37 protein-coding genes and 1 tRNA gene are annotated in these 45,993 nt (G+C 59.1%); 20 read left to right on the forward strand and 18 right to left on the reverse strand.

Features of this window, described 5'->3' with window-relative positions; all coding sequences use genetic code 11:
- The coding region (locus CKO36_RS10070; protein ID WP_200283932.1) for a hypothetical protein at positions 1-474 on the reverse strand (474 nt) is incomplete at its 3' end.
- 75 nt (positions 475-549) lie between these two features.
- Positions 550-1,533 carry a DUF6279 family lipoprotein gene (locus CKO36_RS10075; protein ID WP_200283933.1) on the reverse strand — a complete coding sequence of 328 codons (984 nt, stop codon included), beginning with the start codon at positions 1,531-1,533 and terminating at the stop codon, positions 550-552.
- Between the two features lie 147 nt (positions 1,534-1,680).
- Here CKO36_RS10075 and CKO36_RS10080 point away from each other — a divergent pair, with 147 nt between their 5' ends.
- The gene (locus tag CKO36_RS10080; protein WP_200283934.1) at positions 1,681-3,183 is read left to right on the forward strand and encodes a mannose-1-phosphate guanylyltransferase/mannose-6-phosphate isomerase; all 1,503 of its coding nucleotides are present in this window, start codon (positions 1,681-1,683) and stop codon (positions 3,181-3,183) included.
- Positions 3,184-3,217: 34 nt separating this feature from the next.
- On the opposite strand, the gene CKO36_RS10085 is transcribed toward CKO36_RS10080, so the two are convergent.
- Positions 3,218-3,940 (reverse strand): hypothetical protein, encoded by a 723-nt coding sequence (locus CKO36_RS10085; RefSeq protein ID WP_200283935.1) that lies wholly within the window; start codon positions 3,938-3,940, stop codon positions 3,218-3,220.
- A 65-nt stretch (positions 3,941-4,005) separates the two neighbouring features.
- On the opposite strand from CKO36_RS10085, the gene purU reads away from it, so the two are divergent.
- A complete protein-coding gene (gene purU / locus CKO36_RS10090; RefSeq protein ID WP_200283936.1) occupies positions 4,006-4,860 on the forward strand; it encodes a formyltetrahydrofolate deformylase in 855 nt (284 codons plus the stop codon).
- Here purU and ffh read toward each other — a convergent pair.
- Entirely contained in the window at positions 4,853-6,271 is a 1,419-nt protein-coding gene (gene ffh / locus CKO36_RS10095) for a signal recognition particle protein (RefSeq protein ID WP_200283937.1), read from the reverse strand. The two genes, purU and ffh, sit on opposite strands and share 8 nt — an antisense overlap.
- A gap of 153 nt (positions 6,272-6,424) precedes the next feature.
- Between ffh and CKO36_RS10100 the strand changes: the two genes are divergently transcribed.
- Positions 6,425-7,240: a cytochrome C assembly family protein gene (locus tag CKO36_RS10100; protein ID WP_200283938.1), complete on the forward strand. Its 816-nt coding sequence runs from the start codon at positions 6,425-6,427 to the stop codon at positions 7,238-7,240.
- A gap of 96 nt (positions 7,241-7,336) precedes the next feature.
- Positions 7,337-7,412, forward strand: a tRNA-Thr gene (locus CKO36_RS10105).
- A gap of 511 nt (positions 7,413-7,923) precedes the next feature.
- Here the strand turns inward: CKO36_RS10105 and CKO36_RS10110 are convergent.
- The 4 genes from CKO36_RS10110 to CKO36_RS10125 all read right to left on the reverse strand — a co-directional run bounded on the left by CKO36_RS10110 (position 7,924) and on the right by CKO36_RS10125 (position 14,005).
- Positions 7,924-9,177 carry a hypothetical protein gene (locus tag CKO36_RS10110; RefSeq protein ID WP_200283939.1) on the reverse strand — a complete coding sequence of 418 codons (1,254 nt, stop codon included), beginning with the start codon at positions 9,175-9,177 and terminating at the stop codon, positions 7,924-7,926.
- 32 nt (positions 9,178-9,209) lie between these two features.
- Positions 9,210-10,460: a type 2 periplasmic-binding domain-containing protein gene (locus tag CKO36_RS10115; protein WP_338053453.1), complete on the reverse strand. Its 1,251-nt coding sequence runs from the start codon at positions 10,458-10,460 to the stop codon at positions 9,210-9,212.
- Between the two features lie 10 nt (positions 10,461-10,470).
- Positions 10,471-11,151: a TerB family tellurite resistance protein gene (locus CKO36_RS10120; RefSeq protein WP_200283940.1), complete on the reverse strand. Its 681-nt coding sequence runs from the start codon at positions 11,149-11,151 to the stop codon at positions 10,471-10,473.
- 169 nt (positions 11,152-11,320) lie between these two features.
- Positions 11,321-14,005 carry a calcium-translocating P-type ATPase, PMCA-type gene (locus tag CKO36_RS10125; RefSeq protein WP_200283941.1) on the reverse strand — a complete coding sequence of 895 codons (2,685 nt, stop codon included), beginning with the start codon at positions 14,003-14,005 and terminating at the stop codon, positions 11,321-11,323.
- A 321-nt stretch (positions 14,006-14,326) separates the two neighbouring features.
- Between CKO36_RS10125 and CKO36_RS10130 the strand changes: the two genes are divergently transcribed.
- The 11 genes from CKO36_RS10130 to CKO36_RS10180 all read left to right on the forward strand — a co-directional run bounded on the left by CKO36_RS10130 (position 14,327) and on the right by CKO36_RS10180 (position 23,574).
- On the forward strand, positions 14,327-14,905 hold the full coding sequence (locus CKO36_RS10130) for a TerD family protein (RefSeq protein WP_200283942.1): 579 nt from the start codon (positions 14,327-14,329) through the stop codon (positions 14,903-14,905).
- A 37-nt stretch (positions 14,906-14,942) separates the two neighbouring features.
- Positions 14,943-15,629, forward strand: a complete 687-nt coding sequence (locus tag CKO36_RS10135; RefSeq protein WP_200283943.1) for a TIGR00266 family protein — start codon at positions 14,943-14,945, stop codon at positions 15,627-15,629.
- A 99-nt stretch (positions 15,630-15,728) separates the two neighbouring features.
- Positions 15,729-16,325 (forward strand): TerD family protein, encoded by a 597-nt coding sequence (locus CKO36_RS10140; protein ID WP_200283944.1) that lies wholly within the window; start codon positions 15,729-15,731, stop codon positions 16,323-16,325.
- Positions 16,326-16,328: 3 nt separating this feature from the next.
- Positions 16,329-17,516, forward strand: coding sequence for a phosphoribosyltransferase domain-containing protein (locus CKO36_RS10145; protein WP_200283945.1), 1,188 nt, complete (start codon positions 16,329-16,331; stop codon positions 17,514-17,516).
- 27 nt (positions 17,517-17,543) lie between these two features.
- Positions 17,544-18,122, forward strand: a complete 579-nt coding sequence (locus tag CKO36_RS10150) for a TerD family protein (protein WP_200283946.1) — start codon at positions 17,544-17,546, stop codon at positions 18,120-18,122.
- 8 nt (positions 18,123-18,130) lie between these two features.
- On the forward strand, positions 18,131-19,387 hold the full coding sequence (locus tag CKO36_RS10155) for a TerD family protein (protein WP_200283947.1): 1,257 nt from the start codon (positions 18,131-18,133) through the stop codon (positions 19,385-19,387).
- Positions 19,388-19,467: 80 nt separating this feature from the next.
- Positions 19,468-19,923 (forward strand): tellurite resistance TerB family protein, encoded by a 456-nt coding sequence (locus CKO36_RS10160; protein ID WP_200283948.1) that lies wholly within the window; start codon positions 19,468-19,470, stop codon positions 19,921-19,923.
- A gap of 2 nt (positions 19,924-19,925) precedes the next feature.
- A complete protein-coding gene (locus tag CKO36_RS10165) occupies positions 19,926-20,696 on the forward strand; it encodes an HAD family hydrolase (RefSeq protein ID WP_200283949.1) in 771 nt (256 codons plus the stop codon).
- 18 nt (positions 20,697-20,714) lie between these two features.
- Positions 20,715-21,821, forward strand: a complete 1,107-nt coding sequence (locus CKO36_RS10170) for a cysteine protease StiP family protein (RefSeq protein ID WP_200283950.1) — start codon at positions 20,715-20,717, stop codon at positions 21,819-21,821.
- Entirely contained in the window at positions 21,814-22,686 is an 873-nt protein-coding gene (locus CKO36_RS10175; RefSeq protein ID WP_200283951.1) for an HpcH/HpaI aldolase/citrate lyase family protein, read from the forward strand. Before CKO36_RS10170 ends, CKO36_RS10175 begins: the two co-directional genes overlap by 8 nt.
- A 144-nt stretch (positions 22,687-22,830) precedes the next feature.
- Entirely contained in the window at positions 22,831-23,574 is a 744-nt protein-coding gene (locus CKO36_RS10180; protein WP_200283952.1) for an OmpA family protein, read from the forward strand.
- Between the two features lie 19 nt (positions 23,575-23,593).
- Here the strand turns inward: CKO36_RS10180 and CKO36_RS10185 are convergent, their stop codons facing one another.
- Both CKO36_RS10185 and CKO36_RS10190 read right to left on the reverse strand, forming a co-directional pair.
- Positions 23,594-25,669, reverse strand: coding sequence for a serine/threonine protein kinase (locus CKO36_RS10185; protein ID WP_200283953.1), 2,076 nt, complete (start codon positions 25,667-25,669; stop codon positions 23,594-23,596).
- A 12-nt stretch (positions 25,670-25,681) separates the two neighbouring features.
- Positions 25,682-26,197: a hypothetical protein gene (locus CKO36_RS10190; RefSeq protein ID WP_200283954.1), complete on the reverse strand. Its 516-nt coding sequence runs from the start codon at positions 26,195-26,197 to the stop codon at positions 25,682-25,684.
- A 335-nt stretch (positions 26,198-26,532) separates the two neighbouring features.
- On the opposite strand from CKO36_RS10190, the gene CKO36_RS10195 reads away from it, so the two are divergent.
- From CKO36_RS10195 to CKO36_RS10205, 3 genes are all read left to right on the forward strand, one after another.
- The gene (locus CKO36_RS10195) at positions 26,533-30,252 is read left to right on the forward strand and encodes a two-partner secretion domain-containing protein (RefSeq protein WP_200283955.1); all 3,720 of its coding nucleotides are present in this window, start codon (positions 26,533-26,535) and stop codon (positions 30,250-30,252) included.
- 78 nt (positions 30,253-30,330) lie between these two features.
- Positions 30,331-33,600, forward strand: a complete 3,270-nt coding sequence (locus CKO36_RS10200; protein WP_200283956.1) for a two-partner secretion domain-containing protein — start codon at positions 30,331-30,333, stop codon at positions 33,598-33,600.
- 33 nt (positions 33,601-33,633) lie between these two features.
- Positions 33,634-37,131, forward strand: a complete 3,498-nt coding sequence (locus CKO36_RS10205) for a two-partner secretion domain-containing protein (protein WP_200283957.1) — start codon at positions 33,634-33,636, stop codon at positions 37,129-37,131.
- A 44-nt stretch (positions 37,132-37,175) separates the two neighbouring features.
- Here the strand turns inward: CKO36_RS10205 and CKO36_RS10210 are convergent, their stop codons facing one another.
- The 6 genes from CKO36_RS10210 to CKO36_RS10235 are packed head-to-tail and all read right to left on the reverse strand — an operon-like array spanning position 37,176 to position 42,317.
- Positions 37,176-38,399 (reverse strand): tetratricopeptide repeat protein, encoded by a 1,224-nt coding sequence (locus tag CKO36_RS10210; protein ID WP_200283958.1) that lies wholly within the window; start codon positions 38,397-38,399, stop codon positions 37,176-37,178.
- 19 nt (positions 38,400-38,418) lie between these two features.
- Positions 38,419-39,126, reverse strand: coding sequence for an energy transducer TonB (locus CKO36_RS10215; protein WP_200283959.1), 708 nt, complete (start codon positions 39,124-39,126; stop codon positions 38,419-38,421).
- A 13-nt stretch (positions 39,127-39,139) separates the two neighbouring features.
- Positions 39,140-39,544 (reverse strand): ExbD/TolR family protein, encoded by a 405-nt coding sequence (locus tag CKO36_RS10220; protein WP_200283960.1) that lies wholly within the window; start codon positions 39,542-39,544, stop codon positions 39,140-39,142.
- Positions 39,531-40,097 carry a MotA/TolQ/ExbB proton channel family protein gene (locus tag CKO36_RS10225; protein ID WP_200283961.1) on the reverse strand — a complete coding sequence of 189 codons (567 nt, stop codon included), beginning with the start codon at positions 40,095-40,097 and terminating at the stop codon, positions 39,531-39,533. The genes CKO36_RS10220 and CKO36_RS10225 overlap by 14 nt, the downstream gene beginning before the upstream one ends.
- Positions 40,094-41,482 carry a MotA/TolQ/ExbB proton channel family protein gene (locus CKO36_RS10230; protein ID WP_200283962.1) on the reverse strand — a complete coding sequence of 463 codons (1,389 nt, stop codon included), beginning with the start codon at positions 41,480-41,482 and terminating at the stop codon, positions 40,094-40,096. The genes CKO36_RS10225 and CKO36_RS10230 overlap by 4 nt, the downstream gene beginning before the upstream one ends.
- A 34-nt stretch (positions 41,483-41,516) precedes the next feature.
- A complete protein-coding gene (locus CKO36_RS10235; RefSeq protein WP_200283963.1) occupies positions 41,517-42,317 on the reverse strand; it encodes a DUF3450 domain-containing protein in 801 nt (266 codons plus the stop codon).
- An 882-nt stretch (positions 42,318-43,199) separates the two neighbouring features.
- On the opposite strand from CKO36_RS10235, the gene CKO36_RS10240 reads away from it, so the two are divergent.
- Together CKO36_RS10240 and CKO36_RS10245 are read left to right on the forward strand one after the other, a co-directional pair.
- Positions 43,200-43,946 (forward strand): hypothetical protein, encoded by a 747-nt coding sequence (locus CKO36_RS10240; protein ID WP_200283964.1) that lies wholly within the window; start codon positions 43,200-43,202, stop codon positions 43,944-43,946.
- 114 nt (positions 43,947-44,060) lie between these two features.
- The gene (locus CKO36_RS10245) at positions 44,061-44,435 is read left to right on the forward strand and encodes a DUF4440 domain-containing protein (RefSeq protein WP_207161441.1); all 375 of its coding nucleotides are present in this window, start codon (positions 44,061-44,063) and stop codon (positions 44,433-44,435) included.
- Positions 44,436-44,528: 93 nt separating this feature from the next.
- Here CKO36_RS10245 and CKO36_RS20275 read toward each other — a convergent pair whose 3' ends face one another.
- Together CKO36_RS20275 and CKO36_RS20280 are read right to left on the reverse strand one after the other, a co-directional pair.
- A complete protein-coding gene (locus tag CKO36_RS20275; protein ID WP_338053455.1) occupies positions 44,529-44,813 on the reverse strand; it encodes a maturase in 285 nt (94 codons plus the stop codon).
- Positions 44,702-45,538 (reverse strand): reverse transcriptase domain-containing protein, encoded by an 837-nt coding sequence (locus CKO36_RS20280; protein ID WP_338053454.1) that lies wholly within the window; start codon positions 45,536-45,538, stop codon positions 44,702-44,704. Before CKO36_RS20280 ends, CKO36_RS20275 begins: the two co-directional genes overlap by 112 nt.
- Between the last annotated feature and the right edge of the window lie 455 nt (positions 45,539-45,993).

A 45,993-nucleotide genomic window follows, 5' to 3' on the forward strand; every position in this document is an offset into this window, starting at 1 on the left:
ACAGCTTCTGAGTATTATGCAATGTTGCCGCGTGTGAAGCGAATCACTTCGAGGAGCCCGGTGCGGTAGTTCCGCACGCCGGGATCTGTACGGGGGCGGCCGGGTAACTGGCCGTCCTACCGTGATGGGAACCTGTAGTTCGGCGCTGTCGAGCACTTGCTGGTAGCGCCGCTGCTGGTTGGTCAAGGTATCCAGGACCGTGGCATCTCCGCCTTGCATGTCGACTGTGCAGAGTTGTACCGATACTGAAGCACCAGCGGCGATGCGCTGTTTAAGCACGCGTTCATTGCAGATATTGTCAATGACTTCTACAGGGCGGTTGGTATCGGCTGGATTCAGGATCTGAACATTGATGGGATCGCCATAGGTTTGCGCAGCGATGGTGCCAGACAGGCTGAGCAGTGCCGACGCCAGCAGGCTTTTGGTCAAGTCATGGCTCAAACAGGCGGTTAAGCAAAATTTCAGGTCGCGCATTATTATCTCCGAACATTGCGGTTTGGTGATCGTGGAAGTTATGCGGTCAATGCCCACTGACCACGAGCCACCCGGTCAGACCCCGGGTATTGACTTAGACTGTGGCTGTTGCAATCCCTGAAAGTCTTCGCTCAGGATCATCAGGCGTTGTTCGAGGTGGTGGCGCTGGGTTTCGGACAGGCTGGCATCGAGCTTGACGATCAGCTGTATCAGGCCGGTGCGCAGTTGCGTGCGCGCCTGCACCAGATCCACTGGCAAGCCCTGGAGATCCGCCAGCCAGTGGGTTAAAAAGCTCCGCAATTGTTCACTGTCGGCTCCGCGTCTGAGCAGCACGATCAGTGCTTGGCGTTGCTGATCGCGGTAGGTATACCAACTGGTGGCGGTGTCCGGCAAGGTGGCAATCTGCGTGCGCACCAGCTCACGCTGGGCGGGGGACAGTTTTCCGGTGGTCCATTCAATATTGTCGATATAGCGTTCGATGCGCTTGCGCTGGCGTTTGGCGAGACTGGCCGGGGTGTCATCGGTCACGTCTTCAAGCGCCTGGTCGTGGAATTTTTTCTCCAGTGCGTCAATTTGCGCGTCACTCAGAGTTGCCAGCAGCGGGGCGGTGGTGGCGGCAAACAGGCGCGCATGGCGCTGATATAGCGGCTCGATTTGATCCATCCAGGCGGAGACCTTGTCCGCTGTGAGTCCGACCTTGACATCGCCGGCCGCCTGGGTCAGCAGGGCGCTGAGTGCCGGGAGTTCGTCTTGGCGGTGCTGATCAAGCGCGCTGGCCAGTACCGGTCGCCAGATGGCGACCTGGCGATCATCCAGGCCGAGGTAGCGATCGGCGTAGAGTTCGATGGTAAATTCTGCCGTGTTGTAGGCGATTTGTACCCGCGAGCAACCGCTGAGGGTCAGGATCGCCAGCGCCGCCAACAGTATCAGCCCCAGCCATCGCCGGATGTTGAGTGGCTGAAGTGATGGCCGCTGTTGCCACAGGTGTGGCAAAGACGCCTTGAGGTGGCAAGGCTGCGGGCGGCTCGGATTGGGATGGCGCAGGGGAGGCTTCGGCACGGGGAGATCCTGTCGGGTGATGAAAGTTCAGGGGATTGGATTGACGCTCATCAAGACCAGTTGGTCTAATCGCAAGGCTTGATATAGGCTCTGGTTTGATAGGCTCAATCCGAGCCAGGCTGAAACTTGTTTAGGATGGATGCTCGTATGTTACTACAACCCGTGATCTTGTCTGGTGGCTCAGGTTCAAGACTATGGCCATTATCGCGCGAGGCCTACCCCAAGCAGTTTCTGCCACTGACAAGCGAACACAGCATGCTGCAAGAAACCGTGCGACGAGTCGATGAGTTGGCCGCCGAGCATCCACAACTTGGCATTGAGTCGCGCGCGCCCATCGTGGTGTGCAATCAGGCGCATCGTTTTCTGGTCGCTGAGCAATTCCGGCTGATGAACCGGGCGCTGGCGGCCATTGTGCTGGAGCCGGTGGGCAGAAATACCGCCCCGGCGCTGACCCTGGCTGCGCTGGTGGCCACGGCCGAGGGTGCCGATCCGGTGCTGCTGGTGATGCCGGCCGATCATGTAATTACCAATAATCCGGGATTTCGCGCCGCTGTGGCGGATGGTTTACAACTGGCGGCCGAGGGTGCGGTCGTCACCTTCGGGATCGTGCCGAGCAAGCCAGAAACCGGCTATGGCTATCTGCGCCAGGGGGAAGTCGTGCAATCCTTGCCCGCTGCGCCCTTGAATGGTCCAGCGTTCCGGCTGGAGGCCTTTGTCGAAAAACCCGATACCGAGCAGGCGCAGACCTATCTGGCCTCGGGCGAGTATCTGTGGAACAGTGGCATTTTTATGCTCAAGGCCTCGCTGTGGCTGGAGTTGATCGAACGCTTTCGCGCCGACATGGCGGCAGCGGTGCGGGCAGCCTTGCCGGAGTACAGCGGCACGGAGGAATTTATTCATCTCTCCGCCAAGGCGTTCGAGGCTTGTCCCAGCGACTCCATCGACTATGCGGTGATGGAGCCTCTAAGCGCGAGCCGGGAGCCGGAGGATCCGAAGCTCTTGCTGGTACCGCTGGATGTTGGCTGGTCAGATGTCGGTGCCTGGTCGGCGCTGTGGGAGGTGCGCGATCAGGACGAATTGGGCAATGTGTGCGAAGGCGATGCCTTTGCGCATGATTCGCACAATAATTTGTTGATTGCCCAGCATCGCATGCTGGCGGCGGTGGGAGTGGAAGACCTGATTGTGGTTGAGACTGCCGATGCGGTGCTGGTGGCCCATAAGGATCACGCCCAGGATGTCAAGGCGGTGCCGCAGTTTCTGAGCACTGCCAAGCGCAATGAACATCGTGATCATCAGCGCGTGCATCGCCCCTGGGGGTCTTACAGCGGGATTGACCGCGGGCCACGCTACCAGGTGAAGCGCCTGAGCGTGAAGCCGGGCCATGCACTGTCGTTGCAGATGCACCACCACCGCGCCGAGCACTGGATTGTAGTCTCAGGCACGGCGCGGGTGACCTGCGAGGATCAGGTGCAGTTGTTAACGGAAAATCAGTCCACCTATATTCCGGTGGGTGCCCGCCATCGGCTGGAAAATCCGGGCACCATTCCGCTGGAGATTATCGAGGTACAGTCCGGCAGTTATCTGGGTGAGGATGATATTGTGCGCTTTGAGGATGTGTATCAGCGGGTTGAGGAGACGGATAAACCCTGAGCGCTGGTGGTCGCTTTGAGTGCCGGCAGTGTCTTTAGGGATTGCTGGATGGCGGGGGTTGCTCCGGTTGCCAGGCGGTCTGCGGCTCGTACTGTTCCAGGCGTCCGCGCAGCAGGGCGAGACGTTGTTGCGCCTCGGTGGCCGGCGCGCCATGATCCTGCTGCTGTCTGAGCAGGCTTTCGCTTTGCTCCACCAGTCGTTCCAGTTGTTTGGCATCGAAGATTTCCACCGCTGCCGCCACCTGCTCGGCTGGAGAGGATAACAACGTGGGGATTAGTTCGTGCACGGTAATTGGGCTGTCCGGATCGAGCAGGTCAGCGACCAGCGGGTGTTCGAGCAGGCGAAAGTGCAGGGCGCGCGCCCGTGCTTCGTCGCTCAACGCTTGGCGCGCGACTGGATCTTGGTCGCTGTGGCGGTGCATGACCTGCATAATGACCTCAATCAGCCTGGCCAGAGCCGCCTTGGACTGGCTTTGATCGTCGGGCAGGCGGCAGGCTTGCTCATAGTGACGTTCCAGGTCCTCCTGAAGCTCCTGTATCTGCTCGCTGCCAGCATTGGCGGGCAGATCCCTGGCACGCTGGATCAGTGCGCGAAAGCTGGTGCGGAAAGCGGCGAGTTCGGCTTGATCGGCACGCTGCGCGGCCAAGAGTTCCTCCGGCTCGGCCTGCCAGGGCGGCCAGGCAAACAGCGGGTTGTTATGCCGGCGCTTGAGTTGGCGTTCGCGCCGACCTGGACGCTCAGTAAAGGGCAAGTCCATCCTGTGTCACTCTGGGATGCCGGCGCATCCCCTCCTTATTAGATTTATTGTTTGGGACCATTCTCATGGAAAGAACCTATCGCTTGGTCATCTCCTGCCCCGATCAAGTAGGCATTGTGGCGGCTGTCAGTGATTTTATCGCCCGGTTGGGGGGGTGGATTACCGAGGCGCACCATTATACCGATCCGAGCAGTCAGTGGTTTTTCATGCGCTATGTCATGCGCGCCGACTCTATTCCGTTTGAGCTTGATGAGTTTCGTGCTCGCTTTGCACCGACGGCGCAAACCTTTCGCATGCACTGGTTTGTCAACGACAGTGGCATCCGCCCGCGTGTCGTGCTGCTGGCTAGCAAGCAGGCGCATTGCCTGTCCGATCTGCTGTATCGCTGGCGCAGTCATGAACTGGACTGTGAGATTCCGGCGGTGTTGTCCAACCACGACGATCTGCGCAGCTACGTCGAGTGGCATGGCATCGCCTATCATCATCTGCCAGTGGATCGCTCCGATAAGGCGCGGCACTTTGCGGCGGTGCAGGAGTGCATTCGGGAGGCGCAGGCCGATGTGATTGTGCTTGCACGCTATATGCAGATTCTGCCACCGGCGCTCTGCGCCCAGTATCCGGCACGCATTATTAACATCCACCACAGCTTTTTGCCGTCCTTTGTCGGAGCCAAGCCCTATCATCAGGCCTCGGAGCGCGGGGTTAAGCTGATCGGCGCCACCTGTCACTATGTCACCAGTGAACTCGATGCCGGCCCCATCATCGAGCAGGATGTGATGCGGGTCAATCATCACAACACGGTCGAGGACATGGTGCGACTGGGGCGGGATGTCGAAAAAATGGTCCTCGCGCGCGGGCTGCGTTACCACTTGGAAGATCGCGTGCTGGTGCACAAGAACAAGACCATCGTCTTTAACTGAGCATCCCGCCGCCGGGAGGAAAACCACCGCCCGGTGGGAAGCCCCCGCCGCCGGGCGGAAAGCCCCCCGGGATGCGCCCCTGCATCTGGCGCATCAGCTTGGCCATGCCACCGCCTTTCATCTTTTTCATCATCTTCTGCATCTGGGTAAACTGTTTGAGCAGCTTGTTGACATCTTGCACCTGAGTGCCTGAGCCCATGGCAATGCGCCGGCGGCGTGATCCCTTGATGATGTTCGGAAAGGCGCGTTCCTTCGGGGTCATGGAATCGACAATGGCGATAAATTTGCTCAGGTCATTGTTGGAATTGACTTGCTGGCGCACCTTGTCCGGCAGCTGTCCCATGCCTGGCAGCTTGTCCATCAGCTCACCCATGCCGCCGAGCTTGTTCATCTGCTGGAGCTGGTCGCGGAAGTCAGCCAGGTCGAATCCTCCGCCTTTGTGGAGTTTTTTCGCCAGCTTCTCGGCCTTCTCCTGATCGACCTTTTGCTGCATGTCCTCGACCAGGGAGACGACATCGCCCATGCCGAGAATGCGCGAGGCGACGCGATCCGGATGGAAGGGTTCAAGCGCGGCGGTCTTCTCGCCAATGCCGAGAAACTTAATTGGCTTGCCGGTGATCTGGCGAATCGACAGTGCCGCACCGCCGCGCGCATCGCCATCGGCCTTGGTCAGGATGACCCCGGTCAGGGGCAAGGCGTCATCAAAGGCTTTGGCGGTGTTGGCGGCATCCTGGCCGGTCATGCTATCGACCACGAACAGCGTCTCGATGGGGTGCAAGGCGGCATGCAGGGCGCGGATTTCCTCCATCATGGCTTCATCAATGCCGAGCCGCCCGGCCGTGTCGATGATCAGCACATCCTGGAATTGTTTGCGCGCCGCCTCGGTGGCCTGTCGGGCGATGTCCAGGGGTTGATCGGTGCTGGCGCTGGGGAAAAAGGTAGCGTTCACCTCTCCAGCCAGGGTGCGCAACTGATCAATGGCTGCCGGGCGATACACGTCGCAACTGGCCAGCATGACGCGCTTTTTGTGCCGCTCCTGCAGAAAGCGCGCCAGCTTGGCGCTGCTGGTGGTCTTGCCCGAGCCTTGCAAACCGGCCATCAGGATGATGGCCGGAGGCTGGGTGTTGAGCTCCAGTTCCTCGTTGGCCTCACCCATCAGACTGACTAGTTGATCATTGACGAGCTTGATCAACACCTGTCCGGGTGTCAGACTCTTAGTGACTTCGGCCCCGAGCGCCTGCTCGCGCACCTGTTCCACGAAGCTGCGTACCACAGGCAGGGCCACGTCGGCCTCGAGTAGCGCCTTGCGCACTTCACGCAGGCTTTCCTTGATATTATCTTCTGTCAGCCGCGCTTGACCGCGCAGGCTCTTGACGACTTCGCCAAAACGTTCCTGAAGGGTGTCGAACATCAGCACATACGCCGCGATGAGCGCGGCAAACCTCCATTAATAACAGTTAAAGACAACTTGCCGGCGGAAAACCCCGCGCCATAAAATCCGATGCTTTGGGCATCAGGCGCCCGATGCGTTCCCTGCCCGCAGGCTTTGTGAGATGATGAGAACATGAAGCAGCCCGTCCTAGCCCTAGCCAGCATCGGCCTCTATTTGGCGGCCTCCGCCCTGATTGCGTACCGCCTGTTCATGCGCGACCGTGAGGCCTTGCCGCCACGCGCGCTCGCCTTGGGTACCGCCTTTGCGGGATTGATTCTGCATACCTGGCTACTCTACCAAACCATCTTCAGCTCCGCCGGGCTGAATCTCGCGTTCTTCAATGCCATGTCACTGGCCTCCTGGACGGTGATCGGCTCCTTGCTGGTGCCAAGCATCAACAAACCGGTCGAGAATTTGGGCATCGTGCTGCTACCAATCGCAGCACTGACCATCCTGCTGGATGCGATTTACCCGCATATCGGCTTCATGGGTGACAACGCCAGCTGGATTCTCAAGCTCCATGTGCTGCTGTCCATGCTCGCCTACAGCCTGCTAACCCTGGCCAGCGTGCAGGCGATTTTGCTCGCGGTGCAAGATTACTACCTGCGCAAGCGCCAGCCCGGCGGCTTCATCCGCTCCCTGCCGCCATTGATGACCATGGAAGCCCTGCTGTTTGAAATGATCAGCGTCGGCTTTGTGCTCCTCACCCTGGCATTGGTCAGCGGCTTTGCCTTCCTCGATAACATGTTCGCCCAGCATCTGGTGCATAAAACCGTGCTATCGGTCTTTGCCTGGATGGTCTTCGGCGGCCTGCTGCTGGGACGCAAACTCTGGGGTTGGCGCGGCCGCAAAGCCATCACCTGGACCCTGAGCGGCTTCATCCTCCTGCTGTTCGCCTACTTCGGCAGCAAAATGGTGCTTGAACTCATCCTGCACATCCCGATTTAGCCCGTGCCGGGATAGGGGAGAAGCGAGGCGCAAGCATGCAATGCAAGAAGCGGAAACTTTCCTTGCGTTCTTGGGTATAATGGCGCGCTTAACAACGCCGATGTAGCTCAGGTGGTAGAGCAACTGATTCGTAATCAGTAGGTCAGCGGTTCAAATCCGCTCATCGGCTCCAAATAAAATAAGGGCTTATCGGAAACGGTAAGCCCTTTTCTTCGTCCGTAGTGCACTCATGGCGCACCCGGCAACTGCCCGATTGACCAATGCTCGCCGGTGGGCGAAGGAGACCGAAACCGGCATCAAGCGTGGTCGTCACTTCAAAAAGCCGACCGAGCCGCGCGGTCGCATGTGCTTTCTCTCGGATCAAGATTGCGAAGCTTTGCTGAAAGCCTGCCGCGAGGCGTCCAACCCCTGGCTGTACACTGCTGTTGTGGTGGCACTCTCGATTTGGGGTGCGCAAAGCCGAGTTGATGGGCTTGACCTGGAAAGATGTCGGTCTGCAAGCGTAACCGATTAATTATATCCGCTCATGGAGATCCTGCTCTTGGACGTATGCGCCATGATCAGCTGTGCCGAAAGTTGGGAGGCGATGGAGGAATTTAGCCGGGAAAAGCTTAGTTTGTCCAAGCACTTTGCTTGCATTCGCGATTCGCGACCTACGGATTTTGGCAGGCTGCCTATGCGAGTCAGGCTGATGTCAGCTCGTAGTCAACGCAGGGGTCGATAGCCGTAATTAGCAGGTGGGCCAGCTGCTTGAGTCTGGCGCGGTCACTGGTGTTGTCAGGCGGTAGCTCGCTCAATGCCTGATTTAATACTCCCTGCGGATGAAAGTTCCATTCGGTCGGTGCCAGCACCTGATGGCTCTCGACCCGGTGATCGTGTAACACCAGCCGATGAATCAGTAAACCGCGTGCGGCCTGAACGGCGGTGAGGCTGCTGTGCGGGCCAGTGTGTTTTGTCCTTATGATGGATGTTGGCTGAGGAGGCTCAGTTCCCGGCTTGACTTTGTGCCTGGCTTCCAATTCCAGCTCCGATGCCAATCCAGCCAGGGTTTGCGCCAGCTCAAGCAAGAGTGCGGCAAAGCGGGTGAGCAGACCCCGGCCATAGGTGTGGCTTAGGTCGGTAATCAGGGGGGCTGTCGCCACGCGTGCCACAGGGGTGGTTTCCAGGCAACAGCCATTAAGGCTTGGAGCGGCGATGAAGGCCTCTGCGTTGGCACTGCTTAGATGGTGTTCGATGGCGCTTAGGTCAGGCTGGGTGAGTAGACTTGTTCTGGCCTGGCCGAGCGCTTCCAAGCCTTGCTCGTGCAGCTGGCGCGCGAGCGCGGCAGCCGGTGTTGGTGTGCTCTCCGCCCAGTGTCGCCACTGAGCAAGGCTGTTGCAGGCCGTTAGCCAGTCGGTGGCGGACATGCCCAGGGTCGCCTGTTCGCTCAACGTGATCAGCTTGCGCAAGGTATTCCCGGTCTCGGTCTCGACCCCGGCATTAGTATTCGTCGTGCTTGGGTTCGTCAGATGCGCGCCGGGAATGAACAGCTCGCTCGCCGCGCCCAGTTTGAGCTGAGTTCGCAACGCATGCCAGCTGGCCATGATCTTGGCCATGCGTGCATCCTCGCGCGGCAGGTCGAGTAGGGGAGGCCAGTCGAGCAGCAAGCGCCACAGATGTTCTTTGATCAGCTCCGCCTGCAAGCATTGATGGCGGGCGCGCTGAGTCGAGGTCGGGGGCGTCAGATTCAAAATGGATTCGGCCGCTGAGACAAAGGCCTGGGACTGAGCGGTGGAACACACGCTATAGAGCAGCGGAATTTGCCGTGCCACCTCAGTCAGCGGTTTTCCGGCGAACACTCGCGAGGCCGTCAGCGCACGTGAGGAGCGGGTCGCAACCTGCCACTGGGCACCGTCCCAGGTCAGCCCAATGTTGATGTGTCCAGCCAGATCGTTCATGCGGCCAGCCTAATGCTTATCATCCACCAGATTCAGGCGCGGATAACCCGCACCGCCCGATCGTTTGGGGTCCGCGCTTCGGCCACCTGAGTGCGCGTTTCAATTGGCGGCTGCCCGCTGCGACGGTCGAAGATCACCAGCCAGCCGCTGTTAAGCTCCAAACCGGCCAGATAGCCATCGAGCTGCATCAGCCCTTGCGCGAGCGGATCCGGGCGCCCATCGCGCCAGACTTTCAGCTCAATGCCCAGCGTCACGGCACCATAGCGCAGGCACAGATCCATTCGCCTGGAGCCAATGGCATATTCACGCTCCAGGGTACCGCCGCCGTTGACTACCCGATGCAGAAAAGCCATCAATACCAGATGTGGAGCGATTTCAGCGTAGGGCGCACTCCTGAGCAGTGGCTCGCCGTGCTGACGCCAAAAAGCAAGAAAAGCTTTCAGCAGTCGCTCGGGGTTAAGTTGGCCTTGGTCATCCAGCCAGCTCGGGGTGATGCGCGGCAACGAGGCCTGAGGCACCAAAGCCAGGGTGCGTGGCAGCACTTCGCGATAGATGGGATTGGCAATTTCGATCCCACCACCATCGGGTTGCCGCAACAGCCCGAGATCGATCAAATACTCAAGGTCGTGGAGCGGGAGCTGCTCCAGGGCCTCACCGGCCAGCATGGGTTCAATAATGTGCCGCACGCGCGCCCCGCTCAGTTTGTCAGCCAATTGATCGAGGTGGGTAACACGGTGTTGGATCAAATGCTCCTTGGCCTGCTCGATGAGCTTGATATCAATCGGGCGGCTGCGGTCGCGGCCCTCGGGTCGGCGAAAACACGTCTCATAGGCCAGGGCATTGACTAGCCAGGGCTGGCCTTGAGTGAGCGTCCAAACGTGCTCCAACGCCTCGGGAGTGAAGACCTGACCGGTTTCCTCAGTGTGTTCTTGCAGCAGGGCATGAGTTTCCGCTGCGGTAAAATCTCCCAAGCGCAGCGATTCGGCCTTGATGTTAAAGGCACTGTCGCCGGTGATGGGTGCGACTTCGGAGCGGGCGTGGATGCGATAGTCACGCTTGGCATAAACGGCCCGATAGCGCCCGTCGCGATTGAGATATTCCATCAGTGTCAGCAGGCAGGACGTCTTGCCGGTCTGGCGCGGAGCATGGAGCAGAAAGTATTTCTCCTGCTCAATCAGCCTGAGGATGTCTTCCAAGGCCCAGCGCTGCAGCGGGGGCAGGCAATAGTGTTTGTCGAGCTGGATCGGGCCTTCGGTGTTGAAAAAGCGCATGTTGTAGAGCACGACATGTCAGCTAAACCGCATAGTCATGGCTAAAGTCACGACCACAATCGCAGCGGCTGTTGCCGGCTTGCAGAAAGGCCCAGCAACGTTTGCACAGGGGTTGCGTGGCCACTGCGGGTGAGTCCAGTGCGGGGGGAGCGGCAGCGGTGTCTTGCGCAGGTAAGCGCTTGAGATCCAGGGGAGGGAGCTGGAGGCTGTATTCGCTGGCGAGTGCATTCAGGTCGATGCCGAGGCGCTGTGCGTAGTCGATGATGGCAGCGGCTTCCTTCTGGTCGCATTCACTATCACTGAAGGCGATGGCCAGGCCGCCGATGATGACCAGCTTGGCTTCGTCGCTGCCGGATTCGGTGCCGTGCAGGGCACGGAGGATTTTCTCTTCGTCGCCGAGAAAGGCGGCAATGGCATAGTCCTGGATTTTTTCGATCAGTTCGGCAGAGGTGTAGGCGTTGAAGACTTCGTTAGCATGGTTTTCGATTAGAAAACGCTTGAGTCCGGCGATTTCCTCAGGCATGAACCGCCCATTGCGGGAAGCGACATCGCCGGCCACCGCACAGAAGGTTTCGATGAACTGATTATATTTTCCACGCTTAATGCGTGATCCCAGTCCTCTGAATGCCTTGCCGGCACCGCTGACGAAATCCATGCCGGCATTGATAAAGCCCTCGCCTCGTTGTTGCCATTGATTGGCCATGCTGCCTGCTCCTGTTTGCTGTTAAGGATCAGTGGTGCGGAATCTGTGCTTGGGTTTGTTGATCAATCGAGTGGCCAATGCCGGCGTCCCTCGCCCCTTCGGCTTCTCGCCGGAAAGAGGTGAGGGATGCCTGGCTTTTCTTGTGCGCTGAGTGCAGCGCAATGCGCGCTCAGTTGTCCTGGATCGGGTTACCGAACCATTTGTTGCGCGCCAACTTACGGGCCATATCGACGGGAATGATCAGGATCGCCAATGCCAGCACGATGATCCATTCCGTCAGCGACAGTCCGACGGTGCGCAGAATTTCGCCGCCGAAGGTGATGAAAAAGACCTGAATCAGCATGATGCTGGGAATGATGATGCTGAACAGCCGGTTATCGAGCAAATGCTCGAACAGATCCAGTCCCTGGGTGCGGGCATTAAAGGTGTTGAATACCTGCACAAAGACGAAGAAGGCGAAAAAGGCGGTGAGGAACTTGGCCTCGGCCGCAGCGCTGCCGATCTCGTGCCCGCCGGAGAACCAACCCTGGGTGGTGGGACTGGTCAGGAACAGGATGCTCAGCGCGGCGATAATGCCACCGTTGATGAGGATTGACGACCACATGTCGTTATTGATCAGCGGTTCGTCCCGTTTGCTCGGCGGTTCGTTCATGTAACGCTGCAAGGCAGATTCGCCGGCGAAGGCCAGACCGGCCAGAGTGTCCATGATGATGTTCAGCCACAGCAGCTGGGTCATGGTAAGCGGCAGATCGAAGCCGAAGAACTGCCCAAGGAAGACCACCAGAATGGCGGAGACATTCACGGTGAGCTGGAACACCAGGAACTTGCGAATCGACTTAAACAGGGTGCGCCCGTAGAGCACCGCCTTGGTCAGGGACGAGAAGTTGTCGTCGAGAATCACGATGTCGCCCGACTCCTTGGTCATCTCGGTGCCGCTGCCCATGGCAAAGCCGACATCGGCATTTTTGACAGCCGGAGCATCGTTGACGCCATCGCCAGTCATGCCAATGACCAGACCTTCCTCCTTGGCCAGCTTGACCAAGCGGCTCTTGTCGGTCGGGAAGGCGCGGGCGACCACATAGAGATGCGGCAGAATCTTCTTCACCTCAGCATCGGACATGGTGCTTAGCTCGGTGGAGGTCATAACAATGGCCTCGGGATCGTCTTCGAGCAGGCCGACATCCTTGGCGATGGCCTGCGCGGTATCCTTGGCGTCGCCGGTGATCATAACCACATGGATGCCGGCATCCTTGGCGGTTTTGACTGAGGCATAGGAGGTTGGACGCAGCTCATCACGCATGCCGAATACACCCACCAGGGCCAATGCGGTGGGCAGCTCGGTGGAGCCATCAATAGGCGTGTCGGTGACCGCTACTGCCAGCAGGCGCATGGCACGCCCGGACAGCTCGGCCATGGCGGCATCCAGAGCGCTTTGATCAGTCAGTGCCTGCTTGTTGCCCGCGCCATCGAGCCAGTGCGTGCACTGCTTCAGAATGACCTCGGGGGCACCCTTGACCAGGGTCAGGTTGCGCTCGCCCTGGACTTGCGCGGCGGAGAACTTGCGGGTGCTATTAAAAGGGATCAGGTCAACGGTCTCGACCTCGCCGCCGCCGGCCAGATAGGGGGTGACAAAGCGCAGCAAGGCCTGTTCGGTGCGGTCAGCGCCGACCAGCTTGGGATCCTGCGGATTGCTGGCGTCGATGACTGCACTGGTGTTGTTGCGCAGGGCAAAGCCGGCGGTATCACGCAATGCTTGCGGGATGACGTCCAGTTGCTCGAAGCGCTCCCCGCTGCCATTGAGAAAGGCACCGACCTGGAGCTTGCCCTGGGTGAGGGTGCCGGTTTTGTCGGTAAACAGCATGTTCAGGCTGCCGGCGGTTTCGATGCCCAGCAGCTTGCGCACCAACACCTTTTCGCTGAGCAATTGTTTCATGTTAATCGCCAGCACCATGGCGATCATCATCGGCAGGCCCTCCGGCACTGCGACCACGATAACAATGATGGCCAGGATCAAGGCCGTGACGACATCACTGAAGATCGCGCCGGCTGCCTGACTGCTCCAGTAAGCCTCCAGTCCACCCCCCTGCAGGAAGATGGTATTGAACATGAAGGCAACGAAAATAAAGCTCGCGCCCACATAACCAAAGGTGGAAATATGCCCACCCAGTACGCTGAGCTTATGCTGCAAGGGCGAGAGCCGATCCTCGGCACTGAGCAGCTCTTTCATGGTTTGCCCATAACGGGTCTTGTCGCCCACGGCGGTGGCGCGCATCACGCATTCGCCATCGACCAGCAGGCCGGCACGGGCCAGTTGATGCTCCTCGGTGGCAGCATCGGCGGTGGCTGAGTCGGGCAGGGCGGTCTTTTTCACGGGTTCCGACTCGCCGGTCAGGGCGGCCTCGTCGACCTCGGCGTGCCCGCCAATCAGCAGGCCGTCGGTGGGGACGGTATCGCCGGGCTGGAGCAGGATATGGTCGCCTACCACCAGCTCGTTGATGGAAATCTCGGTCAGGTGGCCGTTGCGGAAGGTCTTCACCTTGATCAGCGAGGCCTCTTCGAGCAGGCGTTGAAAGGATTGCTCGTTGCTGTATTCCGACCAGGTGGCGACGAAGGTGGCGATGACCACCGCAAAAGCGATGCCGACGCTTTCGTACCATTCGGCATAACCGAAAATCGTCAGCACGACGGTGACCAGCAGCGCGACGATCAAAATGATAATGATCGGATCCTTGAGATTTCCGAGCAGTTTGTCCCAGAAGGTTTCCGACTCCTGGCTGGCGACAGCGTTTGAGCCGTGGTCGCGGCGCGCTTGCTCGACCTCGGCATCCGCGAGTCCGGAATAATTGAACTTCATGATCTAAAAATCCTCTGCAATGTCCCTGGAGCCAGCGGTCATGGACGCTGTGGCGGGTGGCTCCAGGGCGCGGTGATGGGTTGAAGGTGCCAGGTCATCATAAGTGTCAGATCATCATAGGTGCCAGCCGGGCGATGCCTGGCTTACAATTCTGTAACGCGACTGCCAACAGTGGCTGACATTACAATCTTGACATGCCATCCTAGCCGGTAATGTTGTGACCTGACGATCAAGACCCAACCTAGGGTGGGCTGGGCTGGATGAATTTTCAGGTCCCAATCCACTTTCGATCCACTGTAAGTATAAGTAGAGGAGTACACTATGGCCATTAGTCTACAAAAAGGCGGCAATGTCAGTCTGACCAAAACCGATCCCAGCTTAACCCACGCAGTCGTTGGGCTGGGCTGGGATGCTCGCTCGACCGACGGGGCGGACTTCGATTTGGATGCCAGTGTGTTTCTGGTGGGTGAGTCCGGCAAGGTGCTGTCTGATGGTCACTTTGTGTTCTATAACCAGAACACCTCTCCGGATGGCGCTGTAGTCCACTCAGGTGACAATCGCACCGGTGCCGGCGAGGGCGATGATGAGACGGTTTCCATCGAGCTGCCCAAGGTAAGCGCGGATGTCACGCGCATCGTTTTCGCGGTCACCATCCATGAGGCTGAAAGCCGCAACCAGAATTTTGGCATGGTGCGTAATGCCTTCATGCGGGTGCTCAACAAGGACAGTAACAACGAAATTGCCCGCTATGACCTGTCGGAGGACTACTCGATCGAGACGGCGATGATCTTCGGCGAGGTTTATCGCAATGGCGATGAGTGGAAGTTCAAAGCGGTCGGACAGGGCTTTGCCGGTGGGCTGGCGGCACTGGCGAAGGATCACGGCGTCAATCTCGGCTGATGCGCCGGGGTGAAGTCAACATTCGGGAGATTGTCTGATGCCTACCTTCACCATCACCGGAGACATCGACCCCTTCCTGCATGTCAGTCTCAGCAAGGGCGAGAAGATTTTCTGCGAGTCTGATGCTATGGTCATGATGGAAGAGCCGCTTCAAGTGAAGGGGCAGCTGCGCGGCGGCATCGGGCGGGCGCTGATGCGCCGCATGGCCAATGATGAGTCGCTGTTTCAGCAGGAAATCGAGGCAGTGACCGGCGACGGTGACTGCCTGCTCTCTCCTGCGCTGCCAGGCTCGATTGAGCTGCTGGATGTAGCGCCGGGGGCGGATTTCGTACTGTCGGATGGCAGCTTTCTGGCCGCCGAGTCAGGCGTGGAGGTGAATCCGCGTTTGAACACCCTCGGCGGTGGTTTGTTTGGCGGCACCGGCGGTTTTGTCATCATGGAAGCACGCGGGCACGGTAAGCTGGCGGTGTCTGGCTTTGGCTCGATCTTCACCCTTGAAGTGACCCCGGACCGCGAGACAGTGGTCGATAACAATCATGTCGTGGCCTGGTCCTCGGCCTTGTCATTCGAGGTCGGAACGCCAAGAACCGGTGGCGGCTTTTTTGGCAACATCGTCAATTCGGTCACCTCCGGTGAAGGGCTGGTGATTCGCTTCCGGGGCCAGGGACAGGTGGTGATTTGCTCGCGCAATCACGCTGTGTTTCAGGCTGGACAACAAGGCTGATCACCGCAATACCCCCCCGATGTGACAACCGTGATAAGCGTGATAAGCCACGATAGTGACTAGCAATCAGGCACGCTCAGCGTGCAACAGGAGAAAGTAATGGGCGTCAATTTGCAGAAAGGACAGAAGATCTCGCTGGACAAGGAATCCGGTGGCGGGCTCAGCCGGATCGTCATGGGGCTGGGTTGGGATGCGGCGGAGGGAAAAAAATCCGGCATGCTGGGAGGGCTCTTTGGCGGCGGCGGGGGTGGCGATATCGATCTTGATGCCTCCTGCCTGCTGTTCGACGAGCAGGGCAATCCAGTGGATGCGGTCTGGTTCCGGCAACTGCGCAGCAAGGACGGGAGCATCCAGCACACCGGCGACAATCTCACCGGCGAAGGCGAGGGCGACGATGAGCAGATCAAGGTGGATCTCACAGCGGTGCCGGCCACGGTTAAAAGCCTGGTGTTTACCGTCAATAACTACACCGGCCAGGATTTCTCCAAGGTTGCCAACGCTTTTTGTCGCATTGTCAATGGCGCCAACAACAGCGAAATTGCCCGCTATGATCTCAGTTGCCAGGGATCGCATAACGCTATGGTAATGGCCAAGCTGTATCGGCATAACAATGAATGGAAAATGCACGCCATTGGTGAAGCGGGTCAGGGTCGCACCTTCGAAGAGCTTCTTCCGCAGATTAAGCCGCATCTTTAAGGCATGACCGAGCCGCACACCGAGGTTAATGTCGCGCTGGACACCGGGGTGCTGCGGCTGCGGGTGCGCGAGGCCCGCTATTCGCTCCAGGACCTGTGCGGCTTTGCGGCGCGTGACAATCCCAAGCGCGGCTTTTTGTTCGTCAGCAAGGTGCTGGGCAAGCACTGGCCGGCCAGACCCAGCCAGATGCAGGCGCTGCACAGGTATCTGGCCGGGCGGCTGGAACTCGGTCCCGGCCCCTGGTTGTGCCTCGCCATGGCGGAAACCGCCACCGGTCTGGGGCAGGGCGTGTTCGAGGCTCTGCTGGAGCGGGCACCGGAGGCTGAAGCGCTCTTTGTGCATTCCACCCGCTACCATTTGGCCGAGCGCCCGCGCCTGGCGTTTCAGGAACCGCATTGCCATGCGCCGGAACAATGGTTGTACGAACCGCTTGAACCTGAGTTGCGCGCGCGCTTTCTGGGCGCGCGCGAGCTGATTCTGATCGACGATGAGATCAGCACTGGCACCACCTTTTGTAATCTGATCGCCGCCTATCAGCGGCGCAATCCACAGCTACAACGGGTGCATTGTGTCGCCATCACCGATTTTAGCGGCGCGGCGGCCGCCGCCAACTGGTCTCAGCGGCTTGGCGTGCCGATCAGCACCGAGGCGGCGCTGGAGGCCGATCTGGCTTTTACGCCCGCCGAGCGTGCGCTCGGATCACCGCCACCGGCGGCGGTGGGTGACAATCGGCGCCGGCCCGAACAACTGGCGCAGCACGACAGTGGTCGGTTGGGCATGGCGACCCGTTTGAAGCTGCCCGAGGCCGATGTGCAACGGCTGGCCCAGGACTTGGCGCCGGGGGCCAGGGTGCTGGTGCTGGGCACTGGCGAATACATGCACCTGGCCTTTCGCCTTGGCCTGGAACTGGAGGCACGGGGGCTGGAAGTGCGGGTTCAGGCCAGCACCCGCTCGCCGATTCGCCTGGGAGCTGATATTCAGCGCCGCTTGGTGTTTCAGGACAACTATGGTGAAGGAATTCCGAACTACCTCTACAATGTCGATCCGGCCGCCTATGAGCGGATTATTCTGTGTCACGAGACGCCGGTGGAGGATTTGTCCGAGCTGCTGCATTGCCTCGGGGCAGCCAGCATGACGTATCGGCATCCCGAGCCAGTCGTTCCCCATCCACCCGGTCGCATTAATGTTTGAACTGTCAATCAACAAAAGGAGGATCTCATGGCGATTAGCTTGAACAAAGGCGGTAATGTCAATCTGAGCAAGGAAGCGCCCAATCTGGAGAATGTTCTGGTTGGACTGGGCTGGGACGCGCGCGCCACCGATGGTCAGGATTTTGACTTGGATGCCAGTATTTTCATGACCAAGGAAGACGGCAAGGTGTCGAGTGACAGCTACTTTATCTTCTACAACCAGTTAAAGTCGCCCGAGGGCTCAGTTGAGCACACCGGTGATAACCTGACCGGCGCCGGAGAGGGGGATGATGAGTCCGTGCATGTCACCCTGTCGAAAGTGCCAGCGGAGATTCACCGCATTGTCATCGTGGTGACCATTCACGATGCCGAGGCGCGGCGGCAGAATTTTGGCCAGGTCAGCAATGCCTTCGTGCGTCTGGTCAACCGCGACAATAACCAGGAAGTGGTGCGCTTCGATCTGTCTGAGGATTACTCGACCGAAACCGCCATGACCTTTGGCGAAATTTACCGCCACGGTGGTGACTGGAAGTTCAAGGCGGTTGGCCAGGGTTACGCTGGCGGTCTGCGGGCGCTGGCGCTCCAGCACGGCGTCAACGTCGGCTGAGTCGGCTCATGGATTTGCAATTGGGCCAACGGGCCAAGGTCGCCGATCTGGTTCCGAACGGGCAGCGCTTCACCCTGGAGGTCGCCATTGAGGCCCCGAGGATGGTGCTGGATTTTGCCTGCTTCGGGCTGGATGCCACCGGTCAGCTCGCCGATGAGCGTTACATGGTGTTCTTCAATCAGCCGCGCTCACCTTGCGGTGGCGTGGCGCTGACGACAAATCAAGCCAGTGGTCATGGTGGCGGTAACGCGGCCAGCTTTGCCATTGCGCTTGATCAGCTGCCGGCCAGCATTGAACGCCTGACGCTGACCGCCGCGCTTGATGGCGCTGGCGCCATGTCCCGCATCGGGCGCGGCCAGGTGCGCGTGCTGGACGGCGGCCAAGAGCGAGCGTGCTTTGCCTTCAGCGGGGCGGATTTCAGCGCCGAGCGCGCCCTCATGCTGTTGGAGTTCTACCGCAAAAACGGCGTGTGGCGCGCTGGTGCTCTGGGGCAGGGCTTCAATGGCGGACTTGCGGCCCTGGTCGAGCATTTTGGTGGCAGTGTCGCGGCTGAGACTCCGGCGGCCAAGCCTCCCCAAGCCTCTGAGCCGGCTCCAATACCTAGGGCTCCGTCGTCTAGTGCGCCGCCCGCCACTCCGGCGGTGAATCTGAGCAAAATCACCCTGGAGAAAACCGGCAGTACGGTGTCGCTGGAGAAGCAGGACAATGCCAACTTTGGCGAGATCCTGATCAATCTCAAGTGGCGGCCGGTAGCCGCTGGCGCGCAGAAAAAAGGCTTTTTCGGCAGCCTTATGGGTGGTGGCAAGACCGACCTTGATGTCGGCTGTCTGTTTGAGATGAACAACAGCCTGAAGAGTGCCGTGCAGGCGCTGGGCGACACCTTTGGCAACTATCATCAACCGCCCTATATCAAGCTCGACGCCGATGATCGCACTGGCTCCAGCAGTGAGGGTGAGAACCTGCGCATCAATGGTCAGTACTGGAGTCATCTGCGGCGCGTGCTGATCTATGCCTTCATCTACGAAGGCGCGCCCAATTGGGCGGAAGCGGATGCGGTGATCCACATCAGAACACCGGGGCAACCCGAGATCGAAGTACGGCTCGATTCCCATCGCAATGATCGGCCGATGTGTGCCATCGCACTACTGGAGAATCACAACGGCGCGGTCAAGATCACCAAGCGGGTGGAGTATTTTCGCGGTCATAAGGATATGGATGAAGCCTACCACTGGGGGCTGGATTGGGTGCGCGGCCGCAAGGATTGATGGCGGGCGATCTAAGCATTCCCTAGAATGACGCAAACTGAATCACACTAACCAGATTACATCGTAACGAGGCCCAAGTAATGGCGTTCCAAGACGTACTTAACAACTTAAAGCAAAAAGCATCCGAGCTGAAAAATGATGTCATGAAGTTCAAAAACAAGGACTTCCTGAATGCTGCCGTGAGCGGCTCGGTGCTCATGTCGATGGCCGATGGCACCGTCTCATCTGAGGAAAAGCAGAAGATGATGCGCTTCATGGAGAATTATGAAGCGCTGTCGGTGTTTCCCAGTAAGGAAATCGTCGAGTCATTTCAGAACTTCATGAGCCAGATCGAGTTCGACAAGGACTTAGGTGAGGCCAAAGCCTATGATGCCATCCGCAAAATGAAGGGCAAGGATGATGCTGCCCGGCTGATTATGCGCTTGATCATCGCTATCGCCGGCGCCGATGGCAACTTCGACGCGGATGAGAAGCACGTCGCCATCAAAATCGCCACGGAACTGGGGGTGAATCCGGCGGAGTTTGAGCTGAGCTGAGGGTGCAACGCTTCGTTTTTATCGATCTGGATGACACCCTGTTTCAGTCCCGGCGCAAGTGCCCATCAGAATCGCATTTGCAGCCGGCGGCCTACCTGAGCAATGGCCAGGCACATTCCTTCATGAGCGCCCGGCAACGGTCGTTGTGGGCGCTCTTTGGCGAGACAGCGACCCTGATTCCAACCACAGCGCGCAATCAGGCTGCTTTTGCGCGGGTCAAGCTGCCCTTCAGCAGTTGGTGCATTCTCGATTACGGGGGCATCATCCTTGACGCCGAGGGCGTGCCTGAGCCGGACTGGATGGCCCGCGCCACCATGCGGGCAGAAGCCAGTCTTGGCCCGCTGCGCGCGTTGCTCCAGCAGGCCGAGACGCTGATTGCGCGCGAACAGTTGGCGGTCCGCGTGCGCATCATCGAAGACTTCGGGCTGCCGCTGTATTTGGTCGCCAAATATCGCGACGATCAGGTGGCGGATCTTGATCGCTTGCAGCACGAACTGATTGAGCCCTGGGTTGCGGCCCAGGCTGGCGCGCAGCGGCTGCATCGCAATGACAACAATCTGGCGGTAATTCCCGCTTCCTTAGGCAAAGAGTTCGCTGTGCGCTATCTGATTGAACGTCTCAGGGAAGAGTGGGGCGAGATTTTCACCATTGGCGTTGGCGACAGCCTGATTGATGCGCCCTTCATGGCGGAATGTGACTATGCCATCATCCCCGGTGGAACTCAGTTGTTCGATGCCACACTGGCGCCGGCGGTTGCCGCCCTGGCGTCCTGAAAGCGCGGTGCCGCTCTGATGATATCTCAGGCAACCCCCTGTTTCTCGGGCAGCTATGCCCCTGAGGATGTCTGTTTTCTGCTCAAACCCATCCCCCTCGACTTTACTCCGGTGGCTGAGAAAGAGCGCCTGATTCAGAGCGGGCAGCGCCATTACAGCGAGATGCTCAGCTCCGAATCACTGCCCTCGGCGCGCTATCTGGAGGTGTTTCATCACGCTCTGGCGCTGACCCGCGAGCGCATGGCGCGTGCGCTGCTGGATCTGGCGGCTATTCTTGCCGCAGAGCGCAGCGGAGAGATCACCCTGGTGTCGCTGGCGCGGGCTGGCACGCCGGTGGGCGTGTTGCTGAAACATACCCTGGCGGAGGTCTTCGCGCGCCCGGCGCAGCACTACTCGATTTCCATCATTCGGGATCGCGGCATTGATACCCGCGCGCTGCGCTATATTGTGCAGGATGCCGGGCGCGATCCGGCCGGCCTGGTTTTTATTGATGGCTGGACTGGCAAGGGCGTGATTGCGCGCGAACTTCAGCACGCGCTGGCAGATTTCAAAGCTCAGACGGGCATCACTCTGGATACTCGCCTCTATGCCCTGACGGATCTGGCCGGCGTTGGAGTCGCGCCTTCGGATACGGATTATCTGATTCCATCGAGCATCATGGGCGCGACCATGTCCGGGCTGATCAGCCGCTCAATCCTCAATGAGCAGATCGGCCCCGATGACTTTCACGGCTGTGTCTATTATGCGCAGTTCGAACCGCATGATTGTTCACGCTGGTTCGTCGCGACACTGCGCGAGGCTATCCGCGCGCAGTGCGACGCTGGCTATCAGCCAGTTGACCAGCCAATTGATTCGGCGGCGGCCCAGGCGCGCTCCAGAGCGATGCTAGCCGCCATTCGCTCCCGCTTCGGTATTCGCGATTCCAACTTGATCAAACCGGGGATTGGCGAGGCCACGCGCGTGCTGTTGCGGCGGGTGCCGGAGCGGCTCATTCTGCGCGATCCCGATCTGCCCGAAGTGGCGCACCTGGTGCAGTTAGGCACCGAAAAACAGGTGGCTCTGGAGGTCGATCCCGCCTCGCCTTATCAGGCTATCGCGCTGATTCAGGGATTATCCGATGTTTGAAGCCTATCGACTCGGTGGCTCGCTTTATGTTCCGCTCACCCACAAAGACTGCCTGCCGATTGCCAACGGCAGCCGCTGGCCCGGCCTGCGTTCGGTCATCTTTTGCACCGAGGATGCGGTAGCGGAACAAGCACTGGGTACGGCGCTGGATAATCTGCGCCACTGCCTGGCCGGGATGGCGCCGCGCCCTTCGCTGATGCGCTTTGTGCGGGTGCGCAATCCCGAGATTCTCGATTGGCTGCTGGCCCTGCCTGACGTTGATAAGCTCGACGGCTTTGTGTTGCCCAAGCTGGATCGGAGCAACCTCGACGCCTATTTCGATCCCCTCGTCGGCACCGCGTTTCGCTGCATGCCGACGCTGGAAACGCGTGATGTCTTCGATGTCGCGCGCATGAGCGAACTGCGCGATTATCTGCTTGAGGCTGGGCATCAAGCACGCATTCTCGCCCTGCGCATTGGCGGCAATGATTTGCTGGCCCTGCTGGGTCTGCGCCGACCGCGTGACCGCACTCTGTACCACACGCCCTTGGGGGGCACCATCGCCAATCTGGTCACGGTTTTCAAACCTTTCGGCTTCCAGTTGACCGCCCCCGTGTTTGAGCACCTGGATTGTCCCGAGTTGCTGCAAGAGGAGTTAGCCGACGACATCGCCCATGGACTGTGCGGTAAAACCGCCATTCATCCCCAACAGCTTGAAGCCATCAACGCCACTTTCCAGGTCTCATCCACCGACGTCGCGGCTGCGCGCCAGATTTTGGTCGATGAGCGCGCCGTTTTTCAGCACCAGGGTTCCATGTGTGAACCTGCCACGCACCGGTGCTGGGCGCAGCAGATTGTCGCGCGGGCTGACTTGGAGTTAGGATAGTCCAATCCAATTTAATTCAATTCAATTCAATCCAGCCGTATCGAAATTCGCATTCGATCTTGTTCCTCAACCCCCATTGGGAGATCCAAGATGACTCGGCTATTTCGTTGTTCGCCTCCTGTTGCTGTGATTGGCTCCAAGCCCGTGTCCAACGTTGTTTCTGGTCTGGCGCTCGGTTTGGCACTTCTGGGCGCTGGGCTTCTTGGCGCTTTTCTTGGGCCGAGCAATCCGGCCCAGGCTGAGGAATACATGAAGCGCGGCGCCAGCGTTGATGATTATCAGCAGGCGCTCGGGCGTGTGCTGGAGCGCAAGCGCGGTATTGTGACCGCCCGCGAGCGCCAGCAAAGAGCCGCCGCTGCCCGGCCGGCTCCGCACGCCGCTACTGGCACTGGCACTGGCACCCAGGTGGCCAGACCCCAAACGTCCAGTACCAGCCGGCCTGCGGGTATTGATACCGGGGTTTACTCACCAACCACGGATCAAGAGGACGATACCAGCAACGGGCTCTCGCTCTATTTTGGTTATAACTCGGCAGAACTCACCGCCGCTGCGCGCGATGAATTGCGCAAACTTGGGCAAGCCTTGAGCGCGCCGGAGTTTGCGCAGGTGTACTGGCTGATTGAAGGGCACACGGATGCGACAGGCGCAGCGGATTATAACCAGCAACTCTCCGAGGCGCGTGCTGCCTCGGCCCGCCGTTTCCTGATTGAACAGGGTGGTATTGCACCCGATCAGCTGATCACAGTCGGCAAGGGCGAAAGTGAGCTGTACGATGCCCAACATCCAACCGCGAGCGTCAACCGGCGCGTGCGCCTGCGTCCCATCGGCGAGGATCGCCAGCCATCGCCCACTGATGCCACCGCTCCCTCAGCTGAGGATGCCGGCTGACACCCATCGCTGATGCCCGTCAGGGAGCCGTGGTAAGGAAGTGATATCCCAGAGTCACGGCTCCGTCATCGGCTCCTGTCTGCTGGACCAGCCGCGCCGCAAGTTCGGATAAGGCATCGGCGGCCCTTGGCGACTGATGCCAATCCGGTTCCAGGGGGCGCGCGCTCCAGATGCTCAGAAGCAGATTGTTGCCATGGGGTTGCGAGGCCAGAAAGCAGGCATCCGGGGTTTGGTCGCAGGCCGCTGCATCCCGGGCGCCAACTTCAAGTTGTGCGCCTGGGAGCAGGAAATTGTCCTCGGTAGCGGCATTGGGTAACAGGCTCGCGCAGTGACCCTCGCGGTCAATAAAATCAAGATACAGAAAGCCGGCCGCACCGCCCGGTTGCGTCGCCGTCAGCGCCAGGAATTCATCCTGGCGATAGACCCGGTCGGCATGGTTGAACGCAATCACCGGCTGGCCCGGGTGCGCCGGCAGCGCTTGCACCGCTCTATTCAGGCGCGCGATCTCATCACAAAAGGGCTCAGCAATGACCAGGTCGCGAAGATCAACACGCACTCCCGGCGCCTGAGCGCGCAGCGATTGATGCAGCTGTTCCAATTGGCGCTGATTGCGGACAAAGCCTTGCAGAACCAGCGCCTGATCGCCATCCAGCTGTGCCAAGTGCGCATCCGTCAACTGGGCACAATTCAGCGTTGCCACCAGTGATTGGGCCAACGCCAGCGGATCGACCTGAAACGCCTCAGGCGACGTCACGGGGTGGGCATTGGGGGACTCGGCTGGCCCGGGCGGTGTGTCGGTTGGAGGTTGATCGGCCAAGTCCACCTCAGTTGATTGTTCAGTTGGTTGCGCAACCGGCGGGGCGAGTGACTGGCCGGACCACCAAACAGCACCTACGGCTGCCAGAAGCGCGACCATCAGACCCAGGCTCGCCAGCATCCAGGACCACAGGCGCCCGGGCCGCGTTTTCTGATTCTCCTGATTCTTGTGCCCAGGTGCCGCCGCCTCTGCATTCCCGGCCACTGGCTTGTCTTTGTCTTTGTCTGCCGTTGTCGCCGCTGGGCTGACTGACGAGACTTGGGTTGCCTCCGGGTCCATTGCCGCCAACGGCCTGGCCGGGGAAGACGGCGTTAGGCTCGCCTGCGTCTGATCAAACGCCAGTGATGCTGAGGTTTTCAATGCCGTGGCTGGCACCGCCTTCTTCAGTTTCGGTCGAATCGAACTGAGATCCAAACCGGCGCGTTCCAGTTGATCGCACCATTCGATCACACTGCGCGGACGTTTCGCGCTGTCGAACTCAAGTGCTGCGTTCAGGGCGGCCAACAATTGCGGATCGACCGTGGCAAAAGGTCCCTGTGGCTCCAGGGTGATGCGCACGCCCTTGGGCGCCTGACCGGAAAGGGCATAGACGACAGTGGCAGCCAGACAATAAATATCCGTCCATGGCCCCTGCTCGCCACCCAAAATCTGCTCAGGCGCGGCAAAATCGGGCGTGTACTGAGTGACAATACTGACGGAACCATCGGGGCGTTCCTTGTGCGCGGCGCCGAAATCAATCAGCACCGGCGAACCGTTCTCACGGATCAGGATATTCGAGGGTTTTATATCCCGATGCAGCACCCGATGCCAATGCGCATGAGCGAGTCCGTCGAGCAAAGGCACCAAGAGCGCTCGCACCTCGGATTCCGCCAGCGGTCCCTGGGCCTTGACAACAACATCCAGCGGCTCGCCACGCTCAAAGCGCATACATAAATAGACGGTATCATTGGCGCGAAAGGCGTCTGTCGCCTGCACAATGGTGGGATGCGCACGCGGTCGTGCCAGATCCACCAGCGTCTTGCCTTCCTGTAAGAACTTCTGTTTCAGACCGGCAAACACCTGCTCCTGTCCGGGCAATGGCTCCACCTGCAAGGTTTGCACACGCCGCGCCAGACCGTAGGGTAAAAACTCCTTCACCGCCAGTATCTGATCCAGAATCTCATGCCGAGCGGCATACACAATTCCAGCTCCACCCCGTCCCAGAGGTTCCTGGATCATCAGCTCATGCACACGCGTTCCGGGCGGCAGCGGCGCGGCTGTCGTTTCGTTGTCCGTCATTGTTTTGATGATTTATAAATACCGAATGGCGGTCACGATTAAACCTGCCATGGTAGCCATGAAAGCGACCAGCCAGAGAAAATGCTGATCGTGACGTTTGAGCGTTTCGTCAAAGCGCTTATCCATATCCGCACGCAAGGTCGCGAAACGCTCGTCGATTTGTTCAAAGCGCTCATCGATTTGCTCGAAGCGTTTCTCGACATGTTCAAAGCGCTTCTCGACTTGCTCAAAGCGTTGGTTCATGTCCGTGCGCAAGGCGGCGAAGCGCTCATCCATCTGTACAAAGCGCTGGTTGACCAGTTCAAAACGCCGATCCATATCCAACTGCAAGGCAGCAAAGCGCTCGTCCATACGCTCAAAGCCTTCGCGCATCAGCTCGCGTTGGTGCTTGAGCGCCTCCTCGACCCGCACCATGCGTTCCCGCAGCTCGATTTCATAAACAGCTGGCGGGTTACCGAGCGATTGTTCGGCCAGCCATTCGCCAAGGTGGGCTTTGATAAAAGCGATGTCGTCTTGGGCTAAATTCATGGAAAGAATCTTGTTTCTATAGATTTATCGGTGGCGATCTGAGCCCGGAGCGGGAGGAGAAAGGTGCTGGCGCACCGCAGCAGCGCCCACAGTGGGCGTGAGGAATGGGTGGTCATAAGCAAGTCTCTTCATCGAAGAATATGGGATGTCAAGCGAACCTTCCGAGAATCCGAGACAGGAGTACCCAGCCAGTCGCAGCAAATGGCGACCTGTAACATGCTAGGCACTATACTAAAATAATCCCAATCTGGATGCTGATGAGTAGAGCATCGACTGTGAACATGACAACGACCTTGCGACCCATAACGACTCGCCCATAACGATTCGCTTTGCGCATGTCACTTGCACAACACTTGAGGCCCCTTGCGTTCGCCACGCTCGCTGCATTGGTCGCGGACATCACCCGCGCCGATATCGCTACTGACGGCAGCCTCGGGCCAGCTGTCGAACTCAGGGGGCCGGATATGCGCATCGGCGCCGAGTTGGGCCAGACACGTGGGGATAACCTCTTCCATAGCTTCGAGCACTTCAACATTCCCACCGACCAAAGCGCGACCTTTACCGGCCCGGATAATATCCAGAATGTCATCGGGCGGGTCACCGGCGGTCAACGCTCGAACATCGACGGCCAATTGCGCTCCGAAGTCGGCCAGGCGGATGTCTATCTGATCAACCCCGCTGGGGTGGTCATGGGACCAAATGCCAGCGTCGATGTGCCAGCCGCCCTGCATGTCAGCACGGCCGATGAGCTGCACTTCAGCGATGGCAGCCGCTTTTCGGCCAGCGATCCGGCCACCAGCACCCTTACCATGGCCGCACCTGAAGCCTTTGGTTTTCTCGGCCCCCAGTCGGGCGCCATCTCCCTGCGTGGCACGCAGCTGCACGTGGTCCGCGAGGCAGACTTGACCCTCAGCGCAGGCGCCATTCAAATTTCGGATGATATCGATTCAAATCGGGCGCCAGGCCTGTCGGCGCCTGATGGAACCCTCGGATTAACAGCCGTTGGCGCCGCACCGGCGGCGATTCGGCCCTCTTCCGACTCGCTGGCGCCGACAGTCACGGGTGCGATCGACATCAGCGGTGACGCAATCCTCGACGTCAGCGGTCGCGCCGGAACAGGCCGGATCAATCTGCGCGGCGGGCCGATACAGATTGCCGACAGTACCCTGGCGGCTGATCATGGTGGCGAGTCGGCCGCCAGCGGCGGTATTGCCATCCAGGGCGGACCAGTGGACCTGCGTAACAGCCATGTTCAAGCCTTGGCCACGGCAACCGGCGCTGGCCCCTCGATCTCGGTGACAGCGGACAGTCTCAGCATGGGGGCCAATGCTGCGGGAGTCGGGCAGAGCTTACTGCTCACGACCGCCCTCGGGGCCGGAGAGGCTGGAACCCTTGACTTGGACATCGCCAACAGCCTCAACATCGGCTCGGGTTCCGGTCTTGCCGCCGCCAGTCTTGGCGTCGCAGCCGGGGGACGCGTGACGATCAAGGCGGGCGGTGCTGTCGTGCTGGATGGCGGCTTCGTCGAGGTGTCCGCTGCCGACAGCGGTGCCGCTGGCAGCATCGATCTCAAGGCGGCTGGAAGGCTTGACCTGCTCAATGGCGGCACGCTGGTTGCTGGCGCATTCGGCACTACTGAAACAGCCGGCTCTGGCGGCGCCATCATCGTTGCAGCGCCTCTGATTCGCATGATTGGACAAGACGCGGCGGGCATCAGCAGCGGCATGAATGTGCGCACGCGAGGCGGTGGCGATGCCGGCCAGATCCGCCTCAAGGCCGAACGTTTGGAGATGAGCGATGCTATGCTCAGTGCGTTCACCGACGGGCTCGGAAACGCCGGCCAAATTGACATTACCGCTCAGGCCGGCCTCAGGCTCACCAATTCAGGCATTGACGTCAGTTCCAGTTCAGTCGCTGGAGTCACGGATGGGCGGCTTGGCGACGCCGGCCACATCTCGGTCGATGCCGGTAGGCTCGACATGCACGCGTCCACGTTGTCGGCGATTTCACAAAATCGCGCCAATGCCGGCACCATTGAGGTTCAGGTTGCAGGCGATCTGCTGGTCAACGCTGGGAGCGGTAGTGCCGGCTTCTGGGCCGCCAATCTATTCCCCGCAGAGCGATTCGGTTTCGATTCCGCGCTAACAGCAAGTGAGGGCCGCTCGGGCACGATCCACCTTGGAGCCGAACAGATTTTCTTGCTCAATGAGGCCAGCATCCTCAACGGAACCACCGCAGGTGATGCCGGGCAAGTTCGCATTGATGCTGATTCGCTCTTCATGGCCCCTGGCTCGGCCATCCTGACCGGTACTGTGGGTCCTGGTCAGGCCGGGGCGGTTCAACTCGATCTGAATAAGACATTGTGGCTACAGGATGCCTGGATTGATACAGGCACCAGTGGTCTCGAGATCCTTGACCCCACTCGTCCCATCGCGGGATCCGCTCCCAGCGGCGCTGCCGGCCCCATTGATATCCACGCCCGTCAGGTGATGCTGCAATCGGGCGCTGCCATACAGTCGCTCTCCTTTTCGGCGGGGCGTGCCGGCGACATTAGCTTGGATGTTGGTCGTCTGGAACTGGCTCAGGGAGGGCAGATTGCCACTTACTCAGGCGGCACCGGTAATAGCGGTGATTTGAGTGTCAGCGCTGATCAAGCCATTCGCATTTGGGGGGTCGATCCGCGCGTGGAATCCCCGATCTCCGGCAAGAGCGGTCTGTTCACTTCCAGCGCCTTTCTCGAAGGGGAGGCTCTCGGTGGGGCTGGCGCCATTACGATCACGGCTCCCTATCTTGAACTGGCTGAGGGGGGCGCCATCGAATCACGCACCGGTGGTCAGCCTCCCGCCGGACCGATTCGCATCGATGCGGATCAGGTGTTGATTCGCGGCGGCGGCAAGATCGACGCATCCACTTTTGGTGCAGGTAACGGCGGATCGATCAGCCTAAATGCCGCAACCCTGAGCATTGATGGCAGCGGCCTGGCCCAGCGCGATCCCTTGATTCGAGCCACTGGTCTTTTTAGCCAGGCCTTGGTCGGCAGCGGAGATGCTGGTGATCTGCACGTCGCAGTTTCCGGAGACTTGATTCTGCGCAATGGCGGGCGCTTGTCGACGGCGAGTTCTTCGCTTGGCGATGCCGGTGCGATTCAGGTCTCGGCCAACCATCTGTCAATCGACGGGGGTTACTTAACGGACGAAATCACCGGCATCGATTCCCGCACACTCAGCGCATCGAGTGGGTTCGCTGGTTCCATCGACATAGCCGCTACCGATATCCGTCTGAGCGGCATTGGTTCGATCACCGTTGCCAGTTTGGCGCAGGTTCCGGAGCAGCGTCTTGGCGCCATTCCGGATAATGGTATTCTCATCGACACCGAGCGTTTGGTGCTCGATTTTAGCCTGATCATCGGAATCAGCTTAGGCAATGTTCCCGCCAGCCCGATCACTATCAATGCCGGACATTTTAGTCTCAAGAACGAAAGTACACTTTGGACCATATCCACCGCAGCTGACGCCGGCCCAATCCGCGTCACAGGAGGGTATCTGTGGCTCCAAGACAGCCTCATGACCACCTCAGATGAAGGCGTCTCCGGCAACGGCGGCAACATCACTCTCACTCCGAAACAGCTGATCCTTGATGGTGGTTTTATTCAAGCCAACACGGCGGCAGCCAATGCGCGCGGCGGCGATATTGTAATTGGCGCCGAGGCGCTGATCGCGAGTCATGATCAGGTTGCCATCGGTGGCAACATTCGCCAGGAATTCATCCCCGGCAGTGGTGAAAACGTCATTCAAGCCGCCGCGCCGCTCGGCATCCAAGGCGATATCGCCCTTGCCACGCCGGATTTGGACATTACCGCCTCTCTGGTGCCATTGAGAACGCCTTTTCAGCACGCGGATGCCATCCTGAATGATCTGTGCCAGAGTGTGGCAACCGATAACAGCAGCCACCTGATTGCCTTCGGACGCGGCGGTTTGCCCCTGGATGCATCCACACCATCCCAACCGACATTGACTAGCAAGCGCCTGGAACGGCTGTTGCACGCACCGGATTGACCATCGCGGCATCGCTTGCCTTCAACCGGCGAGACCAGCGCTGAAACCCAGCGCTGAAACAATCATCGAGAAATCACCATGATCCGATTCCTGCCCCCTTCCCTTGGCTTGAGTCCAGCCGTGCTGATTACCAGCATCTGCTGGCTGGTCATCAGCAGAACGATCAGCGCTGACATTGCCACCGATGGCTCCCTAGGATCCAGGGTGGAGCTGACTGGCCCGGACATGCAGATCGGGGCCGAACTCGGCCAGACCCGCGGCAACAACCTCTTCCACAGCTTTCAGCGCTTCAATATTCCGACCGCCCAGAGCGCTACCTTCACCGGTCCGGACCACATCCAGAATGTCATCGGTCGAGTCACTGGCGGGCAGGTATCCAACATCGACGGTCAGTTGCGCTCCGAAGTTGGCCAAGCCGATGTCTTTCTGATTAACCCCTCCGGTGTGGTCATGGGGCCGAATGCGACCGTTGATGTGCCAGCCTCGCTGCATGTCAGTACCGCATCGGAGCTGCGCTTTAAAGACGGCAGCCACTTCTCTGCCACCGATCCCGGCGCCAGCTCCCTGACCCTGGCCGCGCCCGAGGCGTTCGGATTCTTGGGCCAACAATCGGCAGCCAACCTCCAGCTCAACGGCAGTCAGCTTCAGGTCCAGCCCGGCGAAACGTTGAGTCTGAGCGCCGGAGACATCGCCATAACCGGCACCCAAGAGCGCACCGCCACCCTCACCGCCGCCAGCGGTAGCCTGCAACTTGAGGCCGTTGGCGAAGCAAGAGCCGAGGTATCCTTAGATGCATCGCAACCGTTTGAGCTTGAATCCGCGCCCCGTTCCGACAAGCTTGCCCCCCCTCATACCGGTCAGCTTACGCTCACAGACACGAAGCTCGAAACAAGCGGCGATCACAGCGGACAAATTCAGTTGCTGGCCGGACCGATTAGCATGACGCGCGCGAAGCTGATTGTGAACACCCTCGGAGAAGCTGACTCTTCGGCTGGCATCGTGCTAGCGTCGAGCGAATCGCTAATGCTCGACGATTGCTCGCGCATCGCCAGCCAGGCCAGCAATGGATCGACCGGTCAGGGCGGTGCCGTGACAATTAGGACCGCCGGAATCATCGAAATATTCAACGGCGCGGAAATCTCCACCACCACGATGGCAAACGGCAACGCCGGAGACTTAAATCTCATCAGCGACGCAACACGCATCGACGGCAGCGGCGCACCCGGACAGTTCACCGGCATCAGTAGCCTGGCTTATCCCGAAGCGACGGGCAACAGCGGCGCCATCAATTTGGTCGCCCACGCATCACTTGACATCGTCGGAGGCGGCTATTGCTGGACCGGCAGCTTCGGCGCTGGCGACGCGGGCCCACTCGACATCCAGACCCGGATTTTGCGCATCAATGAAATCGGGCTGACCGATCAAATTTCGGGCATCGCAAGCCAAGCCAATGCCGGAACAGGCAACGCCGGCAACATCCGCATTGAGGTCGCCGACCAGCTTCGACTTATGGGCGAGGCCGAAATATCAGCCAGCACACGCGATCAGGGCCAAGGTGGCACAATCGCAATCCTCGGCCCTAACGCTCGGATCGACCTGCTTCGCGGCGGCTTGATTTCCGCAAGCACCTTTGGCTCAGGCGACGCTGGCGACATCGATATCGACGCTCATTCGCTACGCATCGACCGTGGTGGCGAAAGCCGCGCCACCAGCATCCTCAGCCAGGCCGAAGCCGGGTCCACCGGCGATGCTGGCCGCATTACGCTCAACATCGCCGACGCCCTGAAAATTCTGAACGGCGGGCAAATTTCCTCTACCACTCTCTCGAACGGCGATGGCGGCCCCGTCAGCATTCACGCCGGCTCGATGCTGATCGACGACAACAGTCAGCCGGACATGGGAACCGGCATTGGCAGCGTCGCCGATCGGAACTCAACCGGGGATGCCGGTAACATTAATCTGTGGATCGACGGTCAGCTCGACATACTGGATGGCGCGGTAATTTCAAGCAGCACCTACGCCGCTGGAGACGGCGCCGACATCCACATCCATGCCGGCAGCGCGCGACTCGACGATAGTGGCAACCCCGAGCACTCAACAGGCATCGGTAGCGTCTCAAACATCGGCGCCAGCGGTCGCGGGGGCAATGTTGCCATCGAAGTGGTCGATCATCTTGACATTCTGGCCGGCGCACAGATCTCGGCGGGAACCTACAGTGCCGCAGATGCCGGAACAATATCGGTCAGCGCCTACTCCGCGCGGTTTGACGGCGACTATCTGCCGGAACAGTTCACTGGCATTTCCACACAATCGAACCTCTGGTTCAACGCCACTGGAAATGCCAATAATATCCGTCTGCGGATTGATGGACGCTTGGCCGTAATCAATGGTGCCGCTATCAACAGCAGCGCGTATTCCTATCAAGAATATGCCGGCGGAGATGCCGGAACCCTTGACATTCGCGCCGACGACATCTGGCTGTCCGGAGGAAACCTCCTAAGCGAATCCGTCGGACCACTGGCCGGGCAGACGGGTGACATCAACCTAGTCGCCAACGATGTCACGCTGCTCGACGACGCGCGAATTTCGATCCGAACCGAGCGCATGATCGAGCCCTCTTCGCTGACATCCTCCGACAACTCCATGGCGCACCGCATCCAGGTCTCCGCCGCCCGACTCAGGCTCGACAACAGTCGCATCGATGCCGAAAGCACCGGCCGCGTGCCTGCCGCCATGATCACCATCGACGCCAGCACCATCGACCTTTCCAGCGCCAGCCAAGTGACAACAAACTCCAAACAAGCCGACGCCGGCCCTATCGAAATCGCCGGCGGTTATCTGTGGCTTCAGGACAGCCAGATCACCACCACAGCCGAGGGGCCGCTTGGGAACGGTGGCGATATTTACCTGAGCCCCAAACAACTCATTCTCGACGGCGGCTTTATCCAGGCCAACACGGCGGCGATCGGTGCCAGCGGCGGGGACATCAATATCGGCGGTCAGGCGCTGATCGCCAGTCACGATCAGATCGAGATCGGCGGACTCGAACGCGCGGACTTCATCCCCGGCAGTGGCCAGAATGTCACCCAGGCCGCCGCGCCGCTCGGTATTCAGGGCGACATCGCGCTGGCCACGCCAGATCTCGACATCACCGCCACCCTGGTGCCATTGCGCACGCCCTTTGAGGATCCGAATGCGCTTTTGAGCGACCTGTGTCAGATTGCGGATACGAGCAACACCAGTGCGCTGGTTAAACAAGGCCGTGGCGGTGTGCCGCCGGATGCCAGCGGGTCGGTGTCGGCAATGCTCGACAGCGAACGCCTAAAGCGCCTGTTGCGCGATAATTAGCACTCATTTCTCGCTCCACAGGAAGCAACCACCATGCGCCGATTTCTGCGCGCACTGATCGTCAGCGGTTGGCTGCTCGCCACCGCCGCCGGGCCGCTGGGTGCTGACATTGCCACCGATGGCTCCCTGGGGCCCATGGTGGAGCTGACTGGCCCGGACATGCAGATCGGGGCCGAACTCGGCCAGACCCGCGGCACCAACCTTTTCCACAGCTTTCAGCGCTTCAATATTCCGACCGACCAGAGTGCTACCTTCACCGGTCCGGACCACATCCAAAATGTCATCGGCCGGGTCACCGGCGGGCAGACCTCCAACATCGACGGCCAGTTGCGCTCCGAGGTTGGGCAGGCCGATGTCTACCTGATCAATCCCGCTGGCGTGGTGATGGGACCGAAGGCGACCGTCGATGTGCCAGCCTCGCTGCATGTCAGCACCGCATCGGAGCTGCGTTTTAAAGACGGCAGCCGCTTCTCCGCCACCGATCCCGGCGCCAGCTCCCTGACCCTGGCCGCGCCCGAGGCGTTCGGATTCTTGGGCCAGCAATCGGCGGCCAACCTCCAGCTCAACGGCAGCCAGCTTCAGGTCCAGCCCGGCGAGACGCTGAGTCTGAGCGCCGGAGACATCGCCATAACCGGCACCCAAGAGCACACCGCCACCCTCACCGCCGCCGGTGGTAGCCTGCGCCTGGACGCCGTTGGTCAGAGCCAGATCGCGCTCCCGATTGCAACACCCTGGCCGAATCAGGAGACCAATATCCCGCATCAAGGACAGATGAATATCACCACCGCCAAGCTTGACACCAGCGGTAACGGCGGCGGACTCATCACCGCGAGCGCGGGCCGCGCTCACCTGACGGACACCCGACTGATCGCTGAAAATCGTGGAGTAACAGACGCGAGCGGTGGCATCTCGATCGCAACGACGGGACGACTGAGCATGAATCTAAGCCAACTTCTTGCGAACACAGTCGCAGCCGGGCAAGGGGGTATCGTCTCAGTCGATACGGGTAAACTATGGATGAATGCAGCCACAATCGCCACCAACGCCTATTTCGATCCAAGTATCGCGGCCAGCGATCCCATCGGCGCTGCGGGTAAGATCGATGTCCGCACTCAACAAAACATGCGGCTTCAAAACGACAGCCTGATCCAGAGTGCGACAGCCGCCCAAGGCGCAGCCGGCGATCTTCGCGTCGAGGTGGGCGGCAGGCTGGACATGCTAAACGGCGCGCAACTCTGGAGCGGCACCTTTTCGGATGCAGACAGCGGCACTCTGCAGCTCTCGGCCACCAGCGTCCGTCTTGATGGTGGAGGTCTGGCAGATGTTTTCACATCGATTGCTACCACCGCTGAGACGGGTTCTTCAGGTCACGCCGGAGACATTGGTCTTCAAGTCACTAGAACGCTTGAGGTTCTAAACGGCGCGGAAATTTCAAGCAGCACTTCAGGGTATGGCCAAGCCGGCGATCTCAAAATCGCGGCTGGTGCCCTTGAGCTTGATGGCGGCGACCCAGCCGTTTTCGGGACCAGCATCGATGGGTTCAGAGGCATCGGCAGCAACGCCTACTCAGGTTCTTCCGGAAACGCCGGCAACATCGATTTGTACGTCGACGGGCACTTGAGCGTGGTCAATGGCGCGCAAATCACCAGCAGCACCTGGGCCAGCGGTGATGCCGGAAACCTTCGGATCAGCGCCGATAACGTGCGGATGGATAGCGCATATACCGGGTTCACCGGCATCGCAAGCAGCGCCGAACCGGGTTCCACCGGCAACGCCGGCAGCATCTCCCTGAAGGTCGCAAAGACACTGGAAATCCTCTCGGGCGCCGCCGTCTCGACGGTGACCTGGGGGCGCGGCGACGGGGGGCGCTTGAGCATCCGCGCTGGTACCGTCAATCTGGACGGTGGTTATTCCGGACAAGTCACCGGCATCGCAAGTCATGCCTACCCAGGATCGACTGGCGATGCCGGCACCATCCGTCTGTATGTCGATGATCTGCTTCAGGTGCAGAATGGCGCAGAGATTGCCAGCAACACCTGGGCCACTGGCAATGCTGGAACCCTGGAAATCGCGGCTGACCGCCTGCGACTCGACAACGGCGGCTTGGAGGATCAACCGACCATCATCTCCAGCCGGGCACTGGCAAGCTCCACGGGAAATGCCGGCTTCATCGGACTCGACATTCACGGCTTGTTGGAAGTTCTCAACGGTGCCTGGATATCGACCAGTACCTTTGGTACTGGTGATGCCCTCGGACTGAGCATCGCCGCTGGCGCCGCTTACATTGATGACAACGGTCTTCTCGGCCAGTCGACCGGCATCGCAAGTAGCGCAGGATCAAGCGCATCCGGCAATGGAGGAACGCTGTCATTACAGATCGAAGGCAGGTTGGATATCCTCAATGGCGCCAGAATCCTAAGCACAACGGCGGGCAGCGGCGATGCTGGAACCGTGAATATTCAAGCCGGCTCGATTCAACTCGACGCCGGTCCTTCGAATCAAGGCACGGCCATCACAAGCAATGCTGTCCCCAACTCGACAGGTAATGCCGGCACTCTCAATATTGATGCCCGAGATGGCATCGCCGTACGCAAGGGGGCCGAGATTTCCAGCAATACCTTCGCAGTCGGCAATGCTGGAACCATCCATCTTCGCACCGCCGACCTGATGCTTGCCGATGGATTCATCGCGAGCCTGTCATCTGGGGCCGATTCGGGCCAACCGGGCAATATACGCATCGCCGTACCGCAAATCGACCTCGGGCAAGGCTCTTGGATCACGATACAGACTGAGCAGACGCCTGGAGATCAGGCGCTTCGTGTTGACCAAACGCATCGCATCCATGTGGATACCGAACGCCTGATCATGAATGACAGCGTGATCGATGCGACGAGTTTTGGCACCGTTCCGGCCGCTACCGTTGTCGTCAACGCCGACACACTCCAACTGACCAACAACAGCCGGATCACCACGCAATCCCTGGCCGCCGACGCCGGCCCCATCACCCTTACCGGCGGCTATCTGTGGCTGCAAGACAGCCAGATCACCACCTCCGCCGAGGGCATGCGTGGCAATGGCGGCAATATCAACCTGGCGCCGCAGCAACTGATCCTCGACGGCGGCTTTATCCAGGCCAATACGGCGGCGATCGGTGCCAGCGGCGGGGACATCAAGATTGGCAGTCAGGCGCTGATCGCCAGTCACGATCAGATCGAGATCGGCGGACTCGAACGCGCGGACTTCATCCCCGGCAGTGGCCAGAATGTCATCCAGGCCGCCGCGCCGCTCGGTATTCAGGGCGACATCGCGCTGGCTACGCCAGATCTCGACATCACCGCCACCCTGGTGCCATTGCGCACGCCCTTTGAGGATCCGAATGCGCTTTTGAGCGACCTGTGTCAGATTGCGGATACGAGCAACACCAGTGCGCTGGTTAAACAAGGCCGTGGCGGTGTGCCGCCGGATGCCAGCGGGTCGGTGTCGGCAATGCTCGACAGCGAACGCCTTAAGCGGCTGCTGCGCGACCATTGAAGGCGACCTTGTTAGCTTGAGCGTCGTTCGCAGTCGCGCATGGCTCAACTTGCCTGTTCGAAATCGGCGTTCGCGCGATGATCCAGCCACTCCAACCATTGGCTCGCCTGTCGGTGTTGTCGCGGATAAGCTTCGGCCTCCTGCAAGGCCGCCTGGGCGGTATCCAGCGCCTTGGCCTTGACGGCGGCGATACCGAGCAACAGCCAGGCCTCGCCGGCATTAGTCAATTGCCGGGTGGCCAGTGCCCGCCGATAGGTGTCGATAGCTCGTGTCCAATGACCTTGCTTGTAGTGGCAATAGGCCAGGTCTGCGAGCCAATCGGGGACGGGCTTCGCATGCTCGACGACAAGAGCGGTTAATTCCGCTTCCGCCTTGTCCCAGGCACGCGCTTGCAACCAAGCTGTAGCCAGACGCTTCCGGTTGGCGTCGTTCCTCTCTAGGCGACCATCGGTCAAGGCTTGTTCCAAGAGTTCAGCCGCCTTCAGGGGTGCGTCGAGGTGCCGATAGAGTTCGATTAAGCGATCGCGCTCTTGAGGTTGCTCCAGCAGACCCTGGCGCTCCATCGCCTGAAGCGTTGCGGCCGCCGCGCGTTGCTCCCCCAGTTGTAGTTGCAGCCTGGCCAGTTCCCGCCAGTAGAGACGCTCTGCGGGGTACCAACCCAGCGCTTGGCGGGCCAATGCTGCGGCCGACTCGGGGCGGTCGGCCTGGCGATACAGCACTAATAAATGGTTGATATCGTGGCGCGCGGGTCGAACGGCGTCCTTCAGCCGCCGTTCTGCCGTCTCGATGGCCTCCGCATAAGCGCCAGCCTGGCTTTGAGCCCGGGTAAGATAGAAAGCGGCTTGGGGGTAGTCGGCAGGATCGAGGCCGCGCAGTTGTTCCATGGCCCGTCGCGGTTGCTCTTCTCTTAAATACAGTTGGCCTAACTGATAGCGAATCTCATGTTGTTCTGTGGTCGTCAGTGCCTGGGCGGCCAGCGCTTGCTCGAAAGCCTGAATGGCCAACGCCTGCTGATCACCCTGCAAGTAGGCGTGACCGAGAAACCGCTTGAGGGTGGCTCGCTCATAAGGGTCGAGATTGTTGCGATCCTGTAAGTGCAACAGGCTTTGGATGGCTGATTCAGGTTGGCCTTGATCGAGATGGCGGATGACCTGTTGTAGGGGCGCCTTGAGCGCTGGAGCAATCGCCGGCCCGGCTTGGGCGCTGGCGGTTAGCAGGAAGACAACGGCAAGCAGCCACCGCTGTCTTGCCAAGGACGAGATGGTCATGGTGCTGGCCTCAATGATCCTAGTTCCTTAAAGCAAAGCGAATCGTTTGGGTCACGCCAGGGAAATCGGCCGGTTGCGGTCGAAAGCGCCAGCGCCGGATAGTACTTAGTGCCTCGCGTTCGAACACTCCAGGCGGATGCGCCGCGATCACTTGTGGATGGCTGACACGGCCCTGGCGGGTGACTGTGAATTTGACCGTCACCGAACCTTCAATCCGCCGACGCTTGGCGTTGGCTGGATATTGCGGCCGCGGTGCAAAGGTCGCGCGTCGATCGAATTTGGCCGGTGCAGCAGCAGGTTTTGGCGCGGCTGGTTTGGCTGTGGCGGTCGACTGGCGCGCAACCTTCGGCTGGCTGACCGTCTTTTTATGTACTTTTGGTTTTGGTCGAGGCTTAGGCTCGGGCGGTTTTTCCACCGCTGGCAGATCCAAAGGGCGTGGATCCAGGGGAAGTTCCAGCGTTTCTGGCAGAGGTTCAGGGTCCAAAGGCTCAGGTGGTTCAGGGGGCTGTGGTTCTGGCTCCGGTTGTTCGGGGGGCTTGACAATGGGCTGCGGCACTTCAGTTTCAGAGCTCGCGGCCTCGACCAAATAGACAACGCTTGGTATCGGAAGTTGTTTTTTTGTGTCTTCCGCGCGCGTGTCGATGAGGGTTTGCATCAACCACACCAGAGCCAGAATAGCGGCCATCGCCAATGGCAAGGCCGCAAAATTTCTCAGTGTTTGGTGCATGGATGATCTTCGTTCAAGGCTGATTCTCGGCCGCCACCGCGACCTTGTCGACGCCCGCCAGGCGAATGCGATCGAGCACCTTGATCAACAGTCCGGTATCGACCGAGGCATCAGCCTGGATGACTGCACCGTTTTGAGGATTATCCACCCGCAGCTTTTCCACCATCGGGCGTACCGCCGCCAATGCGACCTGACGGCGATCGATCCAGATGCGCCCTTGCGCATCAATGCCGACAAAGAGCGTCGAGGTCTCACGTTTCTCGGCAGTAGCGGCCATGGGACGAGCGAACTCGACCCCGCTTTCCTTGACGAAGGTAGCGGTGACGATAAAGAAAATCAGCATGATGAACACCACGTCGAGCATGGGCGTCAAATCGATCGTGCTGTCTTCCTGAGTGTGGCTTCTACGGCGTCGCATGGGGGTCTTCCGTTAATGCGAGTTGATTGTCGATGTGGCGTAGCCGGCGCTTGATCCAGCTTTCCAATAGCGCTGCTGCGTACAAGCCCGATAGGGCCATCACCATGCCCGCCATGGTTGGAATGGTCGCGCGCGAAATCCCTGCGGCTAGAGCGCGCGGATTGGACGCGCCAGTTAACGCCAGCACGTCGAACACCTCAAGCATGCCGGTTACGGTACCGAGCAGGCCAAGTAAGGGAGCCAGGGCGATCAAGGTCTTGATCAAATGAAAATGCCGCCAGGCATGCTGGCGCAGCTCGCTGATCAACCCCTGGCGCGCTCGTCGTGCCTGCCAACTGTGGTGTTCGGTGCGGGCCTGCCATTGACGTTCGGTCTGGCGCACATCATATTTCTGAGCGAATGCCAAATAGAACAGGTGTTCGAACACCAAAAACCACAGCAGCAACCCGGCGACCAAAACCAACCACAGCACGGGCCCACCCAGTTCGAGAAACGCTTGCAGGTCATTGATGCCGAGCAGCCGTAGGCGAAGCTGTTCGAGGACCGCGTTCATGATCTGCTGACTTTGGTCGCCTCAAGACGTTTCACCACCAGAGCGACGGCTTGTTCCTCCAGAATTTCTTCGGTTCGCAAGCGAGTGCCGTTGGCGACGCTGTGCAACAGCAACAGCGGGATGGCGGTGATCAATCCGAGCACGGTGGTGACCAACGCCTGGGAAATGCCACCGGCCATCAGTTTCGGATCGCCAGCGCCATACAAACTGATGGCCTGGAAGGTGAGAATCATGCCCACCACGGTACCAAGCAATCCCATCAGAGGCGCGATGGCAGCGAGCAATTTCAACAATGGCAAACCGCGATTGAGCCGAGGCGTTTCTTCCAGAATGGCTTGGTCGAGTCGGTGCTCCATCAACTCCAGATCGCTGCCGGCTTGGATGCCCTGCAACGCGAGCAACACCCGACCGAGCGGATTATTGGGCTGGAGCTGATCGGAGTCCTTTAGCTGGCGCCGGACCCGGGCGAGCGTCAAGCGCAGTTGCAGAATGCGCAGCAGCGCCAACACGATGCCGACTGTCGCCAGCCCTAGGATGAGGTAACCGACCAGGCCGCCCTGGCGCAGGCGTTCGATCAAATTCGGCGTCTGCACCAGCAGACCCAGGATGGCACCGCGCGACGGATCAATGGCGCCGGTGATGGCTTGTCCAGGTTCGGCGCTTTCGATCGCCTTGGCGGCCTTGAGATAGCGACGGGCGGGCTGGCGGCCAAGTTCCCGCAACGAGTTGTCTTCGACTTGGTAATCCAGATAGCGACCGTCATACAAAGCGACGAAGGGGCCCACGCGGGTGATTTCGACTTCCGTGTCGTTACCTGCGGCCTGGATCACCGGGGCGGTGAAGGTCTTGACCTCCCCTTGAGCCTTGAGCGCTTCCAGCAGGGTGACGAGCAAGCCGTTTAGTTGCTCGGGTTCCGGCAAGCGCTCATCTTGGGCAAGTCGTGCGAGGTGCTCGGTACGATGCGGGTGCTCGACGTTGACCAGGGAGTCGTTTAGTTGGCGTTCGAGTTCGGCGGCTTGTTGGCGCACCACCTCGAACAGGCCCGCGTAGGGTCCAAGTCGATCACGCAGTGCCTGGTGCGCTTGTTCGACTTGGGCTGCGAGATCCTGCTGGCGCGCTTCCAAAGTATCGACCACCTGTTGCTGCGCGTCCACGGCTTCTTTAAGCGGTCGGTATTCCGCCTCAATGACTTGCCATTGCCGCTTGAATTCAGCCTCGCGCTCGGCCTGGCGCTGGCGCGCTGCCACTTGCGCCTGTTTGGCCTGTTCGATCAGCTGTTCGAGGTCAGGGGTCGCGGCATGGGAAGCGAGCGGAACGGCTAAGGCCAGCAGGATGGCCAGGATGACTGAGGGAACATAGTGCGAAAAGCGGGGCATGGGGTTCATGAATGGGTCCAACATCAACAGCGGTGGGCGTCGCCTATTTGCGCAGCGGTACCAGTACCAGATCGGGTGGCATTTGCTTGCGGGCCATGCGGATCGCGCGGCGAACCTCGCGGTTGAGTGCCGGATCCAGTGGTTGCCATTCCCCCGTTTTCCGGTCCCACCAGGCGCCGTGCTCGCCATCCAAATGCTGATAGACCAGTGCCACCCGACCATAACGCAGATACGTGACCCAGGGCTGCTCGTGCTCGTCGCCAGCCGTGCGTTCGGGGTCTTCGATCAGCTCGCCGTCATAGGTTTCGATGTCGCGCCCGTATTCCAACTCCCGTTGGTAGGCAAGTAGAATTTGGCGTAGCCGTTCGGCGGGGCTCGCGTCGGGCCTTTGGAGCCGCAGGGCGAGCTGCTCGACCTGCTTGAGTCGGGCTTCGCGTTGAAAGGGGAGATCGGCGCGAATGAACTGATCTAGCGCGTCCACGAGTTGCTGCAGAAAAGCGTCGAGATCCGCATCCGGTGGGACACGACGCAACTGTTGGTGCAAGGTCTCCAGCGTTTCGGTCAGCTGTTGAAGGTCCGTCTCCAGCGCGATCTCCTGCCGTGCCAGCCGCTGTTGGCGCGCCAGCAACGTCCAATACTCATCGGTCATGCGACGGGTTTCGGCGTCCAGCTGATTGATGGTCTGCTGTGAAGCGATCTCCTCATTGAGTGCTTCAAGTTCGACCGTCTGAAGTGTCTCGGCCGTTCCCGTCTCAGCAGCGACCAGTGGTCCAGCGACTAAGGATAGCCACACCACAAGAACATAAAAAAAATGGCGAATCGACCAGTGTGACGAAAGCAGCATGAGGTTCCTTGAAGACGACGACATAAGGATGGAAACGCGATTCGTTTGCATTATAGCAAGCATCAAGACTCGAAGGCTACTAGGGGAGCGCTGATCTATTCGCCTTGCTGGCTGAGGTTGGCGCAAATTGTACTTATTGTGTTTTTCAGGGTCAATAAAATAGGGATGAGTCGCAACAATGAGTGCGAAATCGCTCGGATTTAGCCGGTTCGGCTCCCGCACGTACTCCATCAATCGCATCCCCGAACCCTACAGCAGGGGCTCGCCTGGATCGCGGTTGCCGCAGAACAAGATAAAGCGGCACACCCAGAATTCGTATGCCTGCTCGGTGCAGATTGAGTACTTGCGCGCCGCCGCATCTCCGACACCATACGCTCCAGTAGCGACCGATGTGCGTCCCTAACCCCGTCCAGTGCCGACGGGGCATTGTGCTTCGCCTTGAATCGAACTCCAGACACTGTCGGAGCCCTTGCAGTAACCAGCACATTTTGCACGGCATCGACGATCAGCACGAACTACCAGTCCTCGATTCTGTCTAGCCTCCCGGTCTGCTTTCAATACCGGTCACGTCTTCGCGGGTATGCAGACCAGCTTCGGCACGCTGCACATGCCACCGCAAAGCTGTCTCCTTGACGCCGTTTGTCCGCGCGCGCTCAATGAATCGCTCTCAGAAGCGCTCTTCGGCGCTAGTTGTGGTTGATCGAGTACCCGACATGTGGTAGCTTCCCAATTTAATATAGAGAGTGTTTGAATTGTACGCTGCAGGGCGTAGCGTTCAAGCTTTAACTAGACGAGCTAGACAGAATCGGTGCTAGGCAGAATCTGTCTAGCACACCTGACTGACATTCTGTCTAGTTAACTGTTAGATGAGTAAAGGCAATCATGTCTAAGATGGAATTTATAATAAAATTAGTAAAGCTGATTAAGCCTGAGTTTTACAACAAGATTACACGATCTGTTGTTATTTCAGGTCTCGCGTTAATCGGTACTCCTTTTTGGGAAGCTATCATTACCGCTATATTGGAAAAAGAGTTAAATCTTGATTTGGCGCCAGGCGGAAACGCCCCATGGGGATATGCGCTTGTAGTACTTGGATTGGCATATCACTTCATTACCAACTCTCTCACAAAATATATCGAATACAAGCAAAGTAATCTAAGGGAAAACAACGCAATACAACACGATACATCTATATTCAAAAGGTCTCAAGACCTTTGGCCAGAAAACAATCAAAGATATTTTTTTGATGAGCTATTAACCGACCATTCTTACTGGACAAAAAACGCAATACACCCCAGAAAATATATCGACTACCACATTTCGCCAGAAAACGAATTCATAAAGGATGAGATTCAAAATGCAGCAAATGAAATGATCAAACAACTCGATGTGTTGCTTGATTGGATGTCGGTCAACTTCTGGGTTTTTCCCGATAAGCAAAAGAGTGGTGATAAGGGCTTAAGGCTATGTATGCACCCACATTGGAATATCGACAGGGGTGGCTATGGGGAGCCAGACAGCTTTGCCAAATATGATGAAGTAACTAATAAATTGTCTGCGTTAACACGAAGCTATAGAGATTCATATAAAGCATATAGAAAGCTGGTTAAAAATGAATTATTCATCTAACAATCGCATTCACGCGGACAAAATAAAGCCGCGCCGCTTCGCTCTGCGACTTTATTTTTCCGGTAATGCGGGCCGTTACGCATAAAGGAGAAATGGATTGTGGGACGACATCCTGTGGAAATTCAAATTGAAATAGCCGATAAAGCCATCGTCGCTGAAGATTTTGATGTGCTCATGGGTATTTATACTGATGACGCAGTTTTAGTTATTGAGCCTGGCCGTAATGCCATCGGGAAAAATGAAGTCCGTAAAGCGTTTGAAGCTATAGCTGTATATTTTAAAAATGGCCTGCAAGTTAAACAAAATGGTTTGGAAATCCTTGAGTCAGGAGATACAGCGCTTGTGCTAGCAAATACTGTAGTATCTGGTCCCGGTTTTCCTGCTACTGAACGTAAGGCCACATATGTATTCAATAAATCGGCTAGTGGTATCTGGCAGTGTTCTATCGACAATTCATATGGTCATGAGATTATCGGTAAAAATGCATAATCGGGTAAGGACGGGTGTTTAGCCCGCTCTCCCCACACCACCTAGCATGCGGGTCCGCACTAGGCGGTTCACAAGAAGGGAGCACACGACGCTTTAGGCATACCCATGCGCTTTCATCCACTGATCGCGAATGCTGATCAAGCCCTGGCGTTTCAGCCAGTCATTGGTCATCCCGGTTTGCGTGCCCAGCGAGCGCGACAGATGCCAGTAGCTCTTGGAGCTCATGCCTGTCCAGATCGCGGTGCGCAACCGTGTCTCCAGAGCCCTCAGCTGGCGAATGCGATTGCGCACCCCGCGCCACTGTTTCCAGAAGCACATGCGGATGCGCCGTCGCAGCCAGTGATCCAGCTCGGGGATTGGTCGGTAATAGTCCGAGATGCCGAAGTACCCCATCCAACCACGGACGTATTCGAGAGTTTCTTGAGCCGGTATTCCATCGACACGCCCCAACTCCGGCCGGTCAACTGGCGTAGCCGGTGTCGGAAGTCTTGATAGGCGCGCTCAGACCAACGCAGCTTCTTGCCCCGGAAGGTAAATTCCAGGAACTCGCAGTGATCGGTCTTGACCACACGACTCTTGTGCGTGTTAACCACCAGCTTGAGCGTTCTGTTCAGATAGCGAGTCACGCTCGCCATCACCCGTTCGCCAGCGCGGTGGCTGCGCACGAGGATCAGCAGGTCGTCGGCGTGGCGCACGAACCGGTGTCCCCGTCTCTCCAGCTCCTTGTCCAGATCATCCAACAGGATGTTGGCCAGCAACGGCGACAGCAGCCCACCTTGCGGTGTTCCAATCTCCGTTGCTTCCAGGGTTTCTCCAACCAAGACACCCGCCCGCAAGTACGCGCCGATCAATGCCAGCAGCCGCTTGTCGCGCACCTTCCGACCCACACGGGCCATCAGAACGTCGTGCTGGACGTTGTCGAAGAATTTCGCCAAGTCCAGATCGACCGCAACGTGGTAACCTTCACCAATGTAGGTCTGTACCTGCCTCAATGCTCCATGGGCCGAGCGTCCCGGCCGGAAGCCAAAGCTCGCATCCGAAAAACCCGGATCGAACATCGGCCCCAGAACTTGCGCGATGGCCTGCTGGATGACTCGATCCACGACCGTGGGAATCCCCAGCAAACGTTCCCCATTGAATGGCAGCCTCCAACGCTGGCTACAACAGGGTCCGCCAAGAGCGCTTCACCCGGTCGGGTGCGGTAGGATCAGTGAGACACCTGTGGCTCGCTCGTTGCCGAAGGTTCAGGCCTTCACCCTGTCCCACCCATTAAGGTGGGCGTTTGGCTACTAGGCCGTCGGCTGACTTCTGTTCCATCACGCCAGGCGTTGCCGCAAGACGCGCTGCCCGAGTCACGGTAGGGTCCGGTGGCCATTCCAGCGCTTTCGCACTGGCCCTCAGTCCGACTCCCATGGCAACCACTGCCCCCTTAGGGATTGTCACAAAATAAGTGTTCCATTTTGTGCTGGTGAAATAGTGTAATTCCAGTCGCCATGGAAGTCGTGTCGCTTGATGTTGACGGCAGCCAACTCAGCGGCAGTGACTTTTTGGCCGAGAG

Origin of the sequence: Rhabdochromatium marinum, from assembly GCF_016583795.1 — a bacterium.
GTDB lineage: Bacteria > Pseudomonadota > Gammaproteobacteria > Chromatiales > Chromatiaceae > Rhabdochromatium > Rhabdochromatium marinum.

Coding starts and splice junctions, on each gene's coding strand:
- CKO36_RS10080 (WP_200283934.1), top strand. CDS start 1,681: ATGTTACTACAACCCGTGATCTTGTCTGGTGGCTCAGGTTCAAGACTA.
- CKO36_RS10085 (WP_200283935.1), bottom strand. CDS start 3,940: ATGGACTTGCCCTTTACTGAGCGTCCAGGTCGGCGCGAACGCCAACTC.
- purU (WP_200283936.1), top strand. CDS start 4,006: ATGGAAAGAACCTATCGCTTGGTCATCTCCTGCCCCGATCAAGTAGGC.
- ffh (WP_200283937.1), bottom strand. CDS start 6,271: ATGTTCGACACCCTTCAGGAACGTTTTGGCGAAGTCGTCAAGAGCCTG.
- CKO36_RS10100 (WP_200283938.1), top strand. CDS start 6,425: ATGAAGCAGCCCGTCCTAGCCCTAGCCAGCATCGGCCTCTATTTGGCG.
- CKO36_RS10110 (WP_200283939.1), bottom strand. CDS start 9,177: ATGAACGATCTGGCTGGACACATCAACATTGGGCTGACCTGGGACGGT.
- CKO36_RS10120 (WP_200283940.1), bottom strand. CDS start 11,151: ATGGCCAATCAATGGCAACAACGAGGCGAGGGCTTTATCAATGCCGGC.
- CKO36_RS10125 (WP_200283941.1), bottom strand. CDS start 14,005: ATGAAGTTCAATTATTCCGGACTCGCGGATGCCGAGGTCGAGCAAGCG.
- CKO36_RS10130 (WP_200283942.1), top strand. CDS start 14,327: ATGGCCATTAGTCTACAAAAAGGCGGCAATGTCAGTCTGACCAAAACC.
- CKO36_RS10135 (WP_200283943.1), top strand. CDS start 14,943: ATGCCTACCTTCACCATCACCGGAGACATCGACCCCTTCCTGCATGTC.
- CKO36_RS10140 (WP_200283944.1), top strand. CDS start 15,729: ATGGGCGTCAATTTGCAGAAAGGACAGAAGATCTCGCTGGACAAGGAA.
- CKO36_RS10145 (WP_200283945.1), top strand. CDS start 16,329: ATGACCGAGCCGCACACCGAGGTTAATGTCGCGCTGGACACCGGGGTG.
- CKO36_RS10150 (WP_200283946.1), top strand. CDS start 17,544: ATGGCGATTAGCTTGAACAAAGGCGGTAATGTCAATCTGAGCAAGGAA.
- CKO36_RS10155 (WP_200283947.1), top strand. CDS start 18,131: ATGGATTTGCAATTGGGCCAACGGGCCAAGGTCGCCGATCTGGTTCCG.
- CKO36_RS10160 (WP_200283948.1), top strand. CDS start 19,468: ATGGCGTTCCAAGACGTACTTAACAACTTAAAGCAAAAAGCATCCGAG.
- CKO36_RS10170 (WP_200283950.1), top strand. CDS start 20,715: ATGATATCTCAGGCAACCCCCTGTTTCTCGGGCAGCTATGCCCCTGAG.
- CKO36_RS10175 (WP_200283951.1), top strand. CDS start 21,814: ATGTTTGAAGCCTATCGACTCGGTGGCTCGCTTTATGTTCCGCTCACC.
- CKO36_RS10185 (WP_200283953.1), bottom strand. CDS start 25,669: ATGACGGACAACGAAACGACAGCCGCGCCGCTGCCGCCCGGAACGCGT.
- CKO36_RS10190 (WP_200283954.1), bottom strand. CDS start 26,197: ATGAATTTAGCCCAAGACGACATCGCTTTTATCAAAGCCCACCTTGGC.
- CKO36_RS10195 (WP_200283955.1), top strand. CDS start 26,533: ATGTCACTTGCACAACACTTGAGGCCCCTTGCGTTCGCCACGCTCGCT.
- CKO36_RS10200 (WP_200283956.1), top strand. CDS start 30,331: ATGATCCGATTCCTGCCCCCTTCCCTTGGCTTGAGTCCAGCCGTGCTG.
- CKO36_RS10205 (WP_200283957.1), top strand. CDS start 33,634: ATGCGCCGATTTCTGCGCGCACTGATCGTCAGCGGTTGGCTGCTCGCC.
- CKO36_RS10210 (WP_200283958.1), bottom strand. CDS start 38,399: ATGACCATCTCGTCCTTGGCAAGACAGCGGTGGCTGCTTGCCGTTGTC.
- CKO36_RS10215 (WP_200283959.1), bottom strand. CDS start 39,126: ATGCACCAAACACTGAGAAATTTTGCGGCCTTGCCATTGGCGATGGCC.
- CKO36_RS10220 (WP_200283960.1), bottom strand. CDS start 39,544: ATGCGACGCCGTAGAAGCCACACTCAGGAAGACAGCACGATCGATTTG.
- CKO36_RS10225 (WP_200283961.1), bottom strand. CDS start 40,097: ATGAACGCGGTCCTCGAACAGCTTCGCCTACGGCTGCTCGGCATCAAT.
- CKO36_RS10230 (WP_200283962.1), bottom strand. CDS start 41,482: ATGAACCCCATGCCCCGCTTTTCGCACTATGTTCCCTCAGTCATCCTG.
- CKO36_RS10235 (WP_200283963.1), bottom strand. CDS start 42,317: ATGCTGCTTTCGTCACACTGGTCGATTCGCCATTTTTTTTATGTTCTT.
- CKO36_RS10240 (WP_200283964.1), top strand. CDS start 43,200: ATGTCTAAGATGGAATTTATAATAAAATTAGTAAAGCTGATTAAGCCT.